The organism is Bradyrhizobium ingae (genome assembly GCF_055791185.1).
The window spans coordinates 171,309-228,007 of sequence record NZ_JBVUBB010000003.1; the positions used below are offsets into that span (position 1 = coordinate 171,309).

The 56,699-nt window shown below is 65.4% G+C and carries 52 protein-coding genes and 2 riboswitches (2 of these 54 cut by a window edge); of the genes, 41 read left to right on the top strand and 11 right to left on the bottom strand.

All coding sequences use genetic code 11. From position 1 onward, the window contains the following. The 20 genes from ACV1FX_RS05820 to ACV1FX_RS05915 all read left to right on the top strand — a co-directional run. On the top strand, positions 1–530 hold the 3' portion of the coding sequence (locus ACV1FX_RS05820) for an HAD family hydrolase (RefSeq protein WP_473116599.1). Its footprint begins 130 nt before the window's first position; only the last 530 of its 660 coding nucleotides appear in the window; the start codon falls outside the window, past its left edge; it ends in the stop codon at positions 528–530. A gap of 8 nt (positions 531–538) precedes the next feature. Beyond that, the gene (locus ACV1FX_RS05825; RefSeq protein ID WP_473116833.1) at positions 539–1,489 is read left to right on the top strand and encodes a sugar-binding transcriptional regulator; all 951 of its coding nucleotides are present in this window, start codon (positions 539–541) and stop codon (positions 1,487–1,489) included. Between the two features lie 234 nt (positions 1,490–1,723). Continuing rightward, the gene (locus ACV1FX_RS05830; RefSeq protein WP_473116834.1) at positions 1,724–2,977 is read left to right on the top strand and encodes an ABC transporter substrate-binding protein; all 1,254 of its coding nucleotides are present in this window, start codon (positions 1,724–1,726) and stop codon (positions 2,975–2,977) included. A 91-nt stretch (positions 2,978–3,068) separates the two neighbouring features. Further along, on the top strand, positions 3,069–3,941 hold the full coding sequence (locus ACV1FX_RS05835) for a carbohydrate ABC transporter permease (protein ID WP_473116600.1): 873 nt from the start codon (positions 3,069–3,071) through the stop codon (positions 3,939–3,941). A gap of 3 nt (positions 3,942–3,944) precedes the next feature. Then, positions 3,945–4,775 carry a carbohydrate ABC transporter permease gene (locus tag ACV1FX_RS05840; protein WP_473116601.1) on the top strand — a complete coding sequence of 277 codons (831 nt, stop codon included), beginning with the start codon at positions 3,945–3,947 and terminating at the stop codon, positions 4,773–4,775. A gap of 18 nt (positions 4,776–4,793) precedes the next feature. Next, positions 4,794–5,801 (top strand): ABC transporter ATP-binding protein, encoded by a 1,008-nt coding sequence (locus tag ACV1FX_RS05845; protein WP_473116602.1) that lies wholly within the window; start codon positions 4,794–4,796, stop codon positions 5,799–5,801. A 113-nt stretch (positions 5,802–5,914) separates the two neighbouring features. After that, positions 5,915–6,688 carry an SDR family NAD(P)-dependent oxidoreductase gene (locus tag ACV1FX_RS05850; protein WP_473116603.1) on the top strand — a complete coding sequence of 258 codons (774 nt, stop codon included), beginning with the start codon at positions 5,915–5,917 and terminating at the stop codon, positions 6,686–6,688. A gap of 29 nt (positions 6,689–6,717) precedes the next feature. Continuing rightward, positions 6,718–8,373, top strand: coding sequence for an FGGY-family carbohydrate kinase (locus ACV1FX_RS05855; RefSeq protein WP_473116604.1), 1,656 nt, complete (start codon positions 6,718–6,720; stop codon positions 8,371–8,373). A gap of 22 nt (positions 8,374–8,395) precedes the next feature. After that, positions 8,396–9,331 (top strand): carbohydrate kinase family protein, encoded by a 936-nt coding sequence (locus ACV1FX_RS05860; RefSeq protein ID WP_473116605.1) that lies wholly within the window; start codon positions 8,396–8,398, stop codon positions 9,329–9,331. Between the two features lie 120 nt (positions 9,332–9,451). Beyond that, positions 9,452–10,873 (top strand): amidase, encoded by a 1,422-nt coding sequence (locus ACV1FX_RS05865; RefSeq protein ID WP_473116606.1) that lies wholly within the window; start codon positions 9,452–9,454, stop codon positions 10,871–10,873. 190 nt (positions 10,874–11,063) lie between these two features. After that, complete coding sequence (locus ACV1FX_RS05870; RefSeq protein ID WP_473116607.1) at positions 11,064–12,014, top strand: ABC transporter permease; 951 nt, start codon at positions 11,064–11,066, stop codon at positions 12,012–12,014. After that, positions 12,011–12,907, top strand: coding sequence for an ABC transporter permease (locus ACV1FX_RS05875; protein ID WP_473116608.1), 897 nt, complete (start codon positions 12,011–12,013; stop codon positions 12,905–12,907). Before ACV1FX_RS05870 ends, ACV1FX_RS05875 begins: the two co-directional genes overlap by 4 nt. Beyond that, on the top strand, positions 12,907–13,923 hold the full coding sequence (locus ACV1FX_RS05880) for an ABC transporter ATP-binding protein (protein ID WP_473116609.1): 1,017 nt from the start codon (positions 12,907–12,909) through the stop codon (positions 13,921–13,923). The genes ACV1FX_RS05875 and ACV1FX_RS05880 overlap by 1 nt, the downstream gene beginning before the upstream one ends. A gap of 8 nt (positions 13,924–13,931) precedes the next feature. Then, on the top strand, positions 13,932–14,930 hold the full coding sequence (locus ACV1FX_RS05885) for an ABC transporter ATP-binding protein (RefSeq protein ID WP_473116610.1): 999 nt from the start codon (positions 13,932–13,934) through the stop codon (positions 14,928–14,930). A 54-nt stretch (positions 14,931–14,984) separates the two neighbouring features. Next, a complete protein-coding gene (locus ACV1FX_RS05890; protein WP_473116611.1) occupies positions 14,985–16,478 on the top strand; it encodes an ABC transporter substrate-binding protein in 1,494 nt (497 codons plus the stop codon). Between the two features lie 260 nt (positions 16,479–16,738). Next, positions 16,739–17,824 carry a cytochrome-c peroxidase gene (locus ACV1FX_RS05895; protein ID WP_473116612.1) on the top strand — a complete coding sequence of 362 codons (1,086 nt, stop codon included), beginning with the start codon at positions 16,739–16,741 and terminating at the stop codon, positions 17,822–17,824. A gap of 25 nt (positions 17,825–17,849) precedes the next feature. After that, positions 17,850–18,170, top strand: a complete 321-nt coding sequence (locus ACV1FX_RS05900; protein ID WP_473116613.1) for a plastocyanin/azurin family copper-binding protein — start codon at positions 17,850–17,852, stop codon at positions 18,168–18,170. A gap of 28 nt (positions 18,171–18,198) precedes the next feature. Beyond that, positions 18,199–19,857, top strand: a complete 1,659-nt coding sequence (locus ACV1FX_RS05905; RefSeq protein ID WP_473116614.1) for a methyl-accepting chemotaxis protein — start codon at positions 18,199–18,201, stop codon at positions 19,855–19,857. 175 nt (positions 19,858–20,032) lie between these two features. Next, positions 20,033–20,341 (top strand): hypothetical protein, encoded by a 309-nt coding sequence (locus ACV1FX_RS05910; RefSeq protein WP_473116615.1) that lies wholly within the window; start codon positions 20,033–20,035, stop codon positions 20,339–20,341. A 70-nt stretch (positions 20,342–20,411) separates the two neighbouring features. Next, positions 20,412–21,230, top strand: coding sequence for an aspartate dehydrogenase (locus ACV1FX_RS05915; RefSeq protein ID WP_473116616.1), 819 nt, complete (start codon positions 20,412–20,414; stop codon positions 21,228–21,230). A 6-nt stretch (positions 21,231–21,236) separates the two neighbouring features. On the opposite strand, the gene ACV1FX_RS05920 is transcribed toward ACV1FX_RS05915, so the two are convergent. The 3 genes from ACV1FX_RS05920 to ACV1FX_RS05930 form a co-directional block, all read right to left on the bottom strand. Further along, positions 21,237–22,538: a PQQ-dependent sugar dehydrogenase gene (locus ACV1FX_RS05920; RefSeq protein ID WP_473116617.1), complete on the bottom strand. Its 1,302-nt coding sequence runs from the start codon at positions 22,536–22,538 to the stop codon at positions 21,237–21,239. 173 nt (positions 22,539–22,711) lie between these two features. Beyond that, positions 22,712–25,462 (bottom strand): hybrid sensor histidine kinase/response regulator, encoded by a 2,751-nt coding sequence (locus ACV1FX_RS05925; RefSeq protein ID WP_473116618.1) that lies wholly within the window; start codon positions 25,460–25,462, stop codon positions 22,712–22,714. After that, a complete protein-coding gene (locus tag ACV1FX_RS05930; RefSeq protein ID WP_473116619.1) occupies positions 25,459–26,502 on the bottom strand; it encodes an ABC transporter substrate-binding protein in 1,044 nt (347 codons plus the stop codon). The genes ACV1FX_RS05925 and ACV1FX_RS05930 overlap by 4 nt, the downstream gene beginning before the upstream one ends. Before the next feature lie 584 nt (positions 26,503–27,086). Between ACV1FX_RS05930 and ACV1FX_RS05935 the strand changes: the two genes are divergently transcribed. From ACV1FX_RS05935 to ACV1FX_RS05945, 3 genes are read left to right on the top strand one after another with little or no spacing between them, the layout of a single operon-like run. After that, on the top strand, positions 27,087–28,040 hold the full coding sequence (locus ACV1FX_RS05935; protein WP_473116620.1) for a sugar-binding protein: 954 nt from the start codon (positions 27,087–27,089) through the stop codon (positions 28,038–28,040). 28 nt (positions 28,041–28,068) lie between these two features. Then, complete coding sequence (locus ACV1FX_RS05940) at positions 28,069–29,571, top strand: sugar ABC transporter ATP-binding protein (protein WP_473116621.1); 1,503 nt, start codon at positions 28,069–28,071, stop codon at positions 29,569–29,571. Between the two features lie 12 nt (positions 29,572–29,583). Next, the gene (locus tag ACV1FX_RS05945; protein ID WP_473116622.1) at positions 29,584–30,606 is read left to right on the top strand and encodes an ABC transporter permease; all 1,023 of its coding nucleotides are present in this window, start codon (positions 29,584–29,586) and stop codon (positions 30,604–30,606) included. Between the two features lie 170 nt (positions 30,607–30,776). Here the strand turns inward: ACV1FX_RS05945 and ACV1FX_RS05950 are convergent, their stop codons facing one another. From ACV1FX_RS05950 to cobU, 4 genes are all read right to left on the bottom strand, one after another. Continuing rightward, positions 30,777–31,535, bottom strand: coding sequence for an SDR family NAD(P)-dependent oxidoreductase (locus ACV1FX_RS05950; RefSeq protein WP_473116623.1), 759 nt, complete (start codon positions 31,533–31,535; stop codon positions 30,777–30,779). A gap of 141 nt (positions 31,536–31,676) precedes the next feature. Further along, entirely contained in the window at positions 31,677–32,309 is a 633-nt protein-coding gene (gene bluB / locus ACV1FX_RS05955) for a 5,6-dimethylbenzimidazole synthase (RefSeq protein ID WP_473116624.1), read from the bottom strand. Continuing rightward, complete coding sequence (gene cobS / locus ACV1FX_RS05960; RefSeq protein WP_473116625.1) at positions 32,309–33,088, bottom strand: adenosylcobinamide-GDP ribazoletransferase; 780 nt, start codon at positions 33,086–33,088, stop codon at positions 32,309–32,311. Before cobS ends, bluB begins: the two co-directional genes overlap by 1 nt. A gap of 4 nt (positions 33,089–33,092) precedes the next feature. After that, positions 33,093–33,596, bottom strand: coding sequence for a bifunctional adenosylcobinamide kinase/adenosylcobinamide-phosphate guanylyltransferase (cobU, locus tag ACV1FX_RS05965; RefSeq protein ID WP_473116626.1), 504 nt, complete (start codon positions 33,594–33,596; stop codon positions 33,093–33,095). Positions 33,597–33,721: 125 nt separating this feature from the next. Here cobU and cbiB point away from each other — a divergent pair, with 125 nt between their 5' ends. Both cbiB and cobD read left to right on the top strand, forming a co-directional pair. Then, complete coding sequence (gene cbiB / locus ACV1FX_RS05970) at positions 33,722–34,663, top strand: adenosylcobinamide-phosphate synthase CbiB (protein ID WP_473116627.1); 942 nt, start codon at positions 33,722–33,724, stop codon at positions 34,661–34,663. A 10-nt stretch (positions 34,664–34,673) separates the two neighbouring features. Next, positions 34,674–35,639, top strand: a complete 966-nt coding sequence (gene cobD / locus ACV1FX_RS05975) for a threonine-phosphate decarboxylase CobD (RefSeq protein ID WP_473116628.1) — start codon at positions 34,674–34,676, stop codon at positions 35,637–35,639. Here cobD and ACV1FX_RS05980 read toward each other — a convergent pair. Together ACV1FX_RS05980 and cobO are read right to left on the bottom strand one after the other, a co-directional pair. Continuing rightward, a complete protein-coding gene (locus ACV1FX_RS05980; protein WP_473116629.1) occupies positions 35,636–37,084 on the bottom strand; it encodes a cobyric acid synthase in 1,449 nt (482 codons plus the stop codon). The genes cobD and ACV1FX_RS05980 overlap by 4 nt on opposite strands. Positions 37,085–37,094: 10 nt before the next feature. Further along, entirely contained in the window at positions 37,095–37,730 is a 636-nt protein-coding gene (gene cobO / locus ACV1FX_RS05985; protein ID WP_473116630.1) for a cob(I)yrinic acid a,c-diamide adenosyltransferase, read from the bottom strand. A gap of 40 nt (positions 37,731–37,770) precedes the next feature. Then, positions 37,771–37,989, top strand: a riboswitch (cobalamin riboswitch). A gap of 93 nt (positions 37,990–38,082) precedes the next feature. Here cobO and ACV1FX_RS05990 point away from each other — a divergent pair. The 7 genes from ACV1FX_RS05990 to cobJ are packed head-to-tail and all read left to right on the top strand — an operon-like array spanning position 38,083 to position 46,005. After that, positions 38,083–38,457, top strand: coding sequence for a DUF1636 family protein (locus tag ACV1FX_RS05990; RefSeq protein ID WP_473116631.1), 375 nt, complete (start codon positions 38,083–38,085; stop codon positions 38,455–38,457). Then, complete coding sequence (cobW, locus tag ACV1FX_RS05995) at positions 38,454–39,503, top strand: cobalamin biosynthesis protein CobW (protein ID WP_473116632.1); 1,050 nt, start codon at positions 38,454–38,456, stop codon at positions 39,501–39,503. Before ACV1FX_RS05990 ends, cobW begins: the two co-directional genes overlap by 4 nt. Next, the gene (gene cobN / locus ACV1FX_RS06000) at positions 39,503–42,751 is read left to right on the top strand and encodes a cobaltochelatase subunit CobN (protein WP_473116633.1); all 3,249 of its coding nucleotides are present in this window, start codon (positions 39,503–39,505) and stop codon (positions 42,749–42,751) included. The genes cobW and cobN overlap by 1 nt, the downstream gene beginning before the upstream one ends. Continuing rightward, positions 42,748–43,911: a precorrin-3B synthase gene (cobG, locus tag ACV1FX_RS06005; RefSeq protein ID WP_473116634.1), complete on the top strand. Its 1,164-nt coding sequence runs from the start codon at positions 42,748–42,750 to the stop codon at positions 43,909–43,911. The genes cobN and cobG overlap by 4 nt, the downstream gene beginning before the upstream one ends. Continuing rightward, positions 43,911–44,540, top strand: coding sequence for a precorrin-8X methylmutase (locus tag ACV1FX_RS06010; RefSeq protein WP_473116635.1), 630 nt, complete (start codon positions 43,911–43,913; stop codon positions 44,538–44,540). The genes cobG and ACV1FX_RS06010 overlap by 1 nt, the downstream gene beginning before the upstream one ends. A 2-nt stretch (positions 44,541–44,542) precedes the next feature. Continuing rightward, a complete protein-coding gene (locus ACV1FX_RS06015; protein ID WP_473116636.1) occupies positions 44,543–45,274 on the top strand; it encodes a precorrin-2 C(20)-methyltransferase in 732 nt (243 codons plus the stop codon). Next, positions 45,271–46,005 carry a precorrin-3B C(17)-methyltransferase gene (cobJ, locus tag ACV1FX_RS06020; RefSeq protein ID WP_473116637.1) on the top strand — a complete coding sequence of 245 codons (735 nt, stop codon included), beginning with the start codon at positions 45,271–45,273 and terminating at the stop codon, positions 46,003–46,005. Before ACV1FX_RS06015 ends, cobJ begins: the two co-directional genes overlap by 4 nt. Here cobJ and ACV1FX_RS06025 read toward each other — a convergent pair. After that, positions 45,981–46,727 (bottom strand): cobalt-precorrin-6A reductase, encoded by a 747-nt coding sequence (locus tag ACV1FX_RS06025; protein ID WP_473116638.1) that lies wholly within the window; start codon positions 46,725–46,727, stop codon positions 45,981–45,983. The genes cobJ and ACV1FX_RS06025 overlap by 25 nt on opposite strands. On the opposite strand from ACV1FX_RS06025, the gene cbiE reads away from it, so the two are divergent. From cbiE to cobT, 7 genes are read left to right on the top strand one after another with little or no spacing between them, the layout of a single operon-like run. Continuing rightward, on the top strand, positions 46,726–47,907 hold the full coding sequence (cbiE, locus tag ACV1FX_RS06030) for a precorrin-6y C5,15-methyltransferase (decarboxylating) subunit CbiE (RefSeq protein WP_473116639.1): 1,182 nt from the start codon (positions 46,726–46,728) through the stop codon (positions 47,905–47,907). The genes ACV1FX_RS06025 and cbiE overlap by 2 nt on opposite strands. After that, on the top strand, positions 47,904–48,272 hold the full coding sequence (locus ACV1FX_RS06035) for a cobalamin biosynthesis protein (RefSeq protein WP_473116640.1): 369 nt from the start codon (positions 47,904–47,906) through the stop codon (positions 48,270–48,272). The genes cbiE and ACV1FX_RS06035 overlap by 4 nt, the downstream gene beginning before the upstream one ends. Beyond that, complete coding sequence (cobM, locus tag ACV1FX_RS06040) at positions 48,269–49,051, top strand: precorrin-4 C(11)-methyltransferase (protein ID WP_473116641.1); 783 nt, start codon at positions 48,269–48,271, stop codon at positions 49,049–49,051. The genes ACV1FX_RS06035 and cobM overlap by 4 nt, the downstream gene beginning before the upstream one ends. Further along, positions 49,051–50,361 (top strand): cobyrinate a,c-diamide synthase, encoded by a 1,311-nt coding sequence (locus ACV1FX_RS06045; protein WP_473116642.1) that lies wholly within the window; start codon positions 49,051–49,053, stop codon positions 50,359–50,361. Before cobM ends, ACV1FX_RS06045 begins: the two co-directional genes overlap by 1 nt. After that, positions 50,358–51,092: a uroporphyrinogen-III C-methyltransferase gene (gene cobA / locus ACV1FX_RS06050; RefSeq protein ID WP_473116643.1), complete on the top strand. Its 735-nt coding sequence runs from the start codon at positions 50,358–50,360 to the stop codon at positions 51,090–51,092. Before ACV1FX_RS06045 ends, cobA begins: the two co-directional genes overlap by 4 nt. Beyond that, the gene (gene cobF / locus ACV1FX_RS06055) at positions 51,086–51,832 is read left to right on the top strand and encodes a precorrin-6A synthase (deacetylating) (RefSeq protein WP_473116644.1); all 747 of its coding nucleotides are present in this window, start codon (positions 51,086–51,088) and stop codon (positions 51,830–51,832) included. The genes cobA and cobF overlap by 7 nt, the downstream gene beginning before the upstream one ends. Positions 51,833–51,867: 35 nt before the next feature. Then, a complete protein-coding gene (gene cobT / locus ACV1FX_RS06060; RefSeq protein WP_473116645.1) occupies positions 51,868–52,923 on the top strand; it encodes a nicotinate-nucleotide--dimethylbenzimidazole phosphoribosyltransferase in 1,056 nt (351 codons plus the stop codon). Between the two features lie 3 nt (positions 52,924–52,926). Here cobT and ACV1FX_RS06065 read toward each other — a convergent pair whose 3' ends face one another. Further along, positions 52,927–53,499, bottom strand: a complete 573-nt coding sequence (locus tag ACV1FX_RS06065) for a histidine phosphatase family protein (RefSeq protein ID WP_473116646.1) — start codon at positions 53,497–53,499, stop codon at positions 52,927–52,929. Between the two features lie 88 nt (positions 53,500–53,587). After that, positions 53,588–53,787: riboswitch (cobalamin riboswitch) on the top strand. 117 nt (positions 53,788–53,904) lie between these two features. On the opposite strand from ACV1FX_RS06065, the gene ACV1FX_RS06070 reads away from it, so the two are divergent. Further along, positions 53,905–56,265 (top strand): TonB-dependent receptor, encoded by a 2,361-nt coding sequence (locus tag ACV1FX_RS06070; protein WP_473116647.1) that lies wholly within the window; start codon positions 53,905–53,907, stop codon positions 56,263–56,265. Between the two features lie 12 nt (positions 56,266–56,277). Then, positions 56,278–56,699: the 5' portion of a PepSY domain-containing protein gene (locus tag ACV1FX_RS06075; RefSeq protein WP_473116648.1), read on the top strand. The gene runs 1,027 nt beyond the window's last position; 422 of the gene's 1,449 nt are visible here — the first part of the coding sequence; it begins with the start codon at positions 56,278–56,280; its stop codon lies beyond the right edge, outside the window.

Below are 56,699 nucleotides of genomic sequence, written 5' to 3' on the forward strand. Positions count from 1 at the left end.
CGCTCGAGCTTTTCCTGGGGCGCAGCACGAAGGCGATCGAGCAGCATTACCGAGATCTTGGCCAGGCCGTGCCGGATAGTTTCGTGCCTCGCTTCAAGGCGAGGGTGCTGAGCACCTTTGCAGGCGCATTGCAACCGATCCCCGGCATCGGCGCGGTGGTGTCGGAGTTGAACAGGCCGTTTTGCGTGGCCTCGTCGAGCGACATCGATCGCGTCTCGCTTTCCCTCGATGTCACCGGCCTCAAGCCGCATTTCGGCGACCGGCTCTACACCGCGCAGATGGTGAGGCACGGCAAGCCGGCGCCCGACCTCTTCCTCTATGCCGCGGAGAAGATGCGCACTGATCCTGCGCGCGCGCTGGTTATCGAGGACAGCGTCAGCGGCGTGCAGGCGGCCAAGACCGCGGGCATGACTGTCTGGGGATTTGTCGGCGGAAGCCATTATCGCGCTCGCGACGGCCGCGCTATATTGGCTGCCGCCGGAGCCGATCGGGTCTTCGCGCAGATGACCGATTTCTGGAAGGACGCGTGACGCCGGCCATGGCGATGGAGAACGAAAAATCCAGGCTCGACGATGCCGCACGCGCCGGCTGGCTCTATTTCATTGCCGGTCACACGCAGGACGAGATCGCCAAAGTGCTTCAGGTCTCGCGCGCCTCGGCGCAGCGGCTGGTTTCGCTGTGCCTGGCCGAACGCCTGATCACCTTTCGTCTCGAGCATCCTATTGCCGCCTGCATGGAACTGGCGGCGCAGCTGAAGCAGCGCTTTGAGCTTGCCCATTGCGAGGTCGTGCCGGCAGACCCCGCGGCGCCGCAGGCGACCGCGGGAATTGCCGAGCGCTGCGCCAACCTCCTGGACTCGACGCTGCGCTCCGAGACACCGGTCATCGTGGCGCTCGGCACCGGGCGCGCGGTGCGCGCGGCGGTGGAGCGCGTGACCCCGATCGAGCGGCCGAATCACCAGATCGTCTCGCTGGTCGGCAACATCTCCGCGGACGGTTCGGCGAGCTTCTATGATACCGTCGGGCGCCTGGCGGACCGCACCGGCGCGCGGCATTATCCGATGCCGCTGCCGTTCCTGATGTCGTCGGAGGACGAGCGCAACAAGATGGGGCGGATCGAGCCGATCGCCAAGGTGAAGGCGATCGCGACCAAAGCGGACTTGCGGCTCGTCGGCATCGGCCAGATGGACCAGAAGGCGCAGGTGCATGTCGACGGCTTCGTCACGCGCGACGAGTTGTTCGAGATGATGCGGCTCGGCGCCATCGGCGAAATCACCGGCTGGGCCTATGATGCCAAGGGCCGCCTGCTGAAGGGCGGCACCAACAAGCGCCTCACCAGCATCCCGCCCGAGGTGCCGGTCAAGACCACGACGATCGGAGCGGCGGTCGGCGCGGCAAAAGTGCCGGCGATCGCGGCCGCACTGAATGGCCGTCTGATCAACGGCTTGATTACGGACGAAGCGACAGCCCGCGCGATCCTCGAGCGCTGAAGCCGCGGCGTCGCCGCGTATCTCCACCAGTATCCCTGTTGCATCTCTCTTGCACTGCACCACCCTGAATTGAGGGGAGGGCGCGCGCGCGTGCTTGACAAAGGGGTGGCCTTGAGTTGAACATACGCCCAACGCGTGGGCAGATGCTCAAAACGCGAGTATAGGGAGGTCACCGTGAAAAAAGTCCTAGGCGCCGTCTGCGGCGTGTCTGCACTGCTGTTTTCCGTCCCCTCGATGGCCGAAACGACCCTGACGATCGCCACCGTGAACAACAGTGACATGATCCGCATGCAGGGACTGACCAGCGAATTCACCGCGAAGAACCCCGATATCAACGTGAAATGGGTGACGCTCGAGGAGAACGTGCTGCGCCAGCGCGTCACCACCGACATCGCGACCAAGGGCGGGCAGTTCGACGTCCTCACCATCGGCACCTACGAGGTGCCGATCTGGGCCAAGAAGGGCTGGCTGGTGCCGCTCGCCAATCTCGGCGCCGACTACGACGTCGCCGACCTCTTGCCGAAAATCAAGGATGCGGTCTCCGTCGACGGCAAGCTCTACGCCGCGCCGTTCTACGGCGAGAGCTCGATGATGATGTACCGCACCGATCTGTTCGAGAAGGCCGGCCTGAAAATGCCGGAAAGCCCGACCTGGGATTTCGTGATCGATGCGGCCAAGAAGCTCACGGACAAGAATGCCGGCGTCTACGGCATCTGCCTGCGCGGCAAGGCCGGCTGGGGCGAGAACATGGCGTTCCTGACCGCCATGTCGAACTCCTACGGCGCGCGCTGGTTCGACGAGAAGTGGGAGCCGCAGTTCAACTCGCCGGAATGGAAGAAGACGCTGACGACCTACGTCAATCTCATGAAGGAAGCCGGCCCTCCCGGCGCGAGCTCGAACGGCTTCAACGAGAACCTGGCGCTGTTCAACGCCGGCAAGTGCGCGATGTGGATCGACGCGACGGTTGCGGCGTCCATGGTCTCCAATCCGAAGGAATCGAAGGTCGCCGACAAGGTCGGCTTTGCCTTGGCGCCGAACACCGGGCTCGGCAAGAACGCGAACTGGCTGTGGGCCTGGAGTCTCGCAATCCCCGCCGGTTCGAAGAAGTCGGACGCGGCCGAGAAGTTCATCGCCTGGGCGACGAGCAAGGACTACACCAAGCTCGTGGCCTCGAAGGAGGGCTGGGCCAACGTTCCGCCGGGCACGCGGACCTCGCTCTACCAGAATCCTGACTACCTGAAGGTCGCGCCGTTCGCGAAGCTGACGTTGGCCTCGATCGACGCGGCGGACCCGAACAAGCCGACCGTGAAGCCGGTGCCTTATGTCGGCGTGCAATATGCCGCGATCCCCGAGTTCCAGGGGCTCGGTACGCAGGTCGGACAGCAGTTCTCCGCTGCATTGTCCGGATCGACCACGGTCGATGCCGCGCTTTCGGCGGCGCAATCCACCACCGAGCGCGAGATGAAGCGCGCTGGCTATATCAAGTAAGACCAAGGCTCACCCTCCTGAGAGCCTAACCTGCGGCCATCCAGCTCTAGGGATGGATGGCCGCCTTCTTCCCCGAAGAGGAGAAGAGAGCATGGCAACCAAGCAGACGCAGTATCTTGCGCGCTCGCTCCTGGCCCCGGCCGTCGGGCTGCTGTTCATCTGGATGATCGTTCCGCTCGCGCTGACGCTCTATTTCTCGACGCTGCATTACAGCCTGCTCGATCCCGGCTCCGAAGCGTTCGTGGGCCTGGAAAACTTCCGTTACTTTCTGACCGATCCGGCCTTTCTCGCCTCGCTTCAGAACACGTTGGTCCTGGTCGGCTCGGTGCTGGCGCTAACCATTTTGCTCGGCATCCCCCTGGCGCTCCTGCTCGACCAACCCGTGGTCGGCCGCAATATCGTGCGGCTGATGGTGATCGCGCCGTTCTTCGTGATGCCGACGGTGAGCGCGCTGGTCTGGAAGAACCTCTTGATGCATCCGGTATCCGGATTGTTTGCCTGGCTTGCGAAGCTGTTCGGGCTGACGCCGATCGACTGGTTCAACGACGCGCCGATGCTCGCCATCATCCTGATCGTGGCCTGGCAGTGGCTGCCGTTCGCGACCCTCATCCTCCTGACCGCGCTGCAATCGCTCGACGAAGAGCAGAAAGAGGCCGCCGAGATGGATGGCGCCAGCGGGCCGTCGACCTTCATCTACATCACACTGCCGCACCTGGCGCGCCCGATTACCGTGGTGGTCCTGATCGAGACGATCTTCCTGCTCACGGTGTTTGCGGAGATTTTCGTCACAACTGGCGGTGGACCGGGATTGCAGACCACCAATATCGCCTTCCTGATCTATTCGCAGGCGCTGATCCAGTTCGACGTCGGCAGCGCCTCGGCGGGCGGCCTCGTCGCGGTGGTGATTGCCAATATCGTCGCCTTCTTCCTCGTCCGCATCGTCGGCCGCAACCTGGAGGCCTAAGACATGGCACGGATCGCAACGGCGCAGCGGGTGGCGGTATCGACGGCAGCCGCCTGGCTGTGCGGTTTCCTGATCTTCTTCCCGATCCTCTGGATGGCGCTCGCAAGCTTCAAGACCGAATTGGAGGCCTTTGCGATTCCGCCTTCATTCCTGTTCTTCCACTGGACTCTCGAAAATTACGCGACGGTGCAGGAGCGCAGCGACTACCTCCACCATGCACTGAACTCGATCATTATCGCCGGCGGCTCGACGCTGATCGCGCTGTTGATCGCCATTCCGGCCGCGTGGTCGATGGCGTTCTCGCCCACAAAACGCACCAAGGACATCCTGCTCTGGATGCTCTCGACCAAGATGATGCCGCCGGTTGGCGTGCTGGTGCCGATCTACCTGATCTACAAGAATGTTGGCCTGCTGGATTCGCGCATCGGTCTCATCTTCATCCTGTGCCTCGGCAATTTGCCGATCGTGATCTGGATGCTCTTTACGTATTTCAAGGAGATTCCGCGCGACATCCTGGAAGCGGCGCGCATGGACGGCGCCACCGTCGGCCGCGAGCTCGTCTATGTGTTGACGCCGATGGCAATCCCCGGCCTGGCGTCGACCCTGCTGCTCAACCTCATCCTCGCCTGGAACGAGGCGTTCTGGACGCTCAACCTGTCGACGTCCGAGGCAGCGCCGCTGACGGTGTTCATCGCTTCCTATTCGAGTCCCGAAGGATTGTTTTGGGCAAAATTGTCGGCGGCCTCCACGCTGGCAATCGCGCCCATTCTCGTCCTCGGTTGGTTCAGCCAGAAGCAGCTCGTGCGCGGGCTCACCTTTGGCGCGGTCAAGTAGCGAAAGGGCTGTCGCATCATGGGTCAAATCACACTTCAAGGCGTGCAGAAGGCCTTCGGGCCGGTGCACATTATCAAGGGCGCCGACCTCGACATTGCGGACGGTTCCTTTGTGGTGTTCGTCGGGCCATCCGGTTGCGGCAAGACCACGCTGCTGCGGCTGATCGCCGGACTCGAAGACGTGACGGATGGACGGATTCTCATCGACGGCAAGAACGTCGTCGCCGTTCCACCCGCCAAGCGCGGCCTGTCGATGGTGTTCCAGTCCTACGCGCTGTACCCTCATATGAGCGTGCGGGGCAATATCGGCTTTGGGCTCAAGATGGCGGGCCTCGCAAAGGAGGAGATCAACCGCAAGGTCGAAGCGGCGGCCGCGACCCTCAACCTCACGCCCTATCTCGAGCGAAAGCCGCGCGAGCTGTCCGGCGGCCAGCGCCAGCGCGTCGCGATCGGGCGCGCGATCGTCCGCGAGCCCAAGGCGTTCCTGTTCGACGAGCCGCTGTCGAACCTCGACGCCGCGTTGCGCGTGCAGATGCGGATCGAGGTGACGCGGCTTCAGAAGCAGCTCGGCACCACCGCGATCTACGTCACCCATGACCAGGTCGAGGCCATGACGATGGCCGACAAGATCGTCGTGCTCAATGGCGGAAAAATCGAGCAATATGGTTCACCGCTCGAGCTCTACGAGAGGCCCTCCAACCTGTTCGTCGCGGGCTTCATCGGCTCGCCCAAGATGAACTTCGTCACCGGCGAGCCCGCCCTCCAGCGTGGTGCGTTCACGATCGGCGTGCGGCCCGAACATTTGAAGATCGAGCGCGATGGTGGAGGCGGCTGGCCGGGCACGATTGCGGTCGCCGAGCATCTCGGCAGCGACACGTTTCTTTATGTCGACGCCGGCCAGCTCGGCATGCTCACGGCACGCTATATCGGCGAGTTGAGCCTACATGCAGGCGACCGCGTGTCGCTGGTGCCCGAACCTGCACGCATTCACCGCTTCAACGAGGGCGGCAACGCAATCCGGGGCTAGAGCATGATCCGGACCCGAAGGGCCGCGTTACCGCAGAACGTGCAGCGGTTTTCCGGAAAGATCATGCTCGGACAAGAACCTCAGCTGGGCGAACAAGAAACGGGAAAAGCAACATGTACCTGGAAAAATTCAAGCTAAGTGGCAAGACCGCGATCATTACGGGCGGCGGGCAGGGCATCGGGCTCGCCTGTGCCGACGCGCTGGCAGAAGCCGGCGCCAAGGTGATCATCGCCGACCGCGACGGCAAGGTTGCCCAGGCCGCTCAAGCCGGCCTCAAGGCCAAGGGTTACGATACCGAAACCGTGGTCATGGATGTGACCGACACCAGGCGCGTTGCCGATGTGGCGAATGAACTCGTCGCCCGTCACGGCAAGGTCGATATTCTCGTCAACAATGCCGGCATTGCCCGCAGCGAGACCCCGGCGGAGACCGTGACGGACGAGCACTGGCTCAACGTCATCGACGTCAATCTGAATGGGACCTTCTGGTGCTGCCGCGAATTCGGCAAGCACATGCTCAAGGCGAAGGCGGGAACCATCGTCAACGTCGGCTCGATGTCGGGATTCATCGTCAACAAGCCGCAGGAGCAGTGCTTCTACAACGCCTCCAAGGCCGCGGTACACCATCTGACTAAGTCGCTTGCCGCGGAATGGGGCGCGCGTGGCATCCGCGTCAACGCGGTGGCGCCGACCTATATCGAAACGCCGCTGAACGCCTTCGTGAAAAGCAATCCCAGAATGTACGACGCCTGGATCGGTGGAACTCCGATGGCGCGGATGGGGCAGGTGGAGGAGATCGCCTCGGTCGTGCTGTTCCTGAGCTCCGAGGCGGCAAGCCTGATGACGGGCAGCATCGTGCTAGTGGATGGCGGTTACACTTGCTGGTAGGCTCCTCGTCAAAATTGACGGGAGCGACAATGCCGCAGGCGTATATCGGTGTCGATGTCGGGACGACCAGCACGCGGGCAGGGGTTTTCGACGAGGCAGGCAATCTGCTGGCGACCGCGCGGCATCCGATCAGGATCTGGCACGAAGCCGGCGATATCGTCGAGCAGTCGTCGTCGGACATCTGGGACGCCTGCGCGAAATCCGTCCGCGCGGCCTTGGCCGAGGCGGGGATTGCGCCTGATACCGTGCGCGGCATCGGCTTCGATGCCACCTGCTCGCTGGTCGTGCTCGGCAAGGACGGCGAACCGGTCACGGTGAGCGCCTCCGGCGACAGCCAGCGCAACGTCATCGTCTGGATGGATCACCGCGCCACGACCGAGGCGCGTCTGATCAATGAGACGCAGGACGATGTGCTGCGCTATGTCGGCGGCTCGATCTCGCCCGAGATGGAGATGCCGAAGCTCTTGTGGCTGAAGCGGCATCTGCGCCAGAGCTTCGATGCCGCCGGCCATTTTTTCGACCTGGCGGATTATCTGACCTGGCGCGCGACCGGCTCGCTCCAGCGCTCGACCTGCACGGTGACCTGCAAATGGAACTATCTGGCGCATGATGGCGGCGGTTGGAGCGCGCCGTTCTTCCAGCGCATCGGGCTCTCGGAACTGGTTGCGGAGAAATATGCCCGGATCGGTATAGAGATCGTCGCACCCGGCACGCGGCTCGGCGAGGGCCTGACCCGAGCAGCGGCATCCGACCTTGGCCTGACACCCGGCACGCCGGTCGGCGCGTCCCTCATCGATGCTCATGCCGGCGGCGTCGGAGCGATCGGCGGACGGGATAGCTCCGGCGGCACCGCCGACGTCTGCGATCGCCTTGCCTATATCATGGGGACATCCGCCTGCATCATGGCGACGACCACCGAGCCGTGTTTCGTCCCCGGCGTGTGGGGCCCCTATTACTCCGGCATGGTGCCGAACTTCTGGTTGAACGAGGGCGGGCAATCGGCTGCGGGAGCCGCGATCGACCACCTTCTGAGGTCGCATGCAGGATATGCCGAGGCGAGCACGGCCGCGCGCAAGGACGGGCTTGATATCATCGACTTCCTGGAGAAGCGCATCATCGCGCGCGCGGGCGATGTGAGCCGTGCCGCGCTGCTGGCGCGTGACATTCACGTTCTCCCGGAGTTCATCGGCAACCGGTCGCCTTACGCCGATCCCGATACGCGCGCGGTGATCGCAGGCCTCGATCTCGATACCGACATCGGCGCGATGGAGCGCCTGTTCGTTGCCGGGCTCTGCGGTCTTGCCTATGGTCTTGCCGAGGTGATCGAGGCCTTTGCCGCGCACGGCGTTCACTCCAGCATCATGATCATGGGAGGTGGGGCAAGCCGCAGCCCGCTGGTGCGGCAGATCATGGCGGATACCACGGGGCTGACCGTCGCATTGCCGCAAACCAGGGAGCCGGTGTTGCTCGGTGCCGCGATGCTCGGAGCGGTCGCCGGCGGCGCGTTTGCCTCGATCGGCGAGACCATGGCAAAAATGTCGGCGCTCGGCCGCCTCAGCGAGCCGACGGCGCCGGGCATGGCCGAGTTTCACAGCCGCAAGCGAAGGGCCTATAAGATGCTGCGCGAGGTCGATCGCGGCAGTCGCGAAGCGATGACCGGCTTTGAGCTGACGCTGCCGGGATAAGGGCAAGATAAGGGTTCGGGTGATGCTGCTCAGTTGTGGCGATGCGCTGATCGATTTTGTGCCGACGCGCGCGGCGGACGGCCGCGACGCAGTGATGCCCGCGGTCGGCGGCTCCTGTCTCAACGTGGCGATCGGCATGGCGCGGCTGGGCGCGCCGAGCGGTTTCGTCGGCGGCCTCTCGACGGACATGTTCGGGCAGATGATCGCGGCGCATGCCGAGGCGTCCGACGTCGCGCTCCGCTACGCCACGCGCAGCGATCGCCAGACCACGCTCGCTTTCGTGCGCATCGTTGCCGGCGAGTCGCATTACGCCTTCTACGACGCCGAGACTGCGACGCGGAACTGGACCTATCGGCGCGGGTCGATCCCCTTCGAGACCATCGAAGCGGTCCATGTCGGCTCGACGACGCTCGTCAACGATACCGGTGCGGCCGAGACCGAGGCCCTGATCGCCGACGCCAAGGCGTCCTCGACGATCTCGTTCGATCCGAACTGCCGGCCCAACCTCGTCAAGGACAAGCCGTCCTATGTCGCGCGCATGGCCGATTTCGCTGCGAACGCCGATATCGTCCGCATGTCCGATGTCGATTTCACGTACCTCTATGGTGACGAGCCGTACCAGCGGAAGGCCGATGCGTTGCTTGGGCAAGGCGCCAAACTCGTCGTCATCACCCGCGGCATCGACGGCGCCGTCGCCTGGCACAAGACGGCGGGAAAGATCGAGGTCGCTGCGCCCAAGGTGACGGTTGCCGACACGATCGGCGCCGGCGACAGCTTTCAGGCGGCGCTGCTGTTCGCCCTGCACAAGCAGGGACGGCTTCGACGTCAATCCCTGGAAGACATCGGCGCCGACGAGCTGCGCCGGGCGCTGTCCTTTGCGGCCAATTGTGCCGGCTTTACCTGCACCCGGCCCGGCGCCGACCCGCCGCGCCTCAGCGAGATCGACTGGCGCTGGTAGGCATCCGGGCGCTCGCCATCCAAGGATGTTCCCCGGGACTGCGGCCATGCGCGGGCGGAAATGGACAGGGCCCCTTGAGGCTGCCAAGTTCGCGGCAACCTCACGCGAGCCTGTCCCGACATGAGTGAAGATCTCTCTTTTCTATCGGCCGTTGAACTGCGCGGACGCATCAGCCGCAAGGAGATTTCTCCTGTCGAGGTCACGCGCGCCGTGCTCGCTCGCGCCGAAACATTGCAGCCGAAGCTGAACTGTTTCATTACGCTGTGTGCCGACGAGGCTGTTGCCCAGGCGCATCAAGCGGAGCGCAAGGTGATGTCCGGTGAGCAGCTCGGCCTGCTTCACGGCATTCCCGTTACGATCAAGGACATCGTCAACACCAAGGGGGTGAAAACCACCTTCGGCGCAGTTCCCTACAAGGACAATGTGCCGGCGGAGGACGCTGTGGCCGTGGCACGGCTGCGCGCCCACGGCGCGATCCTGATCGGCAAGACCACGACGCCGGAATTCGGCTCGAAATGCCTGACCGACTCGCCGCTGTTCGGCCGCACCCGCAACGCGTGGGACGCGCAGCGTTCCTCTGGCGGCTCCAGCGGGGGCGCCGCAGTGGCGGTTGCCAGCGGCATCGCGCCGCTGGCGATCGCAACCGATGGCGGCGGCTCGACCCGGATTCCCGCGGCTTGCAACGGCGTCGTCGGCTTGAAGCAGAGCAACGGCGTGATCCCGCACAGCCAGGTGCAGGATGCCTTCGGTAACCAGACCTATGTTACGCCGACCACGCGCACCGTCGCCGACACCGCTTTGATGATGCAGGCCATGGCGGGTGAGGATCCCTGCGATCCATGGTCGATCGGCATCCCCGTGCCCGATTTCATCGACACTGCGGCGCCGCGCGGCGATCTGCGCGGACAGAAGATCATGTACTGCCTGTCGCCGCCGGGACGGCCGGTCTCGGCCGATGTTGCGATTGCCTTCAAGGCAAGCCTCGACCGGCTGGCAAATCTTGGCGCCGACCTCGAGGAGTTCTCCGGCGAGGGGTTCGACATCGAGCCGATCTGGCGCGCGATCAACCATACCGTTTGGCGAACGCGTTTCGCCAAGCTAGCGGCCGACCACAAGGACGAGTTGAGCGAAGCGTTCCTCAAGCAGCTTGCGCTCGCCACGAAGGTGAGCGGTGTCGACTACCAGGAGGCGATGTTCGCGCGCACGGCATTATTCCGCCGCGTGCAATCGCTGCTTGCCCGCGGCCACTTGCTGGCGATGCCGACCCTGACACGGACGGCATTGCCGATCGACCAGGATCTGTTCGGTAGCATCGAGATCGACGGCAGGAGCTTTGACAGCGTCCGGCCGCACTGGTTCCCCTGGACCATGCTGTTCAACATGACCGGCCACCCCGCGATCAGCCTGCCTTGCGGGTTCGGCCGGGACGGGCTGCCGATCGGCCTTCAACTCGTCGGCCGCTTCCGCGGCGATGCCGAGTTGTTGCGTGTGAGCGCGCTGTTCGAGGCCTCACACGATCTCTTGGCCCGCCGGCCCGGCTGAGGTGGGACATATGCACCAGGGCACATGCACCAAGGCACTTGCGCCCGGCGCCGGGACATGTTGATCGTGCCGCTGATGAGCCCTGACCCCGACCGCGCATGAACCTATTTGTCCCAATGGGGTACGGTGCCCGCAACACCCTCGGTGTCGTCCTGGCGAAAGCCAGGACGACGTCGGAGCTCGTGAGCGCATGAGCGTATTTGTTTTACGACGGTTTGTGACCTTGCTGGCCACGCTGGTCGGCGCGTCCCTCATCATTTTCCTGGTGCTGGACGCGCTTCCGGGCAACGCTGCCCAGATGCTGATGGGCGCCGATGCTTCACCGGATGCGGTGCGCGCGCTGACCATCAAGCTCGGCCTCGATCAACCGCTCATGGTGCGCTACCTGCAATGGGTCAAGGGCATGGCGGTGGGCGATCTCGGCAACAGCTATGTCTACGGTACGCCCGTCGCCGGGCTGATCGCGGAGCGGCTGGTGCTGACCATTCCGCTCGCGATCATGTCCATGCTGATCACGGTGACGCTCGCGCTCGCCGCCGGCATCTACACTGCCGCCAATCACAACAAGCTCGGCGATGTCGGTGTGATGTCGCTGACCCAGGTCGGCATCGCGCTGCCGAATTTCTGGTTCGCCATTCTGCTGATCCTGCTGTTCTCTGTGAAGCTGCAATGGCTCTCGGCCGGCGGCTTTGCCGGCTGGGACGATGGCATCTGGCCGGGCGTCAAATCGCTGCTGCTGCCGGCGATCTCGCTCGCCGTGGTGCAGGCCGCGATCCTGGCCCGCGTCACGCGCTCGGCAGTGCTGGAGGTGCTGCGCGAAGATTTCGTCCGCACCGCGCGCGCCAAGGGGCTCGGCAAGCGCGAGGTGCTCTGGAGCCACGTGCTGCGCAACGCGATGATCCCCGTGATGACCGTGATGGGCCTGCAATTCGCCAATCTCCTGGCCGGAACCATCGTCATCGAGAACGTCTTTTATCTGCCCGGCCTCGGCCGGTTGATCTTCCAGTCGATCGCCAATCGCGACCTGATCGTGGTGCGCAACTGCGTGATGCTGCTCGCGGCCATGGTCGTCATCGTCAATTTCGTGGTCGATGTGCTCTATGCCTTCATCGATCCCCGTATCAAGGTCCACGACCTGTGAGTGATCCGCTGACCGCCGCTGTCGGCCTGCCGACGACTTCCGCGCCGTCGCGGCCTGCGACGGGCTTCTGGCGCCGTGCGCTTCGCCACCGTAGCTTTGTCCTCGGCACCGTACTGGTTCTTCTGGTGGTCGGCTCGGCGCTTCTCTCGCTGGTGTGGACGCCGTGGTCGGCCTACGAGATCGACATCGCCTCGAAGCTCAAACCGCCGTCGTTCTCGCACTGGCTCGGCACCGACTCCTTCGGACGCGACATCGTCTCGCTGCTGCTGATCGGTGCGCGCTCGACCATTCTGGTCGGCATCATCGCGGTCGGCATCGGACTGACCTTCGGCGTCTGCCTTGGCCTGATCGCTTCCGCGCGCAAGGGCTGGACGGAAGAGCTCATCATGCGCATGAGCGATTTCACCTTCGCCTTTCCGGCCGTGCTGTCGGCGATCATGCTCGCCGCGGTGGTCGGCCCCGGCATGCTGACCTCGATCACGGCGATCGGCATCTTCCAGATTCCGATCTTCGTTCGCGTCACCCGCGGCTCCGCCAACGCAGTCTGGGCGCGCGAGTTCGTGCTGGCGGCGCGCGCATCGGGGAAGGGAGCCTTTCGCATCACCATCGAGCACGTGCTGCCGAACATCCTGTCGATCCTGATCGTGCAGGCGACGATCCAGTTCGCGCTCGCGATCCTGGCCGAGGCCGCGCTGTCCTATCTCGGGCTCGGCACGCAGCCGCCGCAGCCCTCCTGGGGCCGCATGCTGAACGACGCGCAGACGCTGCTGTTTCAGTCGCCGATGCTTGCGGTCTATCCGGGCGCAGCGATCGCGGTGGCCGTTCTCGGTCTCAATCTACTCGGTGACGGATTGCGCGATCTGCTCGATCCTCGGCTGGCGCGGGAGCGATGATGATGGGCAATCCCGCAAACTCGCCGCTGATCGAGGTCGATAATCTCGGCGTCCGTCTCAACACCAGCCGTGGCCCCGCGCAGGCCGTTCGCGGCATCGGTTTTTCCCTGAGGCGCGGCGACACGCTGGGACTGGTCGGCGAGTCCGGCTGCGGCAAGTCGGTCACCGCGCTCGCGCTGATGGGCCTATTGCCGGAGAGCGCCGCTGTCACGGGCAGCGTCCGCCTGGACGGCCGCGAGCTCGTAAAACTTTCCGACGCGGATTACTGCAAGCTGCGCGGCAACCGCATCAGCATGATCTTCCAGGAGCCGATGACCTCGCTCAATCCGATGCACACGATCGGGCATCAGGTTGCCGAGCCGCTGCGGCGCCACAAGAATTATTCGGCGGCACAGGCGCGCGCCGAGGCGATCGCCTTGCTCGACCGCGTCGGCCTCCCGGACGCGGCAAAGCGCGTCGATGCCTATCCGCATCAATTCTCCGGCGGCCAGCGCCAACGCGTCACCATCGCCATGGCGCTCGCCTGCGAGCCGGACCTGTTGATCGCGGACGAGCCGACCACCGCGCTCGACGTCACCATCCAGGGGCAGATCCTCGACCTCATCGCCGATCTCGTCGAGGAGCGGGGCATGTCGATGATTTTGATCTCGCACGATCTCGGCGTCATCGCCGAGAACGTCGAGCGCATGATGGTGATGTATGGCGGCACGGTGGTCGAGAGCGGACCAACCGACGACGTGTTCAGGCGCATGGGCCATCCCTATACGCAAGGCCTGTTCCGTGCCCGGCCTCGGCTCGGCGCGCGGAAGGGGACGCGGCTGAAGACCATCGCCGGCACGGTCCCGGAGCTCGCCGATCTGCCGTCGGGCTGCACGTTTGCCGATCGTTGCCCGCTCGTGATCGATCGCTGTCGCTCCGCGCTTCCGCCGATGGTGGAGGTCGGACCCGGCCACGGCGTGCGCTGCATCAGGACGGATGTGTCAATGGCGGATCGCATCGGTGCGGTGTCCGCATGACTGGCAGCATGCAACCGCTTCTCGATGTGAAGGATCTCGTGCAGCGCTACACGCTGCCGCGCGAAAGCCTGTTTCGCCCACCGGGCCAGGTGCTGGCGCTCAACGGCGTGAGCGTACGGATCGAGGCCGGAAAGAGTCTCGGCGTGGTCGGCGAATCCGGCTCGGGCAAGTCGACGTTTGCCCGCGTGGTGATGGCGCTGGAGCGGCCGACCTCGGGGCGGGTAGAATTGCTCGGCCGCGACCTCAATCGATTGCCCGCAGATGAGCTGCGCCGCGCGCGGCGCGATTTTCAAATGGTGTTCCAGGATCCGTACGGATCGCTCGATCCGCGCCAGACGATCGCGCGGATCGTCGCCGAGCCACTCACCGCGCTGGAGCGGACCGATCGCACGACGCTGCGCGCGCGGGTCTCCACAGTGCTGCGACAGGTCGGCCTGCGCGATGCCGACATGGACAAATATCCGCACGAATTCTCCGGCGGCCAGCGCCAGCGCATCGCGATCGCGCGCGCGCTGATCACCCAGCCAAAACTGATCGTCGCCGACGAGCCTGTCTCGGCTCTCGACGTTTCCGTGCAGGCGCAGGTCTTGAACCTGATGCAGGATCTTCAGGAGCAGTTCGGCCTGAGCTACATTCTCATCAGCCATGATCTCGCGGTCGTGGACTATCTCTGCGACGAAGTCGCGGTGATGTATCTCGGCCGGATCGTCGAGCAGGGCCGACCGGAGGACCTGTTCGAACATTGCGCCCACCCCTATACGCGCGCGCTGCTGGAGGCCGTGCCGCGTACACACGCCGGGCGTGTGCGCCGCCGCCGCGGCGCGCAGGCGATCGCCTCGCAATCATCAGCTGCGACCGGATGCCCCTATACTTCGCGCTGTCCGCTCGCCGACCAGCATTGCCGCGAGGCCGCCCCTGCGCTACGCAGGATCGGAGAGACGCATCTTGCGGCGTGCCACAAGGCCGAACAGGTGATGGCGCAGCCAGCCGTGACGGATGTCGGTTAGCGTCAGGCTGCGGATTGGCATAGATTGATCGGTCAATGGCCGGGGAGAGAAAAAATGTTCAAGAAATTCACCATTGTCGCGTTGACCGCGGTTTTTGCCGCGGCCTCGCTGCCGGCTCTGGCGCAAGGCAAGAAGGACAGCGTCATCATGGGCATGACGCTCGAGCCGCCGGGACTTGATCCCACCAACGCAGCCGCAGCGGCGATTGCCGAAGTCACGCTCTACAACATCTATGAGACGCTGACCAAGATCAACGAGGACGGCTCGGTCTCGCCGCTGCTCGCCGAGAGCTGGACGGCGTCGCCCGATTTGAAGACCTATACGTTCAAGCTGCGCAAGGGCGTCAAATTCCACAATGGCGAGCCGTTCGATTCCGCGGCGGTGAAGTTCTCGTTCGAGCGCAACGCGGCTGCGAACTCGACCAACAAGGACAAGAGCCTGTTCCAGAGCTTCGAGAAGGTTGACGCGCCGGACGCCGACACGGTCGTGGTCGCGGTCAAATATTCCGAACCGAACTTGCCGTTCCTGCTTGGGCAGGCGAGCGCCTCGATCGTCGAGCCGAAGAGTGCGCCAACCAACGTGACCCAGCCGGTCGGCACCGGGCCGTATCAGCTCGGCGCCTGGGTCAAGGGGTCTTCGATCACGCTCAACAAATGGGCCGACTATCGCAATGCCTCCGCGATCAAGCTCTCCAAGGTGACGATCCGCTTCATCGGCGATCCCGCTGCGCAGATCGCAGCCCTGTTGTCCGGTGACGTCGACGCGTTTCCCCGCGTAACGAGCCGCAGCATCGCACAGTTCAAGTCAGATCCGCGCTTCACGGTGCTAATTGGCGGTTCCAAGGCCAAGACCATCATCGCCATCAATGAAAAGAAGAAGCCGCTCGACGATGTTCGCGTTCGCCGCGCCATTCTCGCCGCGATCAATCGCCAGGCGGTGATCGACGGTGCCGTGGACGGCCTAGGCACGCCGATCGGCAGCTTCTACACGCCAGGCTCGCTCGGCTATGTCGACACCACCGGCGTCAACCCCTACGATCTGGAAAAGGCCAAGAAGCTGCTCGCCGAGGCCGGCGTCACCACGCCGCTCGAGATCTCGCTCAAGCTGCCGCCGCCGCCCTATGCACGGCAGGGCGGCGAGATCGTCGCGGCGCAGCTCGCCAAGGTCGGCATCACCGCGAAGATCGAAAATGTCGAGTGGGCGCAGTGGCTGTCGCAGGTGTTCGCGCCGAATGGGCCGCACAATTACGACCTCACTATCGTCAGCCATGTCGAGCCGTTCGACCTCGTGAAGATCACCGAGCCGGACTACTACCTCGGCTACAACAACGAGGCCTTCAACGCGCTCTACAAGCAGATCGTGACGACACCGGATGAAGCGGCCCGCGCAAAGCTGCTCGGCGACGCCCAGCGCATGCTGGCAACCGATGCGGTCGCCGGATTCCTGTTCCAGCCGCAATGGCTCACCATCACCAGCAAGAAGCTGAAAGGCGTCTGGAAGGAAGTCCCGCAATTCGAGAACGATTTCTCGGCGTGGTCGTGGGAGTAACGTTCACAAGCTGACGTTGATGGAATTCGTCATGGCCGGGCTTGTCCCGGCCATTTCATTTGGTGCGCCGTGCGCCGTCTCACTTATTGGGATAATGCACGTTGTTTCAGTATTTTTACGGTGGTTGCCTGTTTTCCCGCGGCACACCGCGGGAAACATAATTTAACATTTCGCCTCTAATTCTCATCTTGTCGTTCTGGCGTTTGGTTGCGCCGAAGCTTTTTCGGTGTCGGAAATGGCACCCATTTTGGGGACATTGCATGCCGGTGCGCGGCTCCTATCGCTCGATCGCCTTTCTGGCGACGATCGCCTCGGCCGGTCTCGGCGTTCTCGGCTTCAGCACCATCGGTTTTGGCGCGGCCGTGGTCGGCGAAAGCCGGAAGGTCGAGATCACGCAGAAGGCGCCGGGCGGGCTCGATGCACTGAAGGCGCAGTACCGTCGGCCGACCACGATCCCGTTTCCCAAGGATGATCCGTATACGCCCGAGAAGGCTGCGCTCGGCAAGAAGCTCTATTTCGACACGCGCCTGTCGGTGAGTTCAGCGCAGTCCTGCGCGAGCTGTCACAGTCCCGGCTTCGGCTGGGGCGACGGGCTCGCCGTCGGTGTCGGTCACGGCATGGCGAAGCTCGGCCGCCATTCACCGACCATCGTCAACGCGGCCTGGAGCGCGATCTTCATGTGGGACGGGCGTCTTCCGACGCTCGAGGAGCAGGCGCTCGGCCCGATCCAATCGCCCGGCGAGATGAACATGAAGCTGGACGATCTCTTGGCGCGCCTTTCCAGCATTCCCGAATACAAGCCGTTGTTCGACGCGGCCTTTCCCGGCGAAGGCATGAAGGCGAAGACACTGGCGCAGGCCATAGCTACCTATGAGCGCACCGTCGTCTCGGAGCGCGCGCCGTTCGACGCCTGGATCGACGGAAACGAGAAGGCGATCTCGGAAGACGCCAAGCGCGGCTTCGCCGTGTTCAACGGCAAGGCGCAATGCGCCGCCTGCCACGAGGGCTGGAATTTCACCAACGAAGGTTTTCAGGATATCGGCCTGCCGAGCATGGATGTCGGTCGCGGCGAATATCTGCCCAGTGTCGTCAAGATGCAGCATGCTTTCAAGACGCCGGGCTTGCGCGAGATCGGCCGTCGCAGCCCCTATATGCATGACGGCTCGCTTGCGACCCTCGAGCAGGTGATCGACCATTACGACCATGCCGGCGTCGATCGTCCCAGCCGCTCGGACCTGATGCGGCCGCTCGGACTGACGGCGCAGGAAAAGGCCGACCTTGTCGCCTTCCTCAAGACATTGACCAGCGAACTCAGCCCAACGGCCGTGCCGGTCCTTCCACGCTAGCAACGATCTTCAAGAGGATATTCCCATGCGTACACTCGCTCTGTTCACCGGTGTCATCATCTGTGGTCTTTCGGTCGGCGCCTACGCTGCGACGGAGGTGATCCACCAGCAGGGCCGCGTCTTCTCGTCCGAAAGCATCTCGGTCAAGAAGGGCGAGGCGCTCACGTTCCTCAATGACGATACGGTGCCCCACAACATCATGTCGGCCAGCAAGGGCAACGAGTTCAATCTCGGCTCGCAGGCGCCGGGCACCTCGACCGACGTTTCCTTCAAGGAAGCTGGTGACGTGCAGGTAATCTGCGCGATCCATCCGCGCATGAAGATGATGGTCAAGGTGACGGACTAACGGGCCCGCTGGGCGCCGGAGATTGATGATGTCGATTCGCTACAAGATTTTCGGTGCCTTCAGCGTCGTGGTCCTCCTCGCCTGCGCGATCGCTTTCTACGGCATCCGCGCCATCGGCACTTCGGGCGACATGGTGGTCAAGCTCTACGACGGGCCGCTGATGGGGATCAACCACGCGCGCTCCGCGCATGCAGCCCTGCACGAGGCGCGCCTCGTGCTCCAGCGCAGCCTGGTTGCTGGCACTTCCGGCGACATGGTCACGAAATTCGAAAGTCTGGTGCGTAGCAGCTTCGAAGATCTCAACGTGGTGCGTGAACGTGCGCCTTCGCCGCCCGTTGCAGCGGCGCGCGAGAAGGCCGAGGGCCTGCTCAAGGGCTGGTCCGGCGCCGCGCTCAAGATCCTCAAACCATCGCCCGGCGGGGTGACGGAGATTCCGACGAGTTTTCTGCTCGCCGAGCAGGGTGATCGCCTGATGGCCTCGATCGACGATCTCGTCGAGCTGGTTGCGGCTTATGGCTACGAATATCGCACCGCGGCGGAAGGGTCGGTGGAGCAGGCGCGCACCACGATGCTTTCAGTCGCAGTCGGCACGGTGGTGATCGGGCTGATCATCGCGTTCGCCTTCTCCTATTCGATGAGCCGGCCGATCTCGGCCGCGGTCCGGGTTGCCGAACGCGTCGCGGCCGGCAATTTCACCGATGAGATCTCTGTGCGTCGCCGCGACGAGCTCGGCCGTCTCCTGAAATCGCTAGCTGTCATGCAGGCGAGCCTCAAGGCTCGTGCCGACGATGATCTCGCGCTGATCGCGGCCAAGGACCACAGCAGCGCCGAGCAGAGCAACCGCCGCCAGCGCCTCGAAGCCGAGATAGATGCCTTCCGCTCCGCCTTCAGCGCTGTGCTGAGCAATACCGACCGCATGACCGGCGAACTGACCGACACGGCGCAAAACCTCGCCTCCACCGCGCGCACTGCGGGCACGCAGTCGAACGAGGCGGCCTCGACCGCCAAGGAAACCTCGACCAACGTCCAGACGGTCGCGAGCGCGGCCAGTCAGCTCGGCGAATCCGTGCAAGCGATCACGTCCCAGCTTGCCGATGCGACCACGATCGTGCAGCGCGCTTCCGGCATGGCGGAAGCCGCGAACCAGACCATCGGCCGGCTGGCCGTCGCCGCGCAGCAGATCGACGAGGTGGTCGGCTTCATCCGTACTATCGCCGGGCAGACCAATCTGCTCGCGCTCAACGCGACGATCGAGGCTGCGCGCGCCGGCGAAGCGGGCAGGGGATTTGCGGTCGTCGCCTCCGAAGTGAAGGCGCTTGCGACTCAAACTGCGAAGGCGACCGAGGATATCTCTTCGCAAATCACCGAGGTGCAGTCGGCAACGCGCCACGCCGTCGACAATGTCGGCGCCATCGCGCTGATCATCGGCGAAATCGACAGCTTTACCGGCCGCATCGCAGCCGCCGTCGGCCAGCAGAATGCCGCGGCCGGCGAGATCTCCAGAAACATCGGCCAGGCGGCCAACGGCACTGCCGTTGTTGCACGCAGCATCGCCGGAACGGCGGAGGCGACTGACAACGCCAACCGCTCGGCCGACATGGTGCTTGCCACCGCGCACGATCTCTCCAACCAGGCGATGCAATTGCGCTCGTCGGTTGACCGCTTCCTGGCGAACGTGGCGGCTTGAGGGAAGGCGGCGCGCGTCCTTTTTTGCGCCTCAATTTGAGCGTGTCCTCGCCTTCTCTCAACGGGAACGGCGGGGAATTATGCAGTTCAATCGGATGTTGGCAGGCTCTGCAATCGGCGGTCTGATTCTGGCGTGCGCTTCGATCTCTCCAACCTACGCCGCTGCGGGATGCGCGGTGGATAAGCTGCAGGGTGCCTATGTCTTCGACGGACGGGGCACAAACGTGCACTACGGTGTCTTCAATTTCGACGGCAGCGGCAGGTTCTCGGGCAAGCAGACCTCGATCCGCCAGACGACCACCCCGTCGCGCGAGACACTTCAGGGCACATATATCGTCAACGCCGATTGCACCGGCGCCATGATCATGGACGGCCAGCCCGGCGGCACCGCGCATTGGGATATCTTCGTCTCGTCCGACGGCAAGAAGGGGCGGATGATCCGCACCGATGCCGGCATTCACGGCGTGCGCACCTTCGAGCAGTAAGCCGAGCCGCTGCTGCTTTGCGCGCAGGCGATGCCTGCGCTATGAAAGGCCTTGCGAAGGAGAGTTGCGCATGGCCGATCATCGAAAGGACCTGCGGGTTGCCATCGCGGGATTGGGCTCGATCGGCACGAAGATCGCCGTCGAGCTCGATCGCGGTATCGAGGGTCTGGTCCTGTCGGCGATTGCCGCGCGCGAGCCCGACAAGCATCGCGCATTTCTGAGCGGCCTGCGCCAGCCGCCATCCATCATGCCCGTCGCGCAGCTCGCCGAGGTGGCCGATATCGTCGTCGAGTGCGCGCCGAGCCATCTGCTACGCAGCATCGTCGAGCCGGTGGTGAGGCGAGGGAAGGCGGCGATCGTCGTCAGCGTTGGCGCGCTGCTCGACAATTCCGACCTCATAGATCTCGCCAAGGCTCATCACGGCCGCATCATCGTGCCGACCGGTGCGTTGATCGGCCTTGACGCGGTCAACGCGGCAGCCGTTGGCACCATCCATTCGGTCAGGATGGTCACGCGCAAGCCGATCGACGGCCTGAAGGGTGCGCCGTTCATCGTGCAGAACGGCATCGACATCGACAATTTGCGCGAGCCGCTCAGACTGTTCGCGGGCACCGCGCGGGAGGCGGCCAAGGGCTTTCCGGCCAATCTCAACGTCGCGGTCGCGCTGTCGCTGGCAGGCATCGGCCCCGATCGCACCATGGTCGAGATCTGGGCCGATCCGACCGTGACGCGCAACGTGCATCGCATCGAGGTGGAGGCGGATTCCGCGCGCTTCTCGATGGCAATCGAGAACATCCCCTCGGAGAACCCGAAGACCGGCATGATCACGGCCTTGTCCGTGATCGCCCTGTTGCGCAAGCAGCGCGCCACGCTCAGCGTGGGCACGTGAGCGCGTTTACGCGCCTGTCACGCGCCAGATGACGTTGCCGACGTCGTCGGCCACCAGCAGCGAGCCGTCAGGCCCGAGCGCGACGCCGACCGGCCGGCCATAGGACTCCTTTTCGTCGGGTGCGAGGAATCCCGACAGGATGTCGCGGGCAGGACCGGAGGGTTTGCCGTTCTCGAACGGCACGAACACCACCTTGTAGCCGCTCAGCGTCGAGCGATTCCAGGAGCCGTGCTGGCCGATCACCATGCCGTCGGGGAAGCCGGGCAGGGTGCCGGCCGGCATCCAGCACAGGCCAAGCGAAGCCGTGTGTCCGCCGAGCGCATAATCTGGCGTGATCGCCTTTGCGACCATCGCAGCATCCTGCGGAACGCGATCGTCGACCGTCTGCCCCCAATAGCAGTAAGGCCAGCCGTAGAAGCCGCCGTCGCGCACCGAGGTCAGATAGTCGGGCGGGGTCTCGTCGCCGAGCCCGTCACGCTCGTTGACGACGGTCCAAAGCACGCCTGTGCTCGGCTCGAAGGCGAGGCCGACGGGATTGCGCAGGCCCCCCGCGAAGATGCGGCTCGTGCCGTTCACGAGATCGAGCTCGTAGACAGCGGCGCGGCCTTCCTCGACCTCCATGCCCATCTCGGCGATGTTGCTGAGCGAGCCGACGCCGGCATAGAGCTTCTTGCCGTCGGCGCTCGGCAGCAGGCTGCGCGTCCAGTGTCCGGATGGCTTGAAGGTGACGAGCTCGCGTCCCGAAGCCTTGATGCTTTCGGCGCCCGCGACGTAGGGAAATGCGACCACGCCGTCGGTGTTGCCGACATAGAAGGTGTCGCCGATCAGCGCCATGCCGAACGGCTGGCTCAGTCCTTCCATGAACGTTCCGCGCTGCTCGGCGACGCCGTCGCCGTCCGCATCGCGCAGTCGCGTGATGCGGTTGGCGCTGACGCCGAGCGCTGCCGCGCGCCGCATCGTTGCCTGCATCGCGTAGTGAAACACGCTCCGCGGCGGGCCGGCGATCTGCGTTGCCTCGGCGATCAGCACGTCGCCATTCGGCATCACGTTGATCCAGCGCGGATGGTCGAGCCCGCTGGCATATGCGTCGACCTTCAGTCCGGGCGCCGTAACCGGCTTCTCGCCATCGCGCCAGCCCCGCGCGGTCGGCATCTTCAGGGTCGGGATGGCGCCTTGCGGCTTGGCCTCCGGAATCTGCGGCGCGCCGCCCCAGGCCGGTTGTGGCTGGGTTTCCGACATCCGCCGCCAGACCAGCGCAGCTCCGCCGATCAGCGCGACGATGCGCGCGAACACGCTGGAAAAGCTCATGAAAATCCCCTGTTGAAGCGGCAGACCGATGCGGCCTGCGTGGCTGTCGCGTTGATTCTGCGGCCGGCCGCTAGCAGCAAGGCAGACGCAGATGACAGTAGTTATACGATCTTACCGTTTCCAATCGAATCGCTGAGATTGCATAGCGCTCCCTTGTCAGGGCGCTTCCTCCCTTAAAAATCCTGCCCGCCCTGGTTGGCGGGCCTCTTTTTTGCGGACGGGCGGCATTCCGGTGCAGGCGCGGGCTTCTCTTCGTCGCGGATCAGGCCGGCCAGCGCATGCAGGGATGCCTGCCGGAGCATGTCCAGCTCGCGTGCAGCGGTCCGGCACTCCGCGATCGACATCGATGCGGCCGCGAGCTCGATCACGTTGCAGGCTTCGAACAGGCGGACGAGACCGAGCGCGCTGGCGGCACTGCCGAGCCGATGCGCGCATTTCGCAAGGTGCACGCGATCATCCGTGGCTGCGGCTCTTGTGATGTCCGCGACGAGCGTCTCACTGGTCTCTTCGAGGAGCTCGCAGAGCTTGGAAATCTGCCGCGCGCCCAGTAGGTCCCTCTGATCGCTCAGGAAGCGCTCGTCGATCAGCATGCCTGTAGCCAGTCGGGCTGTCTCCGATCCTTCTTGCGGATCGTCGTCGAGCGCATCGCGCAGGTTCTTGATCAGGATCGGCTTGCCCAGCATCTTGCGGATCCCGGCGCCGGCGAGGCGCTCGCGGGCGCCGCCCGAGACGTCCGCGGTCACCGCAATGATCCGCGGTGCCTGCTGCAATCGAAGCTGGCGGATGCGTGCCGCAGCCTCGACGCCGTCCATGTCGGGCATGTGCAGGTCCATCAGGATGACGTCGAACGTTGCGCTACGGGCTCGCTCGATGGCCGATGCGCCGTCTCGCGCGGTCACGGCGTGATGCCCGAGCCTGCTGAGCATGGCCTCGCCGATCTCGCAATTGACGGGATCGTCGTCGACCAGCAGCACGCGAAGCGGCCGCGACGGCGCGCTTGGCGCAGCCTGGGAGGCCTCTATCCCGGCAGGTCCGAGCGGGACTGCGAGGTGGAACACACTCCCGGAGCCCGGCGCGCTCTCCACCGTTACGTCCCCGCCCATCAGCCGCGTCAGTCGGCGGGCAATCGCAAGTCCCAGCCCGGTGCCGCCGAAGCGTCGCGCAATGCTGTCGTCGGCCTGCACGAAATCCTCGAAGATCCGCTCGTGCATGTCGGACGCGATGCCGATGCCGGTATCGGCGATGGCGACGCGGAGCAGCGAGGCATCCTGCTGCGGCGCGAGCGCGGCCTTGAGCGTGATGCTGCCCTTCGCGGTGAACTTGACGGCGTTGCCGATGAGATTGAGGAGCACGCGATTGAGCCGCACCGGATCGCCACGCACATGCGCATTGAGGCTCGCATCGCACGACAGGTCGAACGCCAGCCCCTTCGCCAGCGCCTGCGGGCGCATCAGCTCTGCGGCCGTCTGGATGAGCTGGTCGAGGCGGAAATCGCGGGTCTCCAGTGCTTCCGTGCTCGCTTCCAGCCGCGCATATTCCAGGATCGCGTCGACCAATGCGATCAGGGTTTCACCGGATGCGGCCGCGGTCGCGAGGTGCCGCCGTTGCGCCTCGTTCAGCCCGCCGTCGTCGAGCAGTTGCAACACGCCCATGACGCCGTTGAGCGGTGTGCGAAGCTCATGGCTGACGATGGCCAGGAAGCGCGACTTGGTCTCGTTGGCCTGCACGGCGGCGCTGCGCGCGCGCTCGGCGGCATCGTGCTCGGCCAGCGCATGATCGCGGGCCTTTTCAAGCTCGGCCGTGCGTTCGGCAACCTTGCGCTCCAGCGTCGCGTAGGAATCTCGCAGATGCGCGGCCATGACGTTGAACTGGTCGCCAAGCGCCTCGAGCTCGTCATTGGTCTTGATGGCGAGCCGTAAGGAGAGATCGCCGCTGCCGATCCGCTTTGCGCCCTGCGTGAGCATCTGGATGGGCACGGTCATGCGCCGGCTGAGCAGGAACGCTGCCAGGACGGCGAAGGCGAGCATGGCGACCAAAAGGAACGTCGAGCGCCCGATGGAGGCGTAAATCGGCGCATAGGCTTCGCTGATCGGCAGCTCCACGAAGACGAGCCAGCCGAGCGGAGGGACCGTTGCGTAGGTCGACAACACGCGTCGCTGCGACAGGTCTTCCCTGATGAATCCGCCCGCCGCGGGCGCGACGCCGGCGAGTGCCGCCTGGACGTCGGGACGATCGGAAAGATCGGTGTGGCGCAGGGCAGGCCAAAGGTCCGGATGTGCGATCAGCTGTCCCTTGCGATCGACGACATACGCCTTGCCGGTGCTGCCGACCTTGATCCTGGCGACGAGGTCCCAGATGAAGCGCAGATTGACCTCGGCGACGGTGACTTGAGGATCGTTGCCGCCGCCGAGAACCGCAAGCGTCATGAACGGCTCGGTATCGCCGAAGAAGTAGACCGGTCCGTAATAGATGCCGCTCGCCCTGGCGCCGAGAAAGGCAGGCGAGGCCGCAAGATCGGTCTGGCTGCCCACCTTGTCGGCGAGACGGCGCGACACGCGAACCTGCTCGTGTCCGCGGGCATCGAGCGTTGCGATCTCGGCGATGGCGGGCGAGAGGCGCAAGAGGCGGATGGCGTTCAGCCGCTCGTCCTCCTGCGCCGACAGATCCGGCGGCAGGCGCGACACCCATTTGAGCTGGCTTTCGATCTGACCGATGAACTGGCCGATCTGGACCGCTGCCGAGGCGGCCTGTTCGCGCTGGGTCGCCGCAAGGAGCTGCTTCTGCTCGCTGTAAGAGAACCAGACCTCGAGTGCGGTGTTGACGGCGAGCGCCGCGAAGGCGAGCGCGACGAACGAGTAGAGATATTTGCGGAACAGCCGGCTCGGAGGCGCGCGCAAGGTGTCCTGGCTGGCCGGCTCGTTCACTCGCGGATCTCGTCGGCGCGCGCCAGCAGCGTGGGCGGCAGCTTCAGCCCAAGGGCGTCGGCAGCCTTGCGGTTGATCAGAAGCTCGTATTTTCGCGGCGACTGGACCGGCAGGTCGCCCGCCCTGGTCCCGCGCAGGATGAGATCGACATAGTCGGCCGAGCGCACCTCGAGCGAAGCGCCGTAACTCATCAGTCCGCCGACGTCGATGAAATAGTGAAAGGGATAGATCGCCGGTACGCGGTGCTGCGCGGCGGCGGCGACGATGGCGCGCCGGTTGATGACGAGGAAGCTGTCGACGAGCGCGATCATCCCGCCCGCGGGGGCGCCCGCAAGGCCGCGGATGGCCCAATCGATTCCGGTGGCGTCGTTAACCGGCAAAGGCGTGACGGTCACGCCCATGGTCGCGGCTTCGGATTCGATCGCGTCGAGGAAGAAGCGCCCGGCGCGCGGTGTGGTCGCCGGATTGAAGAGGATGCCGATGCGCTCGATGGCGGGGGCTGCTTCCCGCAGCAGCTGAAGCCATTTGCTGCCCATTTCGGCAGTGCCGTTGGTGAAGCCGGTGACGTTGCCGCCGGGGCGCGCAAGGCTCTCGACGAAGCCGTTGCCGACGGGATCGTTGGCGGTGGCGAACACGATCGGGATGGTCTTGGTGGCCGCCGTCAGGGCTTCGGTCTCGATCGTCGACGAGGTCAGGATCACGTCCGGCTTGAGTGCGAGGATTTCCCGGATCGCAGCTTCCTGCTGAGCCGGGCCGCCGAAGCTCGAACGGATCTCGTAGCGGACATTGACACCTTCCACCCATCCACGCTCGGTCATGCCCTGGATCAGGGCGCTCAGTCGCGAGGCTGCGCTCTCCGGCGTGCTCCGGTTCGTCAGGGGATCGCCGAGCGGCAATCCGATCAGCGAGGCGACGACACGGACCCGGTCCGGCGATGCGCCGAGCGCAAGCCATCCCGCGGCCGATGCACCGGCGAGGCGAATGAAGTTTCGGCGGTCGACCGCCACCGGGGCGAAGGGACGCGCGGGCTGCCCGGTCATGAGATGGGTTGCACGATGGCCTGTTCCAGCCGCTGTGAATAGCGCGAAAGAGCTATGATAACAAATGGCGAGGACTGCGCCTGTGAATGTTCGTTCGCAGCTATCAGGCGTGAGAGTTCAGAGCCCGGCGGGAGGTTCTTTGCGAGCCGGCATTCGGGCCGACAGCCTTTCAGACTCGCGCGATGGGGATATATTCGTTAATTCAGAATTCTCTCAATAATGAATATTTTGGGTGGCGCGAATTGCCCCCGGCGTCGGGGGATCGGCCCTTGCGGCCGCAAGGGATGTTCATTTCTCGAAATCAACCCCATGCAAAGTAGAAATCGTAGGTCACGGGGCGCCGGCTGACTTGCCTGTCCGACCGAAGCGAATGTGCCCTTGGTTGCACGCCCCGAGGGACTCTGGTACATTTGAGGTGCGTGCCTCATTTCTCTTCCTTGCAGGCTGAAGCCGACGGCGCCGCGATCTCCGTTGATCCGGAGCGGGGCTTGGTTGGCCCAGTGGCGGGGAGAAACGGGCGATTGCGCAAATGACATGAAGAGTTGGCCGCGATCGACGGTCGACCGCTTAAAAGGGAGGGATGAATGAAGCGTCTCTTGGTTGCTGGTGTATCCGTTGCGTTCGCGGTCGCGTTGGGTCTCGGCTCGGCCAACGCGGCGGACAAGAAGGTTCTGGCCTTCGTCGTCAATGGCGCGTCGGACTTCTGGAAGATCGCCGAAGCCGGCGTGAAGAAGGCGCAGGGCGAATTGCCCAATTTCGACCTTCAATTCAAATATCCGGAACAGGCCGCGGCCGCCGTGCAGCAGCGCGTGATGGATGACCTCGTCGCGGCAGGTGCGGCCGGCATCATGGTCAGCGCGGTCGATCCGAAGAACCAGACCGAGCAATTGAACAAGGTCGCCTCGCAGACCGTGCTGTTCACCACCGACAGCGATGCGCCGGCCTCGAAGCGCGTCGCCTATATCGGCTCGTCCAATACCGATCTCGGCAAGGAAGCCGGCAAGATGATGTTGAAGGCGCTGCCGAACGGCGGCAAGTGCGTCGGCTTCGTCGGTCTGCCCGGTGCCGACAATGCCCGCGAGCGCATCGAGGGCGTGAAGGAGACGATCAAGGGCTCTAAGGTCGAGCTGGTGGACGTCCGCGGCGACGAGATCGACCAGACCCGCGCCAAGCGCAATGTCGAGGATATCCTCGCCGCCATGCCCGACGTGAGCTGCCTGGTCGGCTTCTACTCCTACAACACGCCGCGCATCTACGAGGTGCTGAAAGAGGCCGGCAAGCTCAACAAGATCCAGATCATCGGCTTCGACGAGGATCCGATCACGCTCGGCGGCGTCAAGGAAGGCAGCATCGCCGGTACCGTGGTGCAGCAGCCGTTCGAGTGGGGCTATCAGGGCATGAAGCTGATGGCCGCCTACATCGGTGGCGACAAGTCGGGTATCCCTGCGAACGGCATCATCATCGTTCCTGGCAAGGTCATCGACAAGTCGAATGTCGACGACTTCATGGCCTCGATGAAAGCGATGCTCAAGAAGTAGGGGGTGTCAGCGCTGCTCGCAGCCGCCCATGCCTGAGCCGTTCCTCGAACTGGTCGACATCAGCAAGACCTATCCCGGCGTGGTCGCCCTCGACCACGTCGACCTCAAGGTCGCGCCTGGCGAGGTGATCGCGCTGATCGGCGAGAACGGTGCCGGCAAGTCGACGCTGATGCGCGTGCTCGGCGGTGTCGTCGAGCCGAGTGGCGGCCTCCTCCGGGTGGACGGCGTCGAGCGGGGCTCGCTCACGGTGGCGGAGGCGATCCAGGCCGGCATCGCCTTCGTTCATCAGGAGCTCAACCTTTTCGACAATCTCGACGTCGCGGGCAACGTCTTCATCGGGCGCGAGCCGGTGCATGGCGGACCGCTCAAGCTGATCGATCGCAAGGCGCTCTATGCCAAGGTGCGGCCATTGCTGGAACGCCTTGGCGCCGATTTCGAACCCGACGCGCCCCTTGTCGATTTGTCGCTTGCCCAGCGGCAACTCGTCGAGATCATGAAGGCGCTTTCGCTCGAAGCGCGCCTCGTCATCATGGACGAGCCGACCTCGAGCCTGACCTTGACCGAGACGGACCGCCTGATGCGGGTCATCGCAGGCCTCAAGGCCGGCGGCGTCAGCATCATCTTCATCACGCACCGCCTCAACGAGGTGATGCAATGTGCCGATCGTGCGGTGGTGCTGCGCGACGGGCGAATGGTGGGCGCGCTGACCCGCGCAGAGCTATCGCCTGCAGCGATGATCCGCCTGATGATCGGCCGCGACCTCAAATCGCTCTACGTTCCGCCGGCAGCTCCTCCCGGCGAGGCGGTGCTCGACATCGTCGATGCCGTCACCGACACCTATCCGGAGCGCGCCGTCAGCCTGTCGGTGCGCCGTGGCGAGATTTTGGGCCTTGCAGGTCTGGTCGGGTCTGGGCGCACGGAACTCGCGCGGGCCATTTTCGGCGTCGATCCTTTGCGCAGCGGCGCGATCAGGCTGGACGGCGCGCCAATTCGGATTGCCAGCCCGCGCGCCGCGATCGAGCATGGCATTTATCTGGTCCCGGAGGACCGCAAGAGTTCCGGCCTCCTGCTTGACGTCTCGATCGCCGAGAACATCTCTCTGCCGGACCTGTCCTCGTATCTGCGGCTCTGGCTCGTGAACACCGCGCGCGAGACCGAGAATGCCCGCCGTCAGCGCGAGCGCCTCAAGATCCGCGCGCCTGATGTCGAAACCGCCGTAGGCTCACTGTCCGGCGGCAACCAGCAGAAGGTCGTGCTCGCCAAATGGCTGTCGATGCGGCCGAAAGTCCTGATCTTCGACGAGCCGACGCGCGGCATCGACGTCGGCGCCAAGCAGGAAATCTACGACATGTTGCGCCGCCTGACCGATGCGGGCGTCGCGGTCCTGATGATCTCCAGCGACATGGAGGAGGTGATCGGGGTGAGCGACCGCATCGCCGTGATGCATGAGGGGGCGATCTCGGGTTTCCTTGATCGCAGCCAGTTCAGCGAGCACAATGTGCTGCAACTGGCCGTCGGCCACACAATCTGAGGCGAGGGGACCTTGAACAAGAAAGATCTGAGCCTTTTGGTCCTGATTCTCATAGTCGGCGCGGTCGTCACCTTCATCAACCCGCGCTTTCTCCTGGTCGGCAATCTCTCCAACACCGCCAACCAGGTCGGGATGTTCGGCATCTTCTCGATCGCGGAAGCCTTCGTCATCATCATCGGCGGCATTGAGCTGTCGGTCGGCTCGGTCATCGCGCTGTTGGGCGTGCTCTTCATCGATCTCATCGTCAATCACGACGTCAACTGGATGCTCGCCTTTGCCGCGATCATCGCCGGCGGACTCGCGATCGGCCTCGTGCATGGCACGCTCGTCACACGGATGCGCATCCAGCCTTTCGTGGTGACGCTGTGCGGACTCCTGATCTATCGCGGCGCCGCGCGCTACTACACCGAGGATGCGACTGCCGGCTTCGGCTTCGGCGCGAGCTTTCCGACGCTGGAATGGCTGACCGCAGGCCGCACCAATGTGCTCGGCTTTCCATTGCCGCACAGCGTGGTCGCGCTCTTCATCGTCGCTGCGGTCGCCTGGGTGCTGCTGCACCGCTCCGTGTTCGGCCGCTATCTTTACGCCGTCGGCAAGAACGAGGAGGCGGCGCGCTATTCGGGCATCCGTTCCGATCGCGTCGTGATTTCCGCCTACATCATCTGCGGCGGGCTGACCGCGTTCGCCGCGATCCTGATCGCGATGTATACCCGCTCGATCTCGCCGGCGGTGCACGGCTCCTTCTACGAGCTCTACGCGATTGCCGCCGCCGTGCTCGGCGGCTGCTCCTTGCGTGGCGGCGAGGGCTCCATCATCGGCGTCGTGCTCGGCACCGTTCTGCTCCAGGTGCTGCAGAATCTCGTCAACCTGCTGGGCATTCCGAGTTCGCTGAATTTCGCCGTCATGGGCACGGTGATCCTGATCGGCGTGCTCGGCGACCAGTATCTCGTGCAGCGCCGCCGCGCGACGACGGCCAAGGCGCGGCCGCAGGCGAACGTTGCAGCAGCGCCGCTGGAGCGGGCGAACGCGGAGTAACTTTGCCAGGCTGCAGTGCGCAACTGTGTCGTCGGGCTTGTCGTTGCGAGCGAAGCCGAGCAATCCAGAATCGCGCCGCTGCGACAGCCTGGATTGCTTGGCTGCGCTCGCAATGACGGCATGGAGGCAGCCTGCCTAGAGATCAGCGAGCGTAGGGCGGCAAGGTCGCGTCAGACCCAGCCGCCATCCACGACGTAGTGCTGCGCCGTGCAGGCTGAAGCCTCGTCGGAGGCAAGGAACAGCGTGACTTTCGCGATCTCGTCCGGCATCAGCTTGCGCTTCAGGCACTGGCGCTGCATCAGTTCTTCCACGCCTGCCGGCGTCAGCCATTTCGTGACCTGGCGCTCGGTCATGATCCAGCCGGGCGCGATCGCATTGACGCGGATGTTGTAGGGACCGTAGTCGCGCGCCAGCGAGCGGGTGAGGCCGATCACGCCGGACTTGCTGGCGGTGTAGGCGGCCATGCCGCCTTGTCCCGCCATCCAGGAGACGGAGCCGAAATTGATGATGGCGCCGGCGTTGGCAGCCTTCATGTCCGGCAAGACCGCCTGCGCCGCGAAGAACTGATGCTTCAGATTCACGGCGATGCGGTCGTCCCAATATTCCGGCGTCACCTCCTCGGTCGGATGTCGCTCGTCATGCGCGGCATTGTTGACGAGAACGTTGATCGGGCCGTGGGCCTTACGGGCCTCGGCGACGCCGGCGCGCAGTGCCGCGATGTCGGTGAGGTCGACGTGCCAGAAATGCGCGGCGAGGCCCTGGTCCGCAAGCTCGCGGGCCAGCCGCGCGCCGTCATCCGCCTTGATGTCGAAAAACACGACGACAGACTTTTGCTGCGCGAAGCGCCGCACGATGGCTTCGCCGATGCCGGATGCGCCGCCGCTGACGAGAACGACCTTGCCTGCAAGATCCGGATAAAGGGCGGCCATGATGTTCTCCCGGCTCGATCTGCGAATGGCGCTGCGCGCACTGACGATTCGTCGCGAACATAACGATGGCGGTCGTCGCGTGTACAGCGAAAGGTGAGGACTTTTGAGGTGCGCACCTCAGTTGTGCGTGCGAGGAATGGCTCAGCGGCGGATCGTGACGTCCGCCGACGGCCGACGATGTTCCCAGTCGGCGTGCTCGAGCTCGGGACGATCGAGCTCGGCCTCGGGATAGCCGATGCAGAGATAGCCGATGAATTTCCAGCTCTGGGGCAGGTCGAGGATCTCGCGAACGCGGAGCGGGTTGAGGATCGACACCCAGCCGATGCCGATGCCGTCCGCGCGCGCGGCGAGCCAGGCCGAAACGATGGCCGCGACGACGGAATAGTCGAGCGTCTCCGGCATCGTTGCGCGGCCGAGGCCGTGCCCGGTCTCGCACGCCTTTTCCGCGAACACCGCCAGGTGCCCCGGCGCCTCTTCGAGGCCGGCGAGCTTGAGCGTCGCATAGCGTGCGGCGCGCTCGCCGGAATAGGCCCTGAGCGCATCGGCGTTGCAGAGCTTGAAATCGTCGATGATGGCGCTGCGACGCGCCGGATCCTCGACGACCACGAAGCGCCAGGGCTGGCTGAGCCCGACCGATGGCGACAGGCACGCGGTGTCGATCAGCCGCTCCAGCGTGCCTTCGGGCAGCGGATCGGTCCGGAAGCGCCGCACGTCGCGCCGCCAGATGAAGAGCTCGCGCAATTGCCGGCGGAAATCGTCGTCGAACGACACCATCAGGAGGCCGCATGAAACAGCGAGGCGGCCATCAGCAGGATGGCGATCTCGGCGACTTGCTCGTAAGCACCGAGTATATCACCCGTCTGCCCGCCGAGCTGCCTGATCGCGAGCCAGGCGATGAGCAGTCCGAGAAAGGCGAGCAGGATCACGGCAAGGATTGCCTTGCCCGGCCCAAAGCCGATCGCGAGCACGATGGCACCAAGGCCGAGCGCGATGGCGGCATTCGGCCCTGCCGGCCGGCCGGCACCGGCGGACAATCCATCGGTCCGCGCCGGCGGCACCAGCGCCATGAACAGTGGCAGGCCTGCGCGCGCCGCCACATGCGCAATCGGAAGCGCGATCAGGACCGAGCGCGGCGCGGCGATGGCTGCGAGCGCGCTCCAGCGCAGGCCCAGCGAAACGATGAGCGCGCAGACGCCGAAACTGCCGATCCGGCTGTCGCGCATGATCTCGAGTTTTCGCGCACGCGTGCCGCCACCAAGGCCGTCGGCTGCGTCGGCAAGGCCGTCCTCGTGCAGCGCGCCGGTGATGATGATCGTGCTCGCAAGCGCCAGCATCGCGGCGGGACCGGGTGTCACGCCGAGCGCGTGAGCGCTCGCGTACACGGCGGCACTGAGAAGACCGATCAGCAGGCCCGCGATCGGCAGCGTCCAGCCAGCACGTGCAATGTCGCCGTCGCCGACCGGCGTCGACGGACCCAGCGGCAGGACGGTGGCGAGCGACAGGCCGATCCGTAGATCGGTGACGATCGCGTTGAGCTTCTTGCGGTCGGTCATGGCCTCACTTGACCTTCATCGGCAGCCCAGAGACCACGAGCTCGACCTCGTCCGCGACTTCGGCGACGGCTTGATTCAGCAGGCCGGCCGCATCACGAAAACGGCGCGCCAGCGCGTTGTCCGGCACGATGCCGAGGCCGACTTCGTTGGTCACGAGGATCACCGGGCTCTGCTGCCTGCGAAGCGCGGCGGCGAGCAACGAGGCCTCGTTCGACCAGTCGCTCCCGGCATGGAGCAGGTTGGAAAGCCACAGCGTCAGGCAGTCGATGAGGCGCGCGCCGCCGCCGTCGGTCGCATCGAGCGCCGCCACGAGATCGAGCGGCGTCTCGCGCTCGATCCAGTCATCGCCGCGGCGGGCGCGGTGGCGTGCGATCCGCTCGGCCATCTCCGCATCGAGCGCCTCCGCGGTCGCGATGTAGACGGGCCGGCCTGGAAAGCTGCGGACGCGCGCCTCCGCGCGCCGGCTTTTTCCGGACCTCGCGCCTCCCGTGATCAGGACAACCGCCATGAAACCTCCGTTCTGATCCGCACTAACCACCAAACGGGTGCAAAGACAAAGCCGAAATCGGCGGGCAGGGGCTTGCGCGATGCCCCAATTCTTGCGCATCAGGGCAGGCGAGAAGGAGATGTGACGTGGGCTTTGCCGGCGCGATGGCGGTAGCGATGACGGTGGACGCCATCTGGGGATGGCCCGCCGCGTTGTTTGCGCGCATCGGCCATCCCGTGACCTGGATCGGCAGGCTGATTGCTGTGCTCGATCGCAACTGGAACAGACCGGCGGATGCACCTGCGGCGCGGCGCATGGCCGGCATTGCCGCGGCGCTCCTGGTGATCGCGCTGTGCGCCGGCATCGGCTGGCTGGTGCAGAGCTGGCTTGTTCCCGGATGGAGCCATGCCGTCTTGCTCGGCGTGTTGGCCTGGCCGCTGGTTGCGCTCCGGTCGCTCCACGATCATGTCGCTGCCGTCGCGCAACCTTTGCAGTCGGGCGATATCGACGCGGCGCGGCTTGCGGTCGCAGAGATTGTCGGCCGCGATCCCGCCTCGCTCGACGAGGCCGGCATTTCGCGCGCGGCGCTCGAGAGTCTTGCAGAGAATGCATCCGACGGCATCGTGGCGCCGCTGTTTTGGGGCGTGCTGCTCGGCCTGCCCGGCATCTTCGGCTACAAGGCAATCAACACGCTGGATTCCATGATCGGCCATCGCTCCGAGCGTCATCTCTGGTTCGGCTGGGCGGCTGCGCGCATCGACGATGTCGCCAATTTCATCCCGGCGCGGCTGACGGCCCTGTTGTTCGCGCTGGTGACAGCGCGCCCCTCAGGGGCCTTGTCCTGCATGTTGCGGGATGCAAATCGTCATCGTTCGCCGAATGCCGGCTGGCCGGAAGCGGCAATGGCCGGTGCGCTCGGCGTGCGTCTGAGCGGGCCGCGCAGCTATCATGGGGCCGTGACCGACGAGCCCTGGCTGAACGCGGGCGCGCGCGATCCGCTCGCCGCCGATATCGACCGGGGATTGCGGCTCTATATTCGCGCGATGCTGCTGCTCGGCGGCTTGCTCATAGCGTTGGCGCTGGTCTAAGGGGGCGGCGATGCGCGAGCATGGTGGCAATCTCGATGCAGCGGTGCGGCGGTTCGGCGGACGCATCGAGGACTGGATCGATCTGTCGACCGGCATCAACCGGCAGTCTTATCCGGTCGGCGAGATCGAACAGCACGCATGGACTGCGTTGCCGTCGCGGTCCGAGATTGAAGCGCTGCATGAGGCTGCGCGGCAGGCCTATGCAACGCAGGCGCCGCTGCTCGCCATGGCCGGCGCGCAGGCCGCGATCCAGTGTCTGCCGAATCTTTCGTGCAAGGGCCGCGCGCGCATTCTGGCGCCGACTTACAATGAGTATGGTGGGGTGTTGTCCGGCGCGGGCTGGGACGTTGCCGAGGTCTCAGCTCTTGATGCGCTCGCGGGAGCCGATCTTGCCGTCGTCGTCAATCCCAACAATCCCGACGGTCGGCGCCATGAGGGAGCCGACCTCCTCGCACTTCTGCCGCGAGTCGGCCGCCTCGTGATCGACGAAAGCTTTGCCGATGCGCTGCCGGAGCTGTCGCTCGCGCGAGAGGCGGGGCAGGGCGGCCTGTTGATCCTGCGCTCGTTCGGCAAGTTCTATGGGCTGGCCGGCTTGCGGCTCGGCTTCGCGCTCGGCGCGGAAGCGGACATTGCGGCGCTCACGGCGATGGCGGGGCCGTGGCCGGTTTCGGGTGCTGCGATCGCCGTCGGTCGGCGCGCGCTACTCGATCGCGAATGGGCGAGGGCGACGACATCGCGGCTCGAACGCGACTGCGTACGACTAGACACGGCGGCGACATCGCAGGGCTGGCGGCTGGTCGGCGGCACGCCGCTGTTCCGGCTCTACGATGCCGGTGATGCGCTTGCTGCACAGGACAGGCTCGCGCGCCGCAATATCTGGTCGCGCGTCTTTGGCGCACAGCCGGGCTGGCTGCGCCTGGGCCTGCCGGGCGACGAGGCGGAATGGGCGCGCCTCGTCGCTGCGCTTGCATCCTAGCGCGCCAGCGCGAGCAGACCTTCGACGTCCAGATGGGTCTCGATGTGATCGGCGAGCGCGTCGAGCGCGCTCTCGACCCTTGCGCCGTACGGCTGATCGGTTGCGGGAATATCGAGCCGCGCGAGGAAGGCCTTGCGAAAACCGTCCGACGTGAACAGGCCGTGCAGATAGCTGCCGTGCACGCGTCCGTCGCCGGAGATCGCGCCTTCCGGCGCGCCGTCGAGCGTGGCGAACGGTCGCGCGCGATCCGGCCCATCGGTGCGGCCGATGTGAATTTCATAGGCGTCGATCGGCTCGCTGCTCGCGGCGTGGCGTGCAGTGACGCGGGTGAGCGTCTTTTGCGGCGACATCACCGTCGTCACATCGAGGAGGCCGAGGCCGGCTGTCTCTCCGGCCGGCCCCTCGATGCCCTCGGGATCATCCACGCTGTGCCCGAGCATCTGGTAGCCGCCGCACACGCCGAGCACATGACCGCCGCGGCGGTAATGCGCGAGGAGATCGATATCCCAGCCTTGCGCGCGCAGGAAGGCGAGATCGCCGCGCGTCGATTTCGAGCCGGGGATGATGACGAGGCGCGCGTCGCCCGGGATCGCTTCGCCGGGACGGACCATGACAAGGTCAATGTTTGGCTCCAGCTTGAGCGGGTCGAGATCGTCGAAATTGGCAATCCGCGACAGCGCCAGGAATGCGATCTTGCAACGGCCGGGCTTTCGCGCGTCGCCCAGTCCCAACGCATCCTCGGCCGGCAGTTCGCCAGCGCGCGCGAACCAGGGCAGCACGCCAAAGCCGCGCCAGGCTGTCTTTTCCTGGATCAGCCGGTAGCCATCATCGAACAGCGTGGGATCGCCGCGAAACTTGTTGATGACGAACCCCTGGATCATCGCGGCATCGTCGGGATCAATCACGGTCTTAATGCCGACGAGTTGCGCGATCACGCCGCCGCGGTCGATGTCGCCGACCAGCACGACGGGGACGTCGGCCTTGCGGGCAAAGCCCATATTGGCGATGTCGGCCTTGCGTAGGTTGACCTCGGCCGGGCTGCCGGCGCCTTCGACCAGGACGAGATCGGCGCGCGCCTTGAGGCGTTCGAAACTTTCGAGTACCGCGTCCATCAGCGAAGGTTTCATCGCCGCGTAGTCGCGCGCGCGTGCGGTGGCGATGCGCTTGCCCTGCACGATGATCTGCGCGCCGACATCGGTCTCGGGCTTGAGCAACACGGGATTCATGTCGGTGTGTGGCTCGACGCCGGCCGCGAGCGCCTGGAGCGCCTGGGCGCGGCCGATCTCGCCGCCGTCGATGGTCACCGCCGCGTTGTTCGACATGTTCTGCGGCTTGAAGGGGAGGACGCCCAGGCCGCGGCGCTTTGCGGCGCGCACGAGCCCCGCGACGATGAGCGACTTGCCCACGTCCGAGCCAGCCCCCTGGATCATCAATGCGCGCGCCATCGCAAAAGTCTCAGAACTCGACGCCGGCTTGCGCCTTGATGCCGGAGCGGAACGGATGTTTCACCAGCGTCATCTCGGTGACGAGATCGGCGATCTCGATCAACTCGTCCTTGGCGTTGCGTCCGGTGAGGACGACATGCGTCATCGGCGGCTTCTGCGTCTTCAGGAAATCGACGACCTCGGCGATATCGAGATAGTCATAGCGCAGAGCGATGTTGATCTCGTCGAGCACGACCATGCGCAGGCGTTCGTCCGATATCAGCTCCTTCGCCTTCTCCCAGGCGGCGCGCGCGGCGGCGATGTCGCGGGCGCGGTCCTGCGTCTCCCAGGTAAAGCCTTCACCCATGGCGTGGAACTGGCAGAGGTCGCCAAAGTGCCCCGTGAGCAGCCGCCGCTCGCCAGTATCCCAGGCGCCCTTGATGAACTGGACGACCGCGCAGGGCAGGCCGTGCGCGACACATCGAACGATCATGCCGAAGGCCGAGGAGGATTTCCCCTTGCCAGCGCCGGTGTGGACGATAATCAGTCCCTTTTCACCGCTCTTGGTCGCCATGATCTTGTCGCGGGCGACCTTGATTTTCGCCATTTTCGCAGCATGCCGGGCGTCGGCTTCCTCCGCCGCTGGGGTATCCGATTCAGGCGTCATGGGACGTGGTCCTTCGGCTTGACAAGTGGCGGCCATGGGCAAATGGTGGGCCAGCGTTGGTTCCTGTCCTACGACAGGCGAAGAGGGAATGCGATAGGGCTCGAATCGGCAAGATTCGTGTTCGAAAAGCAGCCGCCCCCGCGACCGTGACCGGAGAGATGCCCGAAGCCACTGATCCCCTGGGATCGGGAAGGCGGGGATCGAAGGGATAAACCCCTGCTCCGCAAGCCGGGAGACCTGCCAGCGCGAATGTTTTGGACCGGCGGACGGGGTGTTCCGCGACGGGGAAACGAACCATCTTTCGCGTGGTTCGTGCGCCTCATCGCCTCCCGCAGATATCCTGGAAGGGGCGATGGCCGTCACACTTCATGTTTGCATCACCTGCCGCGCTGGCCAGACGCTCGGCGAAGGTGAAACCACGCCGGGCGCGCGGCTGCACGCCGCGATCCTCGACGCCGGCGTGCCCGCGGGCGTCAACCTGGTTCCCGTCGAATGCTTGTCGGCGTGCAGCCAGGGCTGCTCGGTGGCGCTCACTGCGCCCGGCCGATGGTCCTATGTCTACGGCCGCCTGTCGGATGCCAATGCGAACGACGTGATCGCAGGCGCTTCGGCTTACGCGGCCGCGCCCGATGGAATCGTGCCATGGCGCAGCCGACCTGAGATCTTCCGCAAGCAATCGCTTGCGCGCATTCCCCCCATTGCCGTCGTGCCGGAGGCCGCCGAATGAACACGCTCGCAAAAGTCCCGGTCACGGTCGTCACGGGCTTTCTGGGATCAGGCAAGACGACGCTGATCCAGCATCTGATCACCAATGCCAACGGCAAGAAGCTCGCGGTGCTCGTCAACGAGTTCGGCAGCCAAGGCGTCGACGGCGAGATCCTGAAATCCTGCGCAGATGCCAATTGTCCGGAGGAAAACATCGTCGAGCTCGCCAACGGCTGCATCTGTTGCACCGTGGCCGACGACTTCATTCCGGCGATGGAGCAACTGCTCGCGCGCCGGGTGAGGCCCGATCACATCCTGATCGAGACATCGGGGCTGGCGCTGCCGAAGCCGCTGCTGAAAGCGTTCGACTGGCCGGAGATCCGCTCGCGCATCACGGTCGACGGCGTGATTGCGCTCGCCGACGCCGAGGCCGTTGCGGCAGGCCGCTTCGCACCGGATCCGGATGCCGTGGAAGCGCAGCGCGCTGCCGATGAGAATCTCGATCATGAGACGCCGCTGTCGGAGGTGTTCGAGGACCAGATCGCCTGCGCCGATATCGTGCTGCTCACCAAGGCCGATCTCGCAGGCGCGGCAGGGCTCGAGGTCGCCAAAGCGGCGATAGCGGCCGAGATGCCGCGCCCCGTGCCGATGCTGCCGGTCGTCGACGGCGCGGTGGACTTACGCGTCATCCTCGGCCTGGAAGCTGCGGCCGAAGACGATCTCGCCGCGCGCCCCTCGCATCATGACGGCGAGGACGAGCACGAGCACAATGATTTCAACTCCGTCGTGATCGATCTGCCCGAGGTCATCGATGTCGAGGCGCTGATCGCCTCGGTGCAGCGGCTGGCGCGCGAGCAGAACGTGCTGCGCGCAAAGGGCTATATTGCGGTCAAGGGCAAACCGATGCGGCTGTTGCTGCAATCGGTCGGCGAGCGCGTGCGGCACCAGTTCGATCAGCCCTGGGGCGTGCGTCCGCGACAATCCAAGCTGGTCGTGATCGGCGAGCATGGCGATATCGACGAGACCGCGATCAAGGCGGGACTTGGTATTCCAGGACTTGATATCTGATGCACGTCGTCTTCCGCGAGAGCCGTGGTCTCGAAGAGACCGCGACGCCAAGGGACATCGGTCAGGACCCGGCCGATCTCGTGGTGCTCTCGTTCTCGGATTCCGATCTCGCCGCGTTCGCTGCCGGCTGGCGGCGAGGGTGCGCCAGCCTGCCGTCGCTGCGGCTCGCCAATCTCGCCGAGCTGCGTCATCCGCTGTCGGTTGATACCTATATCGAGCGGACGCTGTTGCACGCGCGCGGCATTCTGGTGCGCCTGATCGGCGGCGAGTCCTATTGGGCCTATGGGCTCGCGGCCCTTCAGCAACTGGCGAAGGACCGCGGCATCGCGCTTGCCGTGTTGCCGGCGGATGGCCGCGACGATGAGCGGCTGGATGCATTCTCGACCTTGCCGGTCTCGACGCTGAGGCGGTTGAAAGTGCTCTGCGACAAGGGCGGGCCGGTCGCCGCACAAGCCGCGATCGCGCAGCTTGCGCTGGCCTCGGGCCTCTATGCGGGGCCGGTGGTTGGCGAGATCGAGGTCCCCGAGATCGGTTTCTACGAGCCGGGGCGCGGTGTTGTCGGGGCGCTGCCCGATCCCGGCGAAAAACCTCGCGCGCTCGTGACCTTCTATCGCTCTTATCTCACGGCTGCTGACACGGCGCCGGTCGATGCGCTGATCGCAGCGCTGCGGGAGAAGGGATTCGATGCCCATGGCGTGTTCGTGACGTCATTGAAGGCGCCGGGCGTTGCCGATTGGCTGCGGGCGAAGTTTGCGCAGCATCCACCCGCGGCCATCGTCAATGCGACCGCGTTCTCCGCGCTTGGGGACGACGGCACGACGCCGTTCGATGCCGCATCGTGTCCGGTTTTCCAGGTCGCTCTCTCCACGGCAAGGCGCGAGGATTGGGCGGACTCTCTGCGCGGGCTCTCGCCCGGCGATCTCGCGATGCACGTCGTGCTGCCGGAGGTCGACGGCCGCGTGTTTGCGGGCGTGGTGAGCTTCAAGTCGGCGGCCGAACGCGATCCCGATCTGCAATTCGCGCATCTCGCCCATCGGCCGGACGATGAGCGTATCGCCGCGGTCATAGCGCGCGTGGCGGCTTGGCAGCGGCTTGCGGAGAAGCCAGCGAGCGAAAAGCGGGCAGCGGTCGTGCTCTCCAACTATCCGGGACGCCCGCACCAGATCGCCCATGCGGTTGGGCTCGACGCGCTTGCTTCGGTCGAAGCGCTGCTCTCTGATCTCGGCGAGGCCGGCTTCGATGTCGAGCCGTTGAGTGCGCTCGGCGACGTCTTGCTCAAGCAGAAATTGACGTGGAGCGTCGCCGACTATCTTGCCGCACTCTCTCGCTTGCCGCGGGCCTTGCAGGATGACATTGCGCGGGGCTGGGGTACGCCTGAGGACGATCCGAGCTGTCGCGGCGGCGCATTTCATTTCGCCGCGATCAGTAGCGGCAAGGCGATCATCGCGGTGCAGCCGGAGCGCGGTGAGGTCAGTCACCGTGACGCCGACTATCACGATCTGTCGCGTACGCCGCGCCATGCCTATGTCGCGTTCTATCTCTGGCTCCGGCAGCAGGGCATCGACGCTGTCGTTCACATGGGCGCGCATGGCACGCTGGAATGGCTGCCGGGGAAATCCGTGGCGCTGTCATCGTCCTGCTGGCCCGAGGCGCTGATCGGCCATCTGCCTGTCATCTACCCCTTCATCGTCAACGACCCCGGCGAGGCTGCGCAGGCCAAGCGGCGCATCGCTGCGGTGACGATCGGCCATCTGCCGCCGCAGCTCACGAAGTCCCCGGTGCCGGACGGCTTGCGCCGGCTCGAGCAACTGCTGGACGAATATTCGACCGCTGACGGCCTTGATCCCGCGCGCCGGCAGCGCCTGATCGCCGAAATCCGCGACGAGGCACGCGCTGCCGGCCTCGACGCCGATCTCGGCCTTGCCGCTTCGGCTGCGCCTGCGGAAGCGATTCCACGCATCGACCGCTTCGTCTGCGATCTCAAGGAAAGCCAGTTCGGCGATGGCCTGCATGTGTTCGGCCGGGGGACCTGCGGCGAGGCGGAGAGGGACGCTCTCATCGCGGCGTTGTCCGGCCGACGGGTTGCGCCTGGGCCTGCCGGCTCGCCCTATCGCGGGCGCCAGGACGTGCTGCCGACCGGGCGCAATCTGTTTGCCGTCGATCCCCGCGCCGTGCCGACGCCATCGGCGCATGCGCAAGGCATCAAGCTTGCGGAAGAACTGTTGCGCCGCCACTTGCAGGATAATGGCGACTGGCCGAAGGGACTCGTGGTCGACCTCTGGGGCTCCGCGACCATGCGCACCGCCGGTGAAGAGTTTGCGATGGCGCTGCACCTCGCCGGCCTCGCGCCGCGTTGGGATCACGCATCAGGACGCGTGATCGGCTACGACATCATCGCTCCGGCCGAACTCGGCCGTCCTCGCATCGACGTCACGCTGCGCGTGTCGGGCCTGTTCCGCGACGTCTTCGCGGGTCTCGCGCAATTGTTCGAAGCGGCTAGCGAAGCGCTGTCCACGCGCGATGGCGAGGGCGACGAAAATCCCTATCGCATGCGCGCCTCGCGCGTGTTCGGGCCGCGTCCCGGACAATATGGCGTCGGCCTGTCCTCGATACCGGATGTCTTCACGGAGGACTCGCGTGAGGCAGCCGGCGAGGCCTGGCTGTCGGCATCGTCCTGGGCGCTGTCATCCGACGGCGAGATGCGGCCCGATCGCGCCGGCATCGAGACGCGGCTCGTCAGCGCTGACGCCTTCGTCCACGTGCAGGATCTGCCGGAGACGGACCTGCTGCTCGCCGCCGACTATGCCGCGCATGAAGCTGGCGTTGCGGCTGCGGCAGCAAAGCTCGGAGCAGCCACGCCATCGCTCTATCATCTTGACGCGACGCGTCCCGATCGGCCGAAGGCGCGCGTGCTGACGGAAGAGATTTCGCGCGTCGTTCGCGCCCGCGCCACCAATCCTGACTGGATCGCCGGCATGATGCGCCACGGTTTTCGTGGGGCGGCAGAAATCACCGCGACGCTCGAGCACATGGCTGCGTTCGCCCATCTGGCCGGCGCCGTGCCGCCGCATCTGTTCGATCTCTATTATGACGCGACCCTCGGTGCTGACGATGTCCGCGCATTCATGGCGCGGGAAAATCCGGCCGCGTTGGCTGCGATGGAAACCTGCTTCACCCGCCTGCATGAAGCCTCGCTCTGGAAGACGCGCCGCAATTCGATTGCGGCAGCGCTGAAGGAGGCCTCATGAGCGCGGTCGCGATCAAGGGCTGGTGTCCGGGTGCGCTGCGGCCGATGCTGTCGGGCGACGGACTCGTGGTGCGCGTGCGCCCGCATGGCGGTCGGCTGACCGCGGTACAGGCAGCCGGCATTGCCGAGCTTGCCGCGCGCTACGGCAACGGTTTGATCGACGTGACCAGCCGGGCCAATCTTCAAGTAAGGGGCGTGACCGACGCGGCGCATCTGCCTCTCCTCGACGGGCTTGCGCAATTGAGCCTGCTGGATTCCGATCCCGAGACAGAATCGCGGCGCAATGTTCTGGTGACGCCATTCTGGAACGCTGGCGAGGATACCTGCTTACTGGCCGGCGAACTGGAGCAGGCTCTCGCCGGCAGCGCCTTCGATCTTCCGACCAAGTTCGGCTTCGCCATCGATGATGGGCGCGAGCGCGTACTGGCGGGCGCATCCGCGGATATCCGCATCGAGCGCGACCGCGCCGGTGAGCTTATCGTGCGTGCCGATGGTGCACAACTTGGCCGGTCCGTCGCACGCGAAGAGGCCGTGGCCGCCGCGCTCGCGATGGCAGAATGGTTCGTGACATCCGCCGGCGCGACGGGTGGGCGAGGGCGCATGTCGGCGCATATCGCTTCGGGCGCGATATTGCCTGACACCTTGCGCGGCGACGCCGAGCCGGTGGCGGTGGCGGAGCCGCCCGGTCCCGGCCTTCATCCGCATGGCGCGATGGTTGGCGTTGCCTTCGGGCAGTTGCCGCATTCGGCGCTGGCTTATCTCGCGTCCTGCGCGCCGGCGCTGCGTACGACGCCGTGGCGGATGATTTTGGCGGAGGGGGCGCGCGAGATGCCGGTTGGTGAAGGCCTCATCACCGAGGTCGACGACCCGGCGCTGCGCGTGATCGCCTGCAGTGGTGCGCCGCGCTGCCGTAAGGCGCATGCCGATACGCGCGCGCTTGCGGCCGCGCTCGCGCCGCATATCGCGCCGGATGCACGGCTTCACGTCTCCGGTTGCGCCAAGGGCTGCGCGCATTCGGGACCGGCAACGCTCACGCTGGTTGCGACGCGCAATGGATTTGATCTCGTTCGCTCCGGCTCGACGCGCGATATGCCGGTGCTGCGCGGACTGAACGGCGTCGCCATCGTCAAGAATCCCTCCGTGCTCATGGGAGGGCGCTGATGCCGCACATCTATGAGACCGACGGCGCGGCGATCTATCGGCAATCCTTTGCGACCATCCGGGCGGAGGCCGACCTCGCGCGCTTCGCGCCGGATGAGGAGCAGGTCGCCGTGCGGATGATCCATGCCGCTGGGATGGTGGGGCTCGAAGCCCATATTCGCTTTACGCCAGGCATGGCGCACGCCGCGCGCGCAGCGCTCGAGAACGGGGCACCGATCCTGTGCGATGCGCGCATGGTGTCCGAAGGAATCACGCGCGCGCGGTTGCCGGCCGGTAATGCCGTGATCTGCGCGCTGGGCGATCCCGCCGTGCCCGCGCTGGCGCAGTCCATGCGCAACACGCGCTCGGCGGCGGCGCTCGAACTCTGGCGACCGCATCTTGCAGGAGCGATCGTTGCGATCGGCAACGCGCCGACCGCGCTGTTCCATCTGCTCAACATGCTGGAGGACCAAGACTGTCCGCGACCGGCGGCGATCATCGGCTGCCCGGTCGGCTTTGTCGGCGCAGCCGAATCCAAGGCGGCGCTGATGGCGAACCCTCCTGCGCCGGCATTGACTGTCGAAGGACGACTTGGCGGATCGGCCATCACCGTTGCCGCCGTGAATGCACTGGCGAGCCGGAGCGAATAGAGATGGGACGTATCATCTGCTGCGGCCTTGGGCCTGGCGATCCCGACCTGATGAGCGTGCGCGCTGATCGCGAGGTGCGTGCGGCCAGGCACGTTGCCTATTTCCGCAAGAAAGGTCGTCCAGGTCAGGCGCGGCGCATCGTCGAGGGCATGCTTGCCGCCGATGTCACCGAATATCCGATGGAATATCCGGTCACCACAGAGATTGCCTTCGACAGCCCGGAATACATACGCCTGCTCGCCGGCTTCTACGACGAATGGGCCGAGCGGCTGGCGCGACTGGCGCGCGCGGTCGACGTCGTCGTGCTCTGCGAGGGCGACCCCTATTTCTACGGCTCCTTCATGCATTTGCACGCGCGCCTGCAGGGCCGTGTCGAAATCGAGGTCATCGCCGGCATTCCCGGCATGGCCGGCTGCTGGAACGCAATCGGCCAGCCGATCGCGCTTGGCGATGACGTAACGACAGTGCTGATGGGGACGCTCGCCGAAGACGATCTCGAACGGCGGATGCGCAGCTCCGATGCGCTCGTGATCATGAAGACCGGGCGCAATTTGCAGAAGGTGCGTCGCGCGCTTGCCTCGGCCGGCAGGCTCGACGAAGCCTGGCTGGTCGAGCGCGGCACCATGCCGGGCGAGCGCGTTACGCGGCTCGCCGAGACCGACGAATCCGACTGTCCTTATTTTGCGATCGTGCTGGTGCACGGGCGGGGACGGCGCATGGACGCCGGGGAATGACGGGAACGCTGACCATCGCGGGACTTGGCCCCGGAGACGAGGCGCTGGTGACGCCGGAGGTTTCCGCCGCGCTTGCGGCTGCGACCGACGTCGTAGGGTATGCGCCTTACGTCGCGCGCGTTGCTCCCCGGGATGGACTCACCGTGCACCCGTCCGACAATCGCGTGGAGCTTCAGCGCGCCAGCGAGGCACTGCGGCTTGCAGCGGAAGGACGGCAGGTCGTCGTCGTGTCCTCCGGCGATCCCGGCGTGTTCGCGATGGCCTCCGCGGTGTTCGAGGCGCTCGAACAGGCGCCGCAATTGCGAGAGCTTCCGATCCGCGTGCTGCCCGGTGTGACTGCAATGCTGGCCGCGGCCGCGCGCGCTGGGGCGCCGCTCGGCCATGATTTCTGCGCGATCAATCTCTCCGACAATCTGAAGCCCTGGGCGGCGATCGAGAAGCGCCTGCGTCTTGCGGCGGAGGCCGATTTCGCGATCGCGCTCTATAATCCGCGCTCGGCGAGCCGGCCGGAAAGTTTTGGCCGTGCGCTGGTGGTGTTGAAGGACGCGGGCTGCGGCGAGAGGTTGGTGATCTTTGCCCGCGCGATCAGTGCGCCGGACGAGCGGATCGAGACGGTGACGCTGAACGAGGCGACGCCCGAGATGGCGGACATGCGCACGCTCGTGATCGTCGGCAATTCGCAAACGCGCCGTGTCGGCCGTTGGGTCTACGCGCCGAGGCAGGCCCGATGACCGAGCCACGCCATGACTTCGGCCACGCTTTCGACCCGATGCCGTTCGGGCAGTTGCGGCCGTGCGATCGTGACGACGGGCAGGCCAAGCGCTCGGCCTGCGTCGATCTTGGCGCGCGCGCCATCGCCGCCGGAGTTGCGGGCGACGATCCAGCCGATATTGCGCGATCGCAGCATCTCGAGCTCGCTTTGAAGCGTGAACGGGCCGCGCGATACGATGACATCGGCTTCGAACGGCAGATCGCCTTCGGGCGGATCGACGAATCTCAGCGTGTAGGTGTGCTGCGGTTTCTCGCTGAACGGGGCGATATGCTGCCGGCCGATCGCGAGGAAGACGCGCGCCGGCGTCTTGGGCAGGGCCGCGACGGCGGCGGCGATGTCGGCGACCTCGATCCAGTGATCGCCGGGCACTTTAGCCCATGGTGCGCGTTCGAGGGCGATCAGCGGCGTTTGCGTTTCTGCGCAAGCCGCGACCGCGTTGCGGCTCATCTCCGCCGCAAAGGGATGCGTGGCGTCAATGACGTGCGTAATTCTTTCCTGCCGGATGTAATCGGCAAGTCCATTCACGCCGCCAAAGCCACCGATGCGGATCGGCAGGGGCTGCCCGGCGGGCGCCCGGGTACGGCCGCCATAGGAATAGACGGCATCGAAGCCTGCGCGCGCGATCTCCGCGGCGAGCACATTCGCATCACTCGTTCCGCCCAGAATGAGGGCGCGCGTCATGGCTGATCCCTGGCTGACCATCATCGGTATCGGCGAAGATGGCCTTGCCGGCCTCTCCGAGGCAAGCCGAAAGGCGCTTGCCAGGGCCGAGACCGTGTTCGGCGGCGAGCGCCATCTTGCGCTTGCAGGCATAACCGATCGTGGCCGTCCGTGGCCAGTGCCGTTCGATGCGAATGTCGTGCTGGGCTGCCGCGGCCGGCCCACCGCGGTGCTCGCGTCCGGCGATCCGTTCTGGCACGGCGCCGGCGCCAGCCTTGCCGAAAGGCTGGAAGCAGGTGAGTGGATTGCGCATTCTGCGCCGTCGACGTTCTCGCTCGCCGCGGCAAGGTTGGGCTGGCGGCTGGAGAGTGTTGCGTGTCTCGGATTGCACGCCGCGCCGTTCGAACGCCTGGTACCGCATCTCGCCAATGGCGCGCGGATTATTTGCCTTGTGCGCGACGGCAAGGCCGCCGGCGATCTCGCGAACTGGCTGACGGAACGGGGCTGGGGTGCTTCAGCACTGTGGACTCTCACCGCGCTCGGCGGCCCGCGAGAAAACATCGGAGTGCATCGTGCCGATAGCTTCGCGGCGGAATCTAGCGACAGCCTGATCGCGGTCGCGCTGGAGACAAGGGGCCTGAATGGCATTCCGCGCAGTTCCGGACTTGCCGACGATCTCTTCGCGCATGACGGCCAGATCACAAAGCGGCCGATGCGCGCGCTGGCCTTGTCCGCGCTGGCGCCTCGACCCGGTGGATGCCTCTGGGACATCGGCGCGGGCTCCGGCTCGATCTCGGTCGAATGGGCGTTGTGCGGCGGTTCGGCGATTGCGATCGAGGCGCGCGAGGACCGCGTTGTAAACATCCGGCGCAATGCCACGGCACTCGGACTTGCACACAAGATCACCGTCATCGCCGAACCTGCGCCCGGTGCACTGGCAGGTCTGGCGGCGCCGGACGCCGTGTTCATCGGCGGTGGTCTCGACGCCGCGATGTTCGATGCTATCTGGTCTCGCATTGGGTCAGGTACGCGGCTGGTGGCCCATGCCGTGACGCTGGAGACGGAAACATTGCTGGTGGAGCTTCACCAACGCCATGGCGGCGACTTGATGCGGGTCGATATCGCGCATGCGGGCTCGTTGGGGCGCTATCGCTCCTGGGAGGCGGCGCGGCCGGTCGTGCAATGGAGCGCGGTGCGATGAGGGTCGCAGGGCTCGGCTTCAGGAGCGACGTCACGCTTGCCGCGCTGCGCGAGGCGCTTCTCGCCGCCGGCGGTGTGGAAGGTCTCGCGGCTGTCGCAACCGTCAGCGACAAGGCGGACAGCGCCGCGCTGAAGCTGCTGGCGGGCGAATTCAACGTGCCGATCAAGGCCATTTCCGCCGATAAGCTCGTGGGCATTACGACGCCGACGCAGTCAGGCTTCATCAAGGAAAAATTCGGCACCGGATCGGTGGCGGAAGCCGTCGCGCTCGCGGCAGCGGGACGTGACGCGCGCCTGATTGCGACGCGCGTGGTCTCGCAGGACCGGACCGCGACCGCGGCGATTGCGGAGGGAGACGGCGAATGACCGTGCATTTCATTGGAGCAGGGCCGGGCGCCGCCGATCTCCTCACCTTGCGTGGGCGCGACCTGATCGCAGCCTCACCGGTTTGCCTTTATGCGGGCTCGCTCGTGCCCGAAGGCGTTCTGGCGCACTGCCCGAAAGGCGCCCGGATCGTCAACACGGCGCCGTTGTCGCTCGACGAGATCATCGCCGAGATCGCCAAGGCACATGCGGAAGGCAAGGACGTCGCGCGGCTGCATTCGGGCGACCTGTCGATCTGGTCGGCGATGGGCGAGCAGTTGCGCCGCCTGCGTGCGCTCGGCATTCCCTTCACCGTCACGCCCGGCGTGCCGTCCTTCTCCGCCGCCGCTGCGGCGCTGGAATCCGAGCTGACGCTGCCGGGGCTTGCACAATCGGTGGTGCTGACGCGCACGCCCGGCCGCGCGAGTGCGATGCCGGAAGGCGAGAAGCTTGCTGCTTTTGCCGCGACCGGCTCGGTGCTCGCGATCCATCTCTCGATCCATCTGCTCGACAAGGTCGTCGCCGACCTGACGCCGCATTATGGTGCCGACTGTCCGGTGGCAATCGTCTGGCGCGCAAGCTGGCCGGACCAGCGCATCGTGCGCGCCACGCTTGCAACGCTCGATGCGGCCGTCGGCGCCGAGCTGGAGCGCACCGCGCTCATCCTGGTCGGCCGCACGCTGGACTCGGAGGAGTTTTCTGAAAGCCGCCTTTATGCGGCCGACTACGACCGCCGTTACCGGCCGGTTGGTGCTGCGCCGCGCTTTCCGGAGGCGTCGTGATGCCTGCAGGTCTCGTCATCTCGGCACCGGCTTCCGGCGTCGGCAAGACAACGCTGACGCTGGCGCTCGCGCGCGCCTATCGGGATCGCGGACTCACTGTGCAATGCTTCAAGAGCGGCCCTGACTACATCGATCCCGCCTTTCATGCGGCCGCGACGGGACGCGCCTCCGTCAACATCGATAGCTGGGCGATGGACCGCGCGACGATAGAACATCTCGCCAGCCGCGGTGCGAATGCCGATCTCGTGTTGGCCGAAGGCTCGATGGGGCTGTTCGACGGCGTCGCCGTGCGCGGCGTCTCGGGCACGGGCGCCACCGCCGACATCGCGGAGATGATGGGCTGGCCGGTGCTGCTGGTGATCGATCCGTCCGGCCAGGCGCAGACGGCCGCGGCGATCGGCGCGGGCTTGCGCGATTTTCGTGCCGGTGTGCGCCTTGCCGGCGTCGTGCTCAATCGCGTCGCGAGCCCGCGGCATGAGGATCTCGTGCGGCGTGCGTTGAACGATGCCGGCATTGCCGTGTTCGGCGCGTTGCCGCGCCATGCCGAGATCAGCCTGCCGAAGCGGCATCTCGGTTTGGTGCAGGCCGAAGAGCAGGCGGAGATCGGCGGACTCATCGATGAGGCCGCGCGCTTTGTCAGCGAGCATGTCGATCTCGACGCCGTGCTGCGCGCTGCGTCCGCATGGTCGGCGCAACCGGCCACGAGCGGGCTCAACGTCACTCCGCCCGGCCAGCGCGTTGCGCTGGCGCGAGACGCCGCGTTCTCCTTCGTCTATCCGCACATGCTGGAGGCCTGGCATGCCGCAGGTACGGAGATTCTGCCGTTCTCGCCCCTCGCCGATGAGGGGCCCGATGCGCGCGCCGATGTGTGCTGGCTGCCTGGCGGCTATCCCGAACTGCATGGGGGCCGGCTCGCGGCGAACGCGCGCTTCCGCGAGCGCTTGCGCGCCTTCGCCGAGACGCGGCCGGTGCACGGCGAATGCGGCGGCTACATGGTGATGGGCACGGCCTTGACCGATGCCGACGGCGTGCGGCACGAGATGCTTGGCCTCTTGGGCCTTGAGACAAGCTTTGCCAAGCGCCGCATGCATCTCGGCTATCGGCTAGCCGAGCTCGCGGCACCGATGCCGGGGCATCAGCCCGGCGCGCGCCTGCGCGGCCATGAATTCCATTATTCGACGATCATTGCGCAGCCCGACATGCCGCTCGCGCGGGTGCAAGATGCGACAGGCGCGACCGTCGCGGAAACCGGATCGCGGCGCGGGCATGCGACGGGTACTTTCTTTCACCTGATTGCGGAGGACCGGTGAGCGGGTTCGTCTCCTTCATCTCCGCCGGTCCCGGCGATCCCGAGCTCTTGACGCTCAAGGGCGCCGCGCGGCTGCGCGAGGCCGACGTCGTGCTCTATGACGATCTCGCCTCCGGCGCGATCCTCGAGCTGGCCCGGCCCGGCGCCAATCTGGTGGCGGTCGGAAAACGCGCCGGCCGGCCCTCGACCAAGCAGCAGCACGTCAACCGCCTGCTGGTCGATTATGCGTTGACTGGCGCGCGCGTGGTGCGGCTGAAATCCGGCGATGCCGGCATCTTCGGCCGGCTCGAAGAGGAGATCGAGACGCTGCGGGCGGTCGGGATCGACTACGAGATCGTGCCGGGCGTCACCTCGGCCTGCGTCGCGGCGGCTCGAGCCGGCATCCCCCTGACCCGGCGGAATACCGCGCGCCGGGTGCAGTTCGTGACGGGAGCCGATGTGACCGGGCAGTTGCCGGAGAATCTCAATTGGGTCGCGCTCGCCGATCCGGATGCGACGACCGTTGTCTATATGGGCCGGCGCACGTTTCCGGATTTGGCCGCGAAGCTGATCGCGCACGGCCTTGCCCCAGGCACGCCGGCGCTGTTTGCTGAATCGCTCGGCCGGGCCGATGAACGGCTCGTCCGGACGACGATTGCCGAACTTGCCGAACAGCTCTCGCGAGGTGGCGCGGCAACCTCGGCCGCCGTCATCCTGTTCGGGGCTCTGGCTGAGGTCGATCCGTCATGCTGATGCTCTCCTTGATAGGTATTGGTTGCGGCGATCCCGGGCAGCTTACGCTCGCCGCGATCCGTGCCATCAACGCGGCTGATCTCGTCCTGATCCCGCGCAAGGGAGCGCAGAAATCCGATCTCGCCGAATTGCGGCGGGCGATCTGCGCCGAGGTGCTCACCAACAAGGAAACACGCATCGCGGAGTTCGACTTGCCGGTGCGCGACGCCGAGGCCGATTACCGCCGGGGCGTCGATGATTGGCACGATGCTGTCGCCGCGACGTGGTCGCAGGCGATCGCGGCCCATCTCGGACGCGATGGCCGCGTCGCGCTGCTGATCTGGGGCGATCCGTCGCTCTATGACTCCTCTTTGCGGATCGCTCGACGGCTCGATCCTGTGCCCGCGATCGAAGTCATCCCCGGCATCACCTCGATCCAGGCGCTGTGCGCGGCGCATGCGCTGCCGCTGAACGATATCGGCGAGCCGTTCCTGGTGACCACAGGACGGCGACTGCGCGAAGGCGGCTGGCCTGACGGTACCGACACCGTGGTCGTGATGCTCGATGGCGGCACGGCGTTTCAGTCACTCGATCCGGAGGGCCTGCAGATCTGGTGGGGTGCCTATCTCGGCATGTCCGACCAGATCGTCATGTCGGGTGCATTGGCTGAGATCGGCCCGCGTATCGCCGCGGCACGGCAAGAGGCGCGCGAACGGCACGGCTGGATCATGGACAGCTACATTCTCAAACGCAGAGCGTGACACAACCGCAGTCGCGTGAACGGAGGCAGGACAACATGCTCCCCAATTGGGTCTACGGGAAATGCCCGGATATCTCGACCGCGCATCGCGAGGCGGCGATCGCGCGGCAGGCGCAACTGACCAAGCCGACCGGCGCACTCGGCCGGCTCGAGCAGGTCGCGATTGATCTTGCGGGCCTCCAGGAGACGGAAGAGCCTCGCGCCGCGCGCGTGCCGATCATCATCTTTGCCGGCGATCACGGCATCGTTGCCCAGGGCGTATCGGCCTATCCGCAGGAAGTCACGATCGCGATGATGTCGAATTTCGCCGCGGGCGGTGCCGCGATCTCGGTGCTGGCGCGTGAACTGGGTTCGAGCCTCGAGGTCGTCGACGCCGGCTCACTGGCGCAGTCGGAGGTCGCGGGGATCGTCGCGGACAAGCCGCGCTGCGGCACCCGCGATTTCAGCGTGGAAGCCGCGCTTGAGCCGGCGGAACTGGCATTTGCGTTCGAATGCGGGCAGCGCGCGGTGGCGCGTGCGGCGGCGAAGCAGCCCGATCTCCTCATCCTCGGCGAGATGGGAATCGGCAACACCACGGCCTCGGCAGCGATCGCGGCAAGCCTGCTGGGTGTGAGCGCCGACGAAATCGCAGGCAGCGGCACCGGTGTCGATGCTGCGGGTCGCGCACACAAGGCGCGCGTGATCGATGCTGCGCTCGTGCGGCATGGCCTGACGAAGGCGGCGTCCGCGGAGGAGGTCCTGCGTACGGTCGGCGGCCTTGAAATCGCGGCGATCTGCGGCGCGATCATCGCGGCCGCGCAGCGGCGTATCCCAACGCTGATCGACGGCTTCATCGTGTCGGTTGCTGCGCTGGCGGCCGCGCGCCTCAATCCGTCATGTCAGCCGTTCCTGCTGCCATCGCATCAGTCGGCGGAGCAGGGGCATCGCCTGGTGCTTCGTGCCCTGAACGTTCAGCCGCTGGTCAGCCTCGATCTCCGGCTCGGGGAGGGATCAGGCGCGGCGATCGCGCTGCCGCTGGTGCGGCTTGCTTGCGCTCTGCACAATGGCATGGCGACGTTCGCGCAGGCCAATGTTCCGGACCGCCCGGCGTGAGACTCAAGCGATCGTCTGATTGACCGAGACGACGCGCCAGCCATCCGACAGCCGGTCGATGCGGGTGAGCGAGAGCGGATCGATCGCAAAACGCAGGGCCGCTTGTGGTGCGAGGTCGAGCGCGATGCATAGGGCAGAGCGGATGGTGCCGGAATGGACGATGAGGATCGCTGATCCTCCTTCGATACGGTGAAGGCCTTCGCGCGTTTTGGCGATTTGGTCTTCAAAGCTTTCGCCGCCTGGGGGCTTCGAGCCGGCCGGATCGGCCCAGAACTTTGCATAGGCCGCGCCGCCCGCGGCAGCGAGTTCATCGTGACGTCGTCCGCTCCATTCGCCAAAATCCTGCTCGCTGAAGGCGGGCACGCAGACCGGCTCAAGCCCGAGCGCGCGTGCCGTTTCGAGGGTCCGCCGGGCCGGGCTCGCGTAGCTCGCGGCCCCCGCCGGCAGATGCCGTCGCAGAGCGTCCAGTCGCGTCCGGTCGCTGAGATCGGCCGGCGCGTCCATGGCGTGGATCGTCCCTGCGATGCCATCGACAACGGCGTGTCTTACGAGCCAGAGGAAGGTGTCCCCTTCCATTCAACGTCTCCAACGATACTTGCAAAGGATATTTGCGCTGCTGCGACAAGAACGCCGCAGCTTCCACATTGACTCTCTCTTGCTCTTAATCATAGATGCTCGTGACGGTTTCCCCATCCGGGGATGAAAAGGGAATGCGGTGCGGGGAGTTTCCCCAATGCCGTAGCTGCCCCCGCAACTGTAAGCGGAGAATCCTTCGTCACAAGCCACTGGGCTCTCGGTCCCGGGAAGGCGGCGAAGAGGTCATGACCCGCGAGCCAGGAGACCTGCCGTCAGCCGTGGTCACACGCGAAGATGTCGGTCGGGGAGTACAGACATTTGGCTTAGCCGGAGGCGGGAAATGCGCTGAAGGTTGAGACTTGGTTCGCTGTGACGTGCCACTGACGTCATACCGAGGCCCGAACCATGTCTTCTGCCCGTACCGGCAATTTGCCCAAATTCCTGCGCGCGTCCGGCATTCTCACCCCGTTTATCTTCGTCGATGTTTCCGCAGCCGTTGCGCAGCAAGCCCGCGAGCAATTGCCGCCCGTCGAGGTTCGCCAGATCGACCAGAACCGCAAGCCAGCCAAGCCGAACAGACGCGATGAGCGGAGCGCCCGGCGACCGGCGCCGAACCGAGCGGCGACCGCCACGACCACGCAAAAGCAGGCCGTTCAGAACGTGACACAGACCCCACTGAACACGAACGCGGTGGCCGCAAGCGCTTCACGCCTGGGACTGACCGCGCGCGAGGTGCCCGCGACCGTGGAGGTGATCTCGGCAGAGACGATCCGCGAGCAGGGCTACCGCACCGTTTCGGACGTCGCTCAGGGTGCCGTCGGCGTTACTGCCGGAGACAATCCGGCCGAGCCCTCAGCCTTCTCGATGCGCGGCTTCACCAACAGCCAGATCAACACCCTCTACAACGGCATCAAGATCGGCCCACAGAACATGACCTCCCGCGTCATGGACACGGCCAATCTTGAGGCGATCGAATTTCTGAAAGGGCCTGCCTCGCTGATGTCAGGCGAGGGCGCCAGCGGCGGCGCGATCAATTTCGTGACCAAGCAGCCGCACACCGGGCCGGTGCAGAACGAGGCGTTCTTCGCCTACGACTCGCTGAACTCGTTCCGCACCTATTACGGCTCCGGTGGCAGCACCAATGTGCAGGGCCTGGACTACCGGTTCGACGTCAGCCGCTCCTCGCTCAACGGCTTTGCCGACGACACCAATACCAAGACGCTCGACGTCTCTAGCCAGCTCAACTATCGCATCTCGGACAATCTCAAGATCTGGGGCGCGATCGAGTACCGGGAGGACCGCTCGAAGGCCTATTGGGGTGCGCCGCTGGTGCCGATTGCTTTCAGCGGTTCGCACGCGACGACGGGGATCGTTTCGGGCACTTATGTCTCGAGCAGCGGGACCAATCTTGGCCCCATCACGATCGACGATCGTACCTTCAACACCAACTACAACGTTCTCGATAATCGCAATGTGGCGCAGGAAGTGTGGCTGCGCGGCGGCTTCGAACTCAAGCTCGCGCCGGACCTGACCTTGAAGAGCCAAGCCTATGGCTATGGCGCGGAGCGCTCGTGGTTCAACAACGAGGTGGAGGCCTTCAACTCTGTTTCGAACCAAGTCGATCGCGGCCGCTTTTACGTTGCACATAGCCAGCGGTTGTTTGGCAACATTACCGATCTAACCTGGGATGCGAATATCGCAGGCTTCGACAACCGCCTTGTCACAACGCTTGCCGCAAGCGATCTTGATTTCGTCAGACCCGGCGCGGCCAACGCCGACTTTCCCCACGATTCCGTCACGCTCGTCGATCCCGTGCGTGGCTATTATGGCCCCCTCACGATTCAGCAGCAAACGGCGCGGATCAACAACGAGGCGCTGTCGTTCGAGGACCGGCTGAAGCTGACGCGCAGCTTTGCGCTGGTCGGTGGTCTCCGCGTCGAGCATATAGGGCTCGACCGCAATTCGACCAACGTCAGCGGCCTCGAGAAGGCAGGCTTTCCGTTCACGAAAGACTGGGCGCCGGTGACGGGCCGCATCGGCTACACCTGGGAAGCGGTGCCCGGCCTGACCTTCTTCAGCCAGTACGCGACCGGCGCCGATGTCTCGGCCAACAACGTCTTCCTGCTCGCGCCCACCCAGCCGCTCGACCTGACGACCTCGCGTACCTACGAGACCGGCGTCAAGCATCTGTTCTGGGACAACAGGGCTGAGTGGTCGTTCTCGGCCTACGACATCTTGCGCAAGAACGTCTACGCGGCCGCCGGCGGCATGCAGCTCAATATCGCCGGGCGGCAGGAGTCCAAGGGCGTTGAGCTCGCCGGTGCCGTGCGCGTGACGGATGCCATGCGGCTGTGGGGCAATATCGCCTACGTCGATGCGCGCTATGCCGACTACGATTTCGCCGGTGGCTCGTTCTCCGGAAACACGCCGCCGAATGTGCCGCGCATCGTCGCCAATGCCGGCGCGTCCTATCGCTTCTTTACACCATGGCCGGTGGAGTTCGGCGTCGTCGGACGTCACGTCGGCGATCGCTACAACACCGATGCGAACACCGTGACGCTGAACGCCTACACGATCGCGGACGTCTACGCTTTCGTCGACATCCCGAAGTCGGTGTTCTCCGCCGTCGAGCAGACGCGTCTGACGTTCCGCGTGCGCAACGTCACTGACAAGCGCTATGCGGTCTGGGGCGATCCGTTCTACCCCGATCAGGTCCTGCTGGGCGCACCGCGCACCTACGAGATCTCCGCCGCGTTCAAGTGGTGAGGCACTGATAGCATGCTGGGCGCAATGATCCTGCTGCACCGCTGGCTCGGGATTGCGTTCTGCCTCCTGTTTGCGATGTGGTTCGCAAGCGGGATCGTGATGCACTTCGTTCCGTTTCCCTCGCTGAGTGAAGCGGAACGCTTTGAGGGTCTCGCGCCGTCGGGAAATGTCGGTAGGGCGATCGGGCCGTCGGACGCCGTGGTGGCGAGCGAACTGTCCGACGTGACGCGCGTGCGGCTGATCCGGCGGGGCGACAATCCCGTCTACGTCGTCGTGTCGCCATCGCGGTCGCGTGCCATCCGAGCAACGGACGGCACTGAGGCCACCGTGACATCGCCGGACGTCGCGCTTGCCATCGCGACCGATCATGCGCGACGACGCGGGCTTGATGTTGCCCGCGTGCAAGTCGTCGGTGTTGCCGATTATGATCAATG

Coding starts and splice junctions, on each gene's coding strand:
- ACV1FX_RS05825 (WP_473116833.1), top strand. CDS start 539: ATGGCGATGGAGAACGAAAAATCCAGGCTCGACGATGCCGCACGCGCC.
- ACV1FX_RS05830 (WP_473116834.1), top strand. CDS start 1,724: ATGGCCGAAACGACCCTGACGATCGCCACCGTGAACAACAGTGACATG.
- ACV1FX_RS05835 (WP_473116600.1), top strand. CDS start 3,069: ATGGCAACCAAGCAGACGCAGTATCTTGCGCGCTCGCTCCTGGCCCCG.
- ACV1FX_RS05840 (WP_473116601.1), top strand. CDS start 3,945: ATGGCACGGATCGCAACGGCGCAGCGGGTGGCGGTATCGACGGCAGCC.
- ACV1FX_RS05845 (WP_473116602.1), top strand. CDS start 4,794: ATGGGTCAAATCACACTTCAAGGCGTGCAGAAGGCCTTCGGGCCGGTG.
- ACV1FX_RS05850 (WP_473116603.1), top strand. CDS start 5,915: ATGTACCTGGAAAAATTCAAGCTAAGTGGCAAGACCGCGATCATTACG.
- ACV1FX_RS05855 (WP_473116604.1), top strand. CDS start 6,718: ATGCCGCAGGCGTATATCGGTGTCGATGTCGGGACGACCAGCACGCGG.
- ACV1FX_RS05860 (WP_473116605.1), top strand. CDS start 8,396: ATGCTGCTCAGTTGTGGCGATGCGCTGATCGATTTTGTGCCGACGCGC.
- ACV1FX_RS05865 (WP_473116606.1), top strand. CDS start 9,452: ATGAGTGAAGATCTCTCTTTTCTATCGGCCGTTGAACTGCGCGGACGC.
- ACV1FX_RS05870 (WP_473116607.1), top strand. CDS start 11,064: ATGAGCGTATTTGTTTTACGACGGTTTGTGACCTTGCTGGCCACGCTG.
- ACV1FX_RS05880 (WP_473116609.1), top strand. CDS start 12,907: ATGATGGGCAATCCCGCAAACTCGCCGCTGATCGAGGTCGATAATCTC.
- ACV1FX_RS05885 (WP_473116610.1), top strand. CDS start 13,932: ATGCAACCGCTTCTCGATGTGAAGGATCTCGTGCAGCGCTACACGCTG.
- ACV1FX_RS05890 (WP_473116611.1), top strand. CDS start 14,985: ATGTTCAAGAAATTCACCATTGTCGCGTTGACCGCGGTTTTTGCCGCG.
- ACV1FX_RS05895 (WP_473116612.1), top strand. CDS start 16,739: ATGCCGGTGCGCGGCTCCTATCGCTCGATCGCCTTTCTGGCGACGATC.
- ACV1FX_RS05900 (WP_473116613.1), top strand. CDS start 17,850: ATGCGTACACTCGCTCTGTTCACCGGTGTCATCATCTGTGGTCTTTCG.
- ACV1FX_RS05905 (WP_473116614.1), top strand. CDS start 18,199: ATGTCGATTCGCTACAAGATTTTCGGTGCCTTCAGCGTCGTGGTCCTC.
- ACV1FX_RS05915 (WP_473116616.1), top strand. CDS start 20,412: ATGGCCGATCATCGAAAGGACCTGCGGGTTGCCATCGCGGGATTGGGC.
- ACV1FX_RS05920 (WP_473116617.1), bottom strand. CDS start 22,538: ATGAGCTTTTCCAGCGTGTTCGCGCGCATCGTCGCGCTGATCGGCGGA.
- ACV1FX_RS05930 (WP_473116619.1), bottom strand. CDS start 26,502: ATGACCGGGCAGCCCGCGCGTCCCTTCGCCCCGGTGGCGGTCGACCGC.
- ACV1FX_RS05935 (WP_473116620.1), top strand. CDS start 27,087: ATGAAGCGTCTCTTGGTTGCTGGTGTATCCGTTGCGTTCGCGGTCGCG.
- ACV1FX_RS05940 (WP_473116621.1), top strand. CDS start 28,069: ATGCCTGAGCCGTTCCTCGAACTGGTCGACATCAGCAAGACCTATCCC.
- ACV1FX_RS05950 (WP_473116623.1), bottom strand. CDS start 31,535: ATGGCCGCCCTTTATCCGGATCTTGCAGGCAAGGTCGTTCTCGTCAGC.
- bluB (WP_473116624.1), bottom strand. CDS start 32,309: ATGGTGTCGTTCGACGACGATTTCCGCCGGCAATTGCGCGAGCTCTTC.
- cobS (WP_473116625.1), bottom strand. CDS start 33,088: ATGACCGACCGCAAGAAGCTCAACGCGATCGTCACCGATCTACGGATC.
- cobU (WP_473116626.1), bottom strand. CDS start 33,596: ATGGCGGTTGTCCTGATCACGGGAGGCGCGAGGTCCGGAAAAAGCCGG.
- cobD (WP_473116628.1), top strand. CDS start 34,674: ATGCGCGAGCATGGTGGCAATCTCGATGCAGCGGTGCGGCGGTTCGGC.
- ACV1FX_RS05980 (WP_473116629.1), bottom strand. CDS start 37,084: ATGGCGCGCGCATTGATGATCCAGGGGGCTGGCTCGGACGTGGGCAAG.
- cobO (WP_473116630.1), bottom strand. CDS start 37,730: ATGACGCCTGAATCGGATACCCCAGCGGCGGAGGAAGCCGACGCCCGG.
- ACV1FX_RS05990 (WP_473116631.1), top strand. CDS start 38,083: ATGGCCGTCACACTTCATGTTTGCATCACCTGCCGCGCTGGCCAGACG.
- cobW (WP_473116632.1), top strand. CDS start 38,454: ATGAACACGCTCGCAAAAGTCCCGGTCACGGTCGTCACGGGCTTTCTG.
- cobN (WP_473116633.1), top strand. CDS start 39,503: ATGCACGTCGTCTTCCGCGAGAGCCGTGGTCTCGAAGAGACCGCGACG.
- cobG (WP_473116634.1), top strand. CDS start 42,748: ATGAGCGCGGTCGCGATCAAGGGCTGGTGTCCGGGTGCGCTGCGGCCG.
- ACV1FX_RS06010 (WP_473116635.1), top strand. CDS start 43,911: ATGCCGCACATCTATGAGACCGACGGCGCGGCGATCTATCGGCAATCC.
- ACV1FX_RS06015 (WP_473116636.1), top strand. CDS start 44,543: ATGGGACGTATCATCTGCTGCGGCCTTGGGCCTGGCGATCCCGACCTG.
- cobJ (WP_473116637.1), top strand. CDS start 45,271: ATGACGGGAACGCTGACCATCGCGGGACTTGGCCCCGGAGACGAGGCG.
- cbiE (WP_473116639.1), top strand. CDS start 46,726: ATGGCTGATCCCTGGCTGACCATCATCGGTATCGGCGAAGATGGCCTT.
- ACV1FX_RS06025 (WP_473116638.1), bottom strand. CDS start 46,727: ATGACGCGCGCCCTCATTCTGGGCGGAACGAGTGATGCGAATGTGCTC.
- ACV1FX_RS06035 (WP_473116640.1), top strand. CDS start 47,904: ATGAGGGTCGCAGGGCTCGGCTTCAGGAGCGACGTCACGCTTGCCGCG.
- cobM (WP_473116641.1), top strand. CDS start 48,269: ATGACCGTGCATTTCATTGGAGCAGGGCCGGGCGCCGCCGATCTCCTC.
- ACV1FX_RS06045 (WP_473116642.1), top strand. CDS start 49,051: ATGCCTGCAGGTCTCGTCATCTCGGCACCGGCTTCCGGCGTCGGCAAG.
- cobF (WP_473116644.1), top strand. CDS start 51,086: ATGCTGATGCTCTCCTTGATAGGTATTGGTTGCGGCGATCCCGGGCAG.
- cobT (WP_473116645.1), top strand. CDS start 51,868: ATGCTCCCCAATTGGGTCTACGGGAAATGCCCGGATATCTCGACCGCG.
- ACV1FX_RS06065 (WP_473116646.1), bottom strand. CDS start 53,499: ATGGAAGGGGACACCTTCCTCTGGCTCGTAAGACACGCCGTTGTCGAT.
- ACV1FX_RS06070 (WP_473116647.1), top strand. CDS start 53,905: ATGTCTTCTGCCCGTACCGGCAATTTGCCCAAATTCCTGCGCGCGTCC.